The sequence below is a fragment of the Thermosynechococcus sp. FA-CM-4201 genome (assembly GCF_054689355.1).
Genome location: NZ_CP079920.1, coordinates 2,119,955 through 2,177,625, shown reverse-complemented (window position 1 = coordinate 2,177,625; position 57,671 = coordinate 2,119,955). Strand labels below are relative to the sequence as shown.

Annotated in this window: 50 protein-coding genes (2 of these 50 running past the window's edge); 30 read left to right on the top strand and 20 right to left on the bottom strand. The window is 53.1% G+C overall.

Annotation, left to right across the window (positions count from 1 at the left end; genetic code table 11):
* Positions 1-1,368: the 5' portion of an ABC1 kinase family protein gene (locus KV190_RS10580; protein ID WP_460193298.1), read on the bottom strand. Its footprint begins 342 nt before the window's first position; only the first 1,368 of its 1,710 coding nucleotides appear in the window; it begins with the start codon at positions 1,366-1,368; the stop codon falls past the left edge of the window.
* Positions 1,369-1,704: 336 nt separating this feature from the next.
* On the opposite strand from KV190_RS10580, the gene KV190_RS10575 reads away from it, so the two are divergent.
* Both KV190_RS10575 and KV190_RS10570 read left to right on the top strand, forming a co-directional pair.
* Positions 1,705-3,630, top strand: coding sequence for a DICT sensory domain-containing protein (locus tag KV190_RS10575; protein WP_460193297.1), 1,926 nt, complete (start codon positions 1,705-1,707; stop codon positions 3,628-3,630).
* A 48-nt stretch (positions 3,631-3,678) separates the two neighbouring features.
* Positions 3,679-4,404, top strand: a complete 726-nt coding sequence (locus KV190_RS10570; protein ID WP_460193296.1) for a segregation/condensation protein A — start codon at positions 3,679-3,681, stop codon at positions 4,402-4,404.
* Here KV190_RS10570 and KV190_RS10565 read toward each other — a convergent pair.
* Together KV190_RS10565 and KV190_RS10560 are read right to left on the bottom strand one after the other, a co-directional pair.
* A complete protein-coding gene (locus KV190_RS10565; protein ID WP_460193294.1) occupies positions 4,401-5,252 on the bottom strand; it encodes an inositol monophosphatase family protein in 852 nt (283 codons plus the stop codon). The two genes, KV190_RS10570 and KV190_RS10565, sit on opposite strands and share 4 nt — an antisense overlap.
* Positions 5,253-5,258: 6 nt before the next feature.
* Positions 5,259-5,651 carry a 2Fe-2S iron-sulfur cluster-binding protein gene (locus KV190_RS10560; protein ID WP_225901556.1) on the bottom strand — a complete coding sequence of 131 codons (393 nt, stop codon included), beginning with the start codon at positions 5,649-5,651 and terminating at the stop codon, positions 5,259-5,261.
* Positions 5,652-5,792: 141 nt separating this feature from the next.
* Between KV190_RS10560 and KV190_RS10555 the strand changes: the two genes are divergently transcribed.
* Positions 5,793-6,341 (top strand): DUF1269 domain-containing protein, encoded by a 549-nt coding sequence (locus tag KV190_RS10555; protein ID WP_460193293.1) that lies wholly within the window; start codon positions 5,793-5,795, stop codon positions 6,339-6,341.
* 237 nt (positions 6,342-6,578) lie between these two features.
* Positions 6,579-8,351 (top strand): hypothetical protein, encoded by a 1,773-nt coding sequence (locus KV190_RS10550; protein WP_460193292.1) that lies wholly within the window; start codon positions 6,579-6,581, stop codon positions 8,349-8,351.
* 6 nt (positions 8,352-8,357) lie between these two features.
* Here the strand turns inward: KV190_RS10550 and KV190_RS10545 are convergent, their stop codons facing one another.
* Positions 8,358-9,191, bottom strand: a complete 834-nt coding sequence (locus tag KV190_RS10545; protein WP_460193290.1) for an acyl-CoA desaturase — start codon at positions 9,189-9,191, stop codon at positions 8,358-8,360.
* 365 nt (positions 9,192-9,556) lie between these two features.
* Here KV190_RS10545 and KV190_RS10540 point away from each other — a divergent pair, with 365 nt between their 5' ends.
* The 4 genes from KV190_RS10540 (at position 9,557) to ntcA (ending at position 14,816) form a co-directional block, all read left to right on the top strand.
* On the top strand, positions 9,557-12,283 hold the full coding sequence (locus KV190_RS10540; RefSeq protein WP_460193289.1) for an MGH1-like glycoside hydrolase domain-containing protein: 2,727 nt from the start codon (positions 9,557-9,559) through the stop codon (positions 12,281-12,283).
* Between the two features lie 382 nt (positions 12,284-12,665).
* The gene (locus tag KV190_RS10535) at positions 12,666-13,325 is read left to right on the top strand and encodes a hypothetical protein (RefSeq protein WP_460193288.1); all 660 of its coding nucleotides are present in this window, start codon (positions 12,666-12,668) and stop codon (positions 13,323-13,325) included.
* 6 nt (positions 13,326-13,331) lie between these two features.
* On the top strand, positions 13,332-13,976 hold the full coding sequence (locus KV190_RS10530) for a DUF2834 domain-containing protein (protein ID WP_460193287.1): 645 nt from the start codon (positions 13,332-13,334) through the stop codon (positions 13,974-13,976).
* 174 nt (positions 13,977-14,150) lie between these two features.
* Positions 14,151-14,816, top strand: coding sequence for a global nitrogen regulator NtcA (ntcA, locus tag KV190_RS10525; protein ID WP_190278317.1), 666 nt, complete (start codon positions 14,151-14,153; stop codon positions 14,814-14,816).
* Here ntcA and KV190_RS10520 read toward each other — a convergent pair.
* Complete coding sequence (locus KV190_RS10520) at positions 14,813-16,441, bottom strand: cyclic peptide export ABC transporter (protein ID WP_460193286.1); 1,629 nt, start codon at positions 16,439-16,441, stop codon at positions 14,813-14,815. The two genes, ntcA and KV190_RS10520, sit on opposite strands and share 4 nt — an antisense overlap.
* On the bottom strand, positions 16,438-16,668 hold the full coding sequence (psb35, locus tag KV190_RS10515) for a photosystem II assembly protein Psb35 (protein WP_460193285.1): 231 nt from the start codon (positions 16,666-16,668) through the stop codon (positions 16,438-16,440). Before psb35 ends, KV190_RS10520 begins: the two co-directional genes overlap by 4 nt.
* 157 nt (positions 16,669-16,825) lie before the next feature.
* Here psb35 and KV190_RS10510 point away from each other — a divergent pair, with 157 nt between their 5' ends.
* Complete coding sequence (locus KV190_RS10510) at positions 16,826-18,160, top strand: TIGR03279 family radical SAM protein (RefSeq protein ID WP_460193284.1); 1,335 nt, start codon at positions 16,826-16,828, stop codon at positions 18,158-18,160.
* A gap of 73 nt (positions 18,161-18,233) precedes the next feature.
* Positions 18,234-19,196 carry a hydroxymethylbilane synthase gene (hemC, locus tag KV190_RS10505; RefSeq protein ID WP_460193283.1) on the top strand — a complete coding sequence of 321 codons (963 nt, stop codon included), beginning with the start codon at positions 18,234-18,236 and terminating at the stop codon, positions 19,194-19,196.
* A gap of 7 nt (positions 19,197-19,203) precedes the next feature.
* Here the strand turns inward: hemC and KV190_RS10500 are convergent, their stop codons facing one another.
* The 3 genes from KV190_RS10500 to accD form a co-directional block, all read right to left on the bottom strand.
* Positions 19,204-23,568 (bottom strand): CHAT domain-containing protein, encoded by a 4,365-nt coding sequence (locus KV190_RS10500; RefSeq protein WP_460193282.1) that lies wholly within the window; start codon positions 23,566-23,568, stop codon positions 19,204-19,206.
* Between the two features lie 51 nt (positions 23,569-23,619).
* Positions 23,620-25,479: a serine/threonine phosphatase gene (locus KV190_RS10495; RefSeq protein ID WP_460193281.1), complete on the bottom strand. Its 1,860-nt coding sequence runs from the start codon at positions 25,477-25,479 to the stop codon at positions 23,620-23,622.
* A gap of 122 nt (positions 25,480-25,601) precedes the next feature.
* Positions 25,602-26,531: an acetyl-CoA carboxylase, carboxyltransferase subunit beta gene (accD, locus tag KV190_RS10490; protein ID WP_460193280.1), complete on the bottom strand. Its 930-nt coding sequence runs from the start codon at positions 26,529-26,531 to the stop codon at positions 25,602-25,604.
* A gap of 236 nt (positions 26,532-26,767) precedes the next feature.
* On the opposite strand from accD, the gene rseP reads away from it, so the two are divergent.
* The 5 genes from rseP to KV190_RS10465 all read left to right on the top strand — a co-directional run bounded on the left by rseP (position 26,768) and on the right by KV190_RS10465 (position 31,323).
* On the top strand, positions 26,768-27,874 hold the full coding sequence (gene rseP / locus KV190_RS10485; protein ID WP_460193279.1) for an RIP metalloprotease RseP: 1,107 nt from the start codon (positions 26,768-26,770) through the stop codon (positions 27,872-27,874).
* 8 nt (positions 27,875-27,882) lie between these two features.
* Positions 27,883-28,551, top strand: a complete 669-nt coding sequence (gene nth, locus KV190_RS10480) for an endonuclease III (RefSeq protein ID WP_460193277.1) — start codon at positions 27,883-27,885, stop codon at positions 28,549-28,551.
* A gap of 10 nt (positions 28,552-28,561) precedes the next feature.
* Positions 28,562-29,191 carry a Uma2 family endonuclease gene (locus KV190_RS10475; protein WP_460193276.1) on the top strand — a complete coding sequence of 210 codons (630 nt, stop codon included), beginning with the start codon at positions 28,562-28,564 and terminating at the stop codon, positions 29,189-29,191.
* On the top strand, positions 29,188-29,946 hold the full coding sequence (gene gloB, locus KV190_RS10470; protein ID WP_460195273.1) for a hydroxyacylglutathione hydrolase: 759 nt from the start codon (positions 29,188-29,190) through the stop codon (positions 29,944-29,946). The genes KV190_RS10475 and gloB overlap by 4 nt, the downstream gene beginning before the upstream one ends.
* Before the next feature lie 63 nt (positions 29,947-30,009).
* Positions 30,010-31,323: a hypothetical protein gene (locus tag KV190_RS10465; protein ID WP_460193275.1), complete on the top strand. Its 1,314-nt coding sequence runs from the start codon at positions 30,010-30,012 to the stop codon at positions 31,321-31,323.
* Here KV190_RS10465 and KV190_RS10460 read toward each other — a convergent pair.
* The 4 genes from KV190_RS10460 to KV190_RS10445 are packed head-to-tail and all read right to left on the bottom strand — an operon-like array spanning position 31,320 to position 35,786.
* Complete coding sequence (locus KV190_RS10460) at positions 31,320-32,888, bottom strand: trypsin-like peptidase domain-containing protein (protein WP_460193274.1); 1,569 nt, start codon at positions 32,886-32,888, stop codon at positions 31,320-31,322. The genes KV190_RS10465 and KV190_RS10460 overlap by 4 nt on opposite strands.
* A 53-nt stretch (positions 32,889-32,941) precedes the next feature.
* The gene (locus KV190_RS10455; RefSeq protein ID WP_460193273.1) at positions 32,942-33,823 is read right to left on the bottom strand and encodes a 3'(2'),5'-bisphosphate nucleotidase CysQ family protein; all 882 of its coding nucleotides are present in this window, start codon (positions 33,821-33,823) and stop codon (positions 32,942-32,944) included.
* Positions 33,820-34,353: a GIY-YIG nuclease family protein gene (locus tag KV190_RS10450; RefSeq protein ID WP_460193271.1), complete on the bottom strand. Its 534-nt coding sequence runs from the start codon at positions 34,351-34,353 to the stop codon at positions 33,820-33,822. Before KV190_RS10450 ends, KV190_RS10455 begins: the two co-directional genes overlap by 4 nt.
* Positions 34,350-35,786, bottom strand: a complete 1,437-nt coding sequence (locus tag KV190_RS10445; protein ID WP_460193269.1) for a cache domain-containing protein — start codon at positions 35,784-35,786, stop codon at positions 34,350-34,352. The genes KV190_RS10450 and KV190_RS10445 overlap by 4 nt, the downstream gene beginning before the upstream one ends.
* Before the next feature lie 78 nt (positions 35,787-35,864).
* Between KV190_RS10445 and rodA the strand changes: the two genes are divergently transcribed.
* From rodA to KV190_RS10425, 4 genes are all read left to right on the top strand, one after another.
* The gene (rodA, locus tag KV190_RS10440; protein ID WP_460193268.1) at positions 35,865-37,139 is read left to right on the top strand and encodes a rod shape-determining protein RodA; all 1,275 of its coding nucleotides are present in this window, start codon (positions 35,865-35,867) and stop codon (positions 37,137-37,139) included.
* Positions 37,140-37,193: 54 nt separating this feature from the next.
* The gene (locus KV190_RS10435; RefSeq protein ID WP_181496759.1) at positions 37,194-37,361 is read left to right on the top strand and encodes a DUF3285 domain-containing protein; all 168 of its coding nucleotides are present in this window, start codon (positions 37,194-37,196) and stop codon (positions 37,359-37,361) included.
* A 24-nt stretch (positions 37,362-37,385) separates the two neighbouring features.
* Complete coding sequence (gene ybeY / locus KV190_RS10430) at positions 37,386-37,868, top strand: rRNA maturation RNase YbeY (protein WP_460193267.1); 483 nt, start codon at positions 37,386-37,388, stop codon at positions 37,866-37,868.
* A 143-nt stretch (positions 37,869-38,011) separates the two neighbouring features.
* Positions 38,012-38,464 carry a diacylglycerol kinase family protein gene (locus KV190_RS10425; protein ID WP_460193264.1) on the top strand — a complete coding sequence of 151 codons (453 nt, stop codon included), beginning with the start codon at positions 38,012-38,014 and terminating at the stop codon, positions 38,462-38,464.
* Positions 38,465-38,481: 17 nt separating this feature from the next.
* Here KV190_RS10425 and ychF read toward each other — a convergent pair whose 3' ends face one another.
* From ychF to KV190_RS10400, 5 genes are all read right to left on the bottom strand, one after another.
* Entirely contained in the window at positions 38,482-39,573 is a 1,092-nt protein-coding gene (ychF, locus tag KV190_RS10420) for a redox-regulated ATPase YchF (protein WP_460193263.1), read from the bottom strand.
* Positions 39,574-39,804: 231 nt separating this feature from the next.
* Positions 39,805-41,220 (bottom strand): type I glutamate--ammonia ligase, encoded by a 1,416-nt coding sequence (gene glnA / locus KV190_RS10415; protein ID WP_460193261.1) that lies wholly within the window; start codon positions 41,218-41,220, stop codon positions 39,805-39,807.
* Between the two features lie 109 nt (positions 41,221-41,329).
* A complete protein-coding gene (locus KV190_RS10410) occupies positions 41,330-41,827 on the bottom strand; it encodes a DUF2085 domain-containing protein (protein ID WP_460193260.1) in 498 nt (165 codons plus the stop codon).
* Positions 41,828-41,980: 153 nt separating this feature from the next.
* Positions 41,981-43,339, bottom strand: a complete 1,359-nt coding sequence (locus tag KV190_RS10405) for a glycosyltransferase family 4 protein (RefSeq protein ID WP_460193259.1) — start codon at positions 43,337-43,339, stop codon at positions 41,981-41,983.
* Between the two features lie 59 nt (positions 43,340-43,398).
* Positions 43,399-44,475 carry a glycosyltransferase family 4 protein gene (locus KV190_RS10400; RefSeq protein WP_460193258.1) on the bottom strand — a complete coding sequence of 359 codons (1,077 nt, stop codon included), beginning with the start codon at positions 44,473-44,475 and terminating at the stop codon, positions 43,399-43,401.
* 343 nt (positions 44,476-44,818) lie between these two features.
* Here KV190_RS10400 and KV190_RS10395 point away from each other — a divergent pair, with 343 nt between their 5' ends.
* From KV190_RS10395 to KV190_RS10380, 4 genes are read left to right on the top strand one after another with little or no spacing between them, the layout of a single operon-like run.
* Complete coding sequence (locus tag KV190_RS10395; RefSeq protein WP_460193256.1) at positions 44,819-45,688, top strand: branched-chain amino acid ABC transporter permease; 870 nt, start codon at positions 44,819-44,821, stop codon at positions 45,686-45,688.
* A complete protein-coding gene (gene rfaE2, locus KV190_RS10390) occupies positions 45,672-46,217 on the top strand; it encodes a D-glycero-beta-D-manno-heptose 1-phosphate adenylyltransferase (protein WP_460193254.1) in 546 nt (181 codons plus the stop codon). The genes KV190_RS10395 and rfaE2 overlap by 17 nt, the downstream gene beginning before the upstream one ends.
* Entirely contained in the window at positions 46,193-46,900 is a 708-nt protein-coding gene (locus KV190_RS10385) for a GUN4 N-terminal ARM-like repeat domain-containing protein (RefSeq protein WP_460193253.1), read from the top strand. Before rfaE2 ends, KV190_RS10385 begins: the two co-directional genes overlap by 25 nt.
* A 45-nt stretch (positions 46,901-46,945) precedes the next feature.
* A complete protein-coding gene (locus KV190_RS10380; protein ID WP_460193251.1) occupies positions 46,946-47,341 on the top strand; it encodes a Spy/CpxP family protein refolding chaperone in 396 nt (131 codons plus the stop codon).
* A gap of 42 nt (positions 47,342-47,383) precedes the next feature.
* Here the strand turns inward: KV190_RS10380 and KV190_RS10375 are convergent, their stop codons facing one another.
* Positions 47,384-47,713 carry a carbon dioxide-concentrating mechanism protein CcmK gene (locus tag KV190_RS10375; protein WP_460193250.1) on the bottom strand — a complete coding sequence of 110 codons (330 nt, stop codon included), beginning with the start codon at positions 47,711-47,713 and terminating at the stop codon, positions 47,384-47,386.
* Positions 47,714-47,782: 69 nt separating this feature from the next.
* On the opposite strand from KV190_RS10375, the gene cofH reads away from it, so the two are divergent.
* The 7 genes from cofH to KV190_RS10340 all read left to right on the top strand — a co-directional run bounded on the left by cofH (position 47,783) and on the right by KV190_RS10340 (position 56,542).
* A complete protein-coding gene (cofH, locus tag KV190_RS10370; RefSeq protein WP_460193249.1) occupies positions 47,783-48,964 on the top strand; it encodes a 7,8-didemethyl-8-hydroxy-5-deazariboflavin synthase subunit CofH in 1,182 nt (393 codons plus the stop codon).
* The gene (locus KV190_RS10365) at positions 48,961-50,562 is read left to right on the top strand and encodes a DUF3352 domain-containing protein (protein WP_460193248.1); all 1,602 of its coding nucleotides are present in this window, start codon (positions 48,961-48,963) and stop codon (positions 50,560-50,562) included. The genes cofH and KV190_RS10365 overlap by 4 nt, the downstream gene beginning before the upstream one ends.
* An 85-nt stretch (positions 50,563-50,647) precedes the next feature.
* A complete protein-coding gene (locus KV190_RS10360; RefSeq protein WP_460193247.1) occupies positions 50,648-51,562 on the top strand; it encodes a pentapeptide repeat-containing protein in 915 nt (304 codons plus the stop codon).
* A gap of 57 nt (positions 51,563-51,619) precedes the next feature.
* Positions 51,620-52,705 (top strand): 3-isopropylmalate dehydrogenase, encoded by a 1,086-nt coding sequence (gene leuB / locus KV190_RS10355; RefSeq protein ID WP_460193245.1) that lies wholly within the window; start codon positions 51,620-51,622, stop codon positions 52,703-52,705.
* Positions 52,706-52,898: 193 nt separating this feature from the next.
* Positions 52,899-54,302, top strand: a complete 1,404-nt coding sequence (locus KV190_RS10350; protein ID WP_460193243.1) for an HlyD family secretion protein — start codon at positions 52,899-52,901, stop codon at positions 54,300-54,302.
* A 24-nt stretch (positions 54,303-54,326) separates the two neighbouring features.
* The gene (locus KV190_RS10345) at positions 54,327-55,916 is read left to right on the top strand and encodes a DHA2 family efflux MFS transporter permease subunit (RefSeq protein WP_460193242.1); all 1,590 of its coding nucleotides are present in this window, start codon (positions 54,327-54,329) and stop codon (positions 55,914-55,916) included.
* Positions 55,917-56,011: 95 nt separating this feature from the next.
* Positions 56,012-56,542 (top strand): YqhA family protein, encoded by a 531-nt coding sequence (locus tag KV190_RS10340; protein ID WP_149819084.1) that lies wholly within the window; start codon positions 56,012-56,014, stop codon positions 56,540-56,542.
* 29 nt (positions 56,543-56,571) lie between these two features.
* Here KV190_RS10340 and KV190_RS10335 read toward each other — a convergent pair whose 3' ends face one another.
* Positions 56,572-57,671: the 3' portion of a putative bifunctional diguanylate cyclase/phosphodiesterase gene (locus tag KV190_RS10335; RefSeq protein WP_460193240.1), read on the bottom strand. Its footprint extends 1,039 nt past the window's final position; 1,100 of the gene's 2,139 nt are visible here — the last part of the coding sequence; its start codon lies off the right edge, out of view — the gene reads right to left on this strand; it ends in the stop codon at positions 56,572-56,574.

Below are 57,671 nucleotides of genomic sequence, written 5' to 3'. Positions count from 1 at the left end.
TAACCGTCGCCGCAGTTGGGGTGATTCTCCTTGGAGCAGACGCCGTGCCACGTAGGGATAGCTGACATCAACAATGCGGAAGTTGGGGTTGAGGCACAGGGCAATGCCCTCTTGGGTCACCAGAGAGCGAATAATCAGGGCAAACTTAGCAGGAACCCGGAAGGGATAGGCATACATCAACTCGGAGAAGCGATCGGTGATCACTTTGAAGTTGAATTCCCGCACACTGGAGCCAATCACCTCCTCAAAGACCGACTCAAGGGCAGGGATAATCGGCGTAATATCCGTTTCCGGGGTCAGAAAGCCCAGTTTGACAAAGTCTGTCGCCAAGGCTGGATAGTCCTTGTTCACCAAATGAACGACGGCATCCACCAAGGATTCTTTAGTGCTCTCCTCCAGTTGATCCATCATGCCGAAGTCAATGTAGGCCATTCGGCCATCGGGCATGGCGAAGAGATTCCCCGGATGCGGATCCGCATGGAAAAAGCCAAATTCCAAGAGTTGCCGCAGACCAGAAATCACACCAACACGGATGAGTTCATCGGGATTGACACCCGCCGCCACCATGCAATCCGTACGGGTGAGTTTAATGCCGTGGATCCACTCCAGCGTGAGCACGTGCTCCGTGGTGTATTCCCAATAGATTTTCGGTACCTTAACCGTGGGATCATCGCGGAAGTTGGCAGCAAATTTCTCAGCATTGCGCCCTTCATTGAGGTAGTCAATTTCCTCGTAGAGCTTGCGGCCAAATTCATCGACAATGTCCCGCAAATCGTGGCAGAGGTTAATCGGTAGCCAAGGCTTGACCCACTGCACCAAAAGGCGGATTAAGAAGAGATCGCGGGTAATCACGGGCAAGAGATTGGGACGCTGCACCTTGACGGCCACTTCCTCGCCACTGTGGAGTTTGGCACGATAGACTTGGCCGAGACTAGCGGCGGCCACCGGTTGGGGTGAGAATTCGGCAAAGACATCCCCTAGGTTTAAGCGCAGATCCCGCTCAATAATGGCAATGGCAATCTCGTTGGCAAAGGGGGGCAGTTTGTCCTGCAGGAGCGTGAGTTCTTCGAGATAGTCGGGACAAATCAAATCGGGGCGAGTGGAGAGGGCTTGACCGACTTTGATGAAGGTTGGGCCTAAACGGATCAGGAGTTTGCGCAGTTGCATCGCCCGCAGGGGACGCTGACTTTCCTGTTGACCTAGCCACTTGTCCCACTGCAACAGCAGCCAAAATGTCAAGAAAGATACCGAAATGTTAACGAACCGCCAGATTACTTGCCAAGGGTGTCGCCAGTAGTAGCGGGCGATCGCCTCAGGATCGTAACGACGATGACCAGCACTAGGGACAGCAGAAACACGGGCAGTCACAGCTTTTTCACCTTATTCTCTGAAACCCAACTTACTACAACCCTCTCCCCTTGCCATGGGTGTTTCCACGGAGCACTTTTGGGAGCAACGTAAGCAACCATCGCAATTATGAGGATTTTGTTGATCCCCGGTGCTAGAGGAGCTGATCTTTTTGGGTTTGCTTAAATATAGTATAGAAAACTACACATAAGCCCTGCTAATCAATAAAATTCTTAACAAAAGTTTAAGGTTGGTGGTGCCAGCAATTCAGCCGTTGGTTTACCTAGGTGTATAGGTTCGCTGGTGCGGATTTGCCGATAATGGTACCGTAGGGCATCTTCTTATTCACACCCTTCCATGGCCAACAGGATCATTGCCACATCTGTTCTTGAGGAGTTGTTGGCGCGGTTGCCTCGCTTGCGATCGCAACTGTACTTCAAGACATCGCTGACGGCGCTCTCCCATGCAATGGAGGATCAGGTTTTGGCCAATGAGGATGCGCCGATTATTATTGCCTGCTTTCAGCGGGAACGCTTTTATCGCCAAGAAGCCCATCGTTACCAGCGCATTGCCACCAAGTCCCACCATGTTTACGTTTTGGCTGCCCCGGAAACCGAGTTTAGAAACTGCTCGGGGGACTATGAAACGGTTGCCTTTGATCCCGCGGATGCCCTCAGTCAAGAATGGCATTTGACCGTCTTGGGCAAAAATTACAGTACTTGCTTGGTCTGCCGCGAAGTCCAGCGATCGCCCGCCAATCGCTTAGATGTGTTGCCGCCGATGGATGCGGCGCGTCGTTTTGAGGGCATTTGGACCTTTGATCGGCAGGTGGCAGCCACAACCGCTGAAATCCTCCTCAACCGTATTCGGGAGTACCGCCCTGAACTCAAGGAGAAACTCAAGGAAGGTCTGGCACGGGTTGAGACCTATCGCCAAGTGGCGGGGTGCAATAGTGATCCTGCCCCCTTTGCCGATCGCCTGGTTACCTATCTGCAAGCCGGCCAGTACAAGCAAATCAAGGCCTACCGCCAAATTGCCATTCAAGAGCGCAAGGAACGCCTCACCAATGCGATTACCACGGCGATTCGCAACTCCCTTAATCCCACGGAAATTCTCACTCGTGCAGTGGCAGAACTAGGGGAAGCCCTAAAGGGCGATCGCTGTCTCATTTATCGTTGCCGCAGTACCGATACGCGGGTGCGCATTGAGCACGAGTACACGAGCGGTACCCTACCTCCTTTGCAGTACCAGTATTGGCCCGTGAGTGAACACCCCTACACCCAGCAGGCACTGGCACATCAGCAGGTCATTCAGGTGGATGATGTGGCCGCTGATCGCCACTACGAGGCGACCCGTTTCAAGCCCCTCGATGCCGCCGGGGTCAAAGCCCTCCTACTGGCACCTGTTCTCTATCAAGGGCGGCTGTTGGGCATTGTTGAACTCCACCGCGGTGAACCGCTGCCGTGGCACGACATGGACGCAGAATTAGTGGAGGCGATCGCCACCCAAGTGGGAGTTGCCCTGATTCAGGCGGAGGCCTACGCAGATTTAGAGGAACTCAATGCGCAACTGGAGGCCTTAGATCGCACCCGCAGCAATCTCATTGCAATTACGGGTCATGAACTGCGCACGCCCCTTTCGACCATTCAAGTCTGCCTCGAAAGTCTAGCGAGTGAACCCGATATGGATCCAGAACTGCGGCAGGTGATGTTGAGTACCGCTCTCGCCGATGCTGAGCGCATGCGGAAACTAATTCAGGACTTCCTCACCCTCTCGCAGTTAGAAAGTGGCCGGGTGCAGTGGCGACCGGAACCCCTCCCCCTCCAAGAACTGGTGGATCTAGCTCTCAGTAGTCTGCGCACCCCCAAGGATCAACTACCAACCATTCGCACAGTGTTGCCCAAGGAATTGCCCTTGATCCGAGCAGATGGCGAATGGCTAGTGGAGGTGCTCTCGAAGCTACTCGATAATGCCTGCAAGTTTACTGAGCAGTCGGGTCAGGTCTCCATTGCTGCCAAGCCTCGTCCCGATGGTCTATTGGAGGTGACGGTTGCCGATACTGGGCGCGGTATTGAACCGGATCGCTTGGAAACGATTTTTGATCGCTTTTATCAGGAGGAGGGGGCACTGCGGCGCTCTGCAGGTGGGACGGGCTTGGGTCTCGCGATCTGTCGCCAGATCATTACCAATTTGGGGGGGCAAATTTGGGCGGAGTCGGCGGGGCGCGATCGCGGTAGTGAGTTCCACTTTACGATTCCCATTGCTGAGCCTTTTTCTGGATAGGGGCTGCCAATCCCCCTAAGATAGACAACAACGAGTGGGCAGCCAGCCATGAGCCAATCCTTTGCTGATACCGCCATTGACATTTTGATTGACTTGGCCGAGCAGGGGGAAATTGACCCTTGGGACATTCAAGTGATTGAGGTCTTTGATCGCTGTTTGGCGGAGTTGGCACGGCGGGGGGAACCCAATCTCAGTGAATCAGGGCAGGCCTTTTTGTATGCAGCGATGCTGGTGCTCCTGAAGAGCGATCGCCTAGTTGCAGTTGCTGAACCGATTCCCGAAGAAACAGAATTCGCAGAGCCACCAGAGATCAGTGAAAACCAGTCCTTTGTGGTCTTGCCCCATGCCCTAGAGCAGCATTTGCATCGTCGCCCCGTGGCTCCCCCCCAACAACGGCGCCGCGTCACCCTTGAGGAATTGATTGCCCACCTGAAAACCATGGCGGTTCAGAACGACCGGGCAAAGGTGCTGCGGCCGCATCAACCCCGGCGGCGTCGCCGTCCCACAACCCTCAAGGCAATTACCCAACTGGCTCACCAAGAAAACCTCACGGAGATCGCTAGCGAAGTAGAAAGCCTCCTCGCAGAAATGGCTCCCGCAGGGACATGGCTAGACTTCCAAGCGCTACTGCGGCGCAAACCCGATCCCGTCGGGGTCTTTTGGGCGCTGCTATTCCTCGCTGCCCAGTCCAAGGTGGATCTCCAACAAAGCGATTTTTATCAACCCCTACAGGTGCGGACGGGTCTAGCTGAGGCGATGCCCCTAGAGGCCTAACGTCCCTCTGGCAGAAACGAAAAGCCCAAGGGTTTTACCCGCAGGAGTGCCTCACTCAGGGCAGCGTGGAGATACCCATTCGTGGCTAAAATCCGCCCTGAGGTCAGTTGAAAAGGAGATTGATCGTAGGCAGTGACAACACCCCCAGCTTCACGAACCAGAACCACCCCAGCGGCCAAGTCCCAAGGGGAGAGACCCCGTTCCCAATAACCATCGAGGCGACCACAGGCAATGTAGGCCAAGTCAATGGCTGCCGCGCCACCCCGCCGTACCCCTTGGCTGAGATGGGTCAGGTAGCAAAATTCCGCATAGTTGTTGTCCTCTGTTTCACGGCGATCGTAGGCAAAACCCGTCACCAAAAGGCTGTGACTCAGTTCTGCGGTACTGGAAACACGGATGGGCTGGCGATCGCGGGTGGCACCGAGGCCTGTAGCAGCGCGAAACAGTTCGCGATGAAAGGGATCATAGACGACACCAATGTGGGGTTCGCCCTCTACTAAGAGAGCCACTGACACCGCACTAAAGGGGTATTGATGGGCATAGTTGGTGGTGCCATCCAGCGGATCAATGGCCCAGAGAAATGGATTATCCTTCAGTCCCGAAAGACCCGATTCCTCCGCCAGCACCGCATGGTCTGGACAATGGCGATGAATTACATCTAGTACCGCCGCTTCCGACTGGCGATCGGCCACTGTGACGAGGTCACCAGAGCGCCCTTTTTCCTCAATCTCACTCAGTTTGCCCCAGTAGTGCTGAAGAACAGCGCCCCCCGCCAAGGCTGCCTCCGTGGCAATTTCTAAATAACGCTGCCGCTCACTCTCCGGCAGTGGGCAACTCACGGCTGTCATGGATCACTAGTCCTCATCGAGGGGTAGCCCCAACTGGACTCGCCCTTTGCCAAAGTAGCGGCCAAATTGCAGCTCATAGACCTCATCTTCATCTTGGGTTTCCACCTCAAGGTCAGAGCGGGCATAGCTGACACACAAGAGGGCATAGCCTTGGGCTTGCAGGGCTGGGGAGAGTCCCATGGCTTCGGGTTGATAGACATGGCCCGAGAGAATGCGCACAGCACAGGTGGTACAGGCACCGTTGCGACAGGAAAAGGGCAACTCAAGGCCTTGGCTCTCAGCGTATTGCAGGATATAGCGATCGCTGGGAACAGTAATTGTGTACGTCCGCGTGGGTGGATCCCCCGGCTTAAGGGGACGCACGTGAATGGTCACAGTGTAGGTTTGTGGCGTGCTCATGGTCTCGCTATCTTACCGTGAAAAGGGCTGTCAAAGACCTTGCTTCGTCCCTTAGCTACCATACCGCAATCCCAACCTGCTAATGACAATGCTAGGGTAGGAGCGGTTCTATGACCCACATTTGTAGGGAGACCTAAAATTATGAGTACCTTAGTGGTCATTGCGTTTGATGATGAGTACAAGGCGAACGAAGTATTAATCCAGCTATTAAAACTCCAGCGTGAGCATCTCATTGACCTTGAGGACGCGGCTGTTGTCGTGCGCACCAAAGAGGGCAAGGTTAAAATCAACCAGACTCAGGATTTAACTCTCCAGGGTGCCCTTGGCGGTGGCTTTTGGGGGCTGCTCATTGGTCTATTGTTCTTCAATCCCCTCTTGGGCTGGGCTGCGGGTCTCGTGGCGGGGGCGATTTCTGGCAAATTTACCGATATTGGCATTGACGATAATTTCATCAAGGAATTGGGACAAACCATTGCCCCCGGTAGCTCGGCCATCTTTACATTGGTGCGTCAAGCCACACCCGACAAAGTCCTTGAGGAAATTGCTCCCTTTGGCGGTAAAGTCCTGCGCACCTCCCTGTCGAAAGAGGATGAAGCGAAGTTGCAAGAAGCCCTCAACCGAGGCAATCCGGCGTCCCAAGCGCCTGCTCCTAGCGAAGCAACGACCTCTAGTGAAACGGCGAACAGTTAGTTTGTTGAGTTTGTCTTGGGTCTAGCTCTCGCTCTAAATTGATTAGGATAATTTTGAGAGGCTCGGCCATTCCCTAGATACAGCCCTTTTTCCAAGGATGGAACCCACGCCACACTGCGCAAGTGAGTGTCGGGCAACATTTTAGTTCCTTAACCCCTATTTCAGAAAAGGGCTGTCACTGGGCATTGTGCTCACAGTTAGGGATGCCAATAGGGAGTGTTGGGGAGTGGGCATACGGTGCAGGATCAAACTAAACCAACCGCAGTGATCGCGATCTTAAAACGCTTTGGCCGGCGATCGCGCCAACTCAATCGTCTAGTCCCCCTTGTGCAAAAGCAGTGGCGTGCCTGCTTACCTTGGTTGCAACACTGGCAAGTGGCGGCTGGCCTCTCCCTCCTCACCTCCGTCGGGATTTCGGGGCTATCCCTGTGGCTGCTGCTGCGGCAACCGACGACTCCCGGCAATTGTGATTTTGTCCTGTGGCCTTTGGCATCGGCCTCCTTTCGCCTCTACTGCGCCCAACAGGCGGCGGAGCGACACACCCTTGAGGATTTGCTCCATGCCATTGATCTCATTGATGACTTGCCCCGCGATCATCCCCTTGCCCCTGAGATTAATCGCCGCTTAGAGGCGTGGTCAGATCAGGTTTTGGCCTTGGCAGAGGTAGCCTTTCATGAGGGGCAATTAAATCGGGCGATCGCCTTTGCGCGGCGGATTCCTCGCGATGTCCAAGCCTATACCAAGGTGGAAGAACGCATTCAGCGCTGGCAGGAAATTTGGCAAGAGGGGGAGAGCATTTACCGGCGCGCCGAAGCCGCCTTAAAAAACCTCGAATGGCGAGAAGCTTTTCAAATTTCACTAGAACTCCAATTCGTTGCCAATCGCTACTGGGCGCAGGAGCAGTTTGGTGCCTTTAATGAGCGAATTATCCGTGCCCAACGGGAAGATCGGCAGTTGGATGAAGCCCGTGCCCTCATGGCGCAAGGGGGAGCCGATAACTTGGCCGCTGCCATTGCAATTGTGCGGCGAATTCCCACCACCAGCGATATTTATCCCGGTGCGCGGCGATTGCTCAATGAGTTGGGTGAACAGTTACTTGCGTCAGCCGTGGCGGCTCTGAATCGCTATGACCCCCAAGAGGCAAGGCGGATTGCTGGTTTAATTCCCCGTGATGTCAGGAGTGCCCGCAGCGCTGAGGATGTGGTGACGTTGGCAACCGCAGAAGAATTTGCCCAAGCGGGGATGGGACAAGACATTGACCGAGCGATCGCCCAAGCACGAACAATTACCGCAGAACGCCCCCTCTACTTTGAAGCTCAGCAGGCCATTCGGCGCTGGCAAACGGATCTAAAAGTGCTGCATACCCTCGCAGAAGCCCAAGCCATTGCCCGTGGTGGCACGATGGATCGCCTCTACCTTGCCCTCAACAGGCTCAACATTCCTTTGGCGGATGCAAGTCCCTATCGCCAAGACCAAATCCGCGATCAGCGACGGCTGTGGCAACGTCAAATCGAGATTGCTGAGGATCAACCCCTGATCGATCAGGCCAACGCCCTTGCCCGCCAAGGCACCCCTGAAGCCCTGCTGCAAGCCCGCCAACTCTTGGAGCAAATTCGTCCCCAGCGTGCCCTCTATGAAACGGCTCAAAATCGGCTCAAAGAACTCTTTCCCCCCGTTGCCACTGAAGCGGTGAGCTGGCAGCCTGACCCAGATACGGCTCGCCTGAATGAAGCCCAGCGCCGTGCTCGAGGGGGGCGCGATCGCGACTTTGCCGCTGCCATTGCCATTGCCCAAGAAATTTCCCCCAACTCCAGTGTCTATGCCACCGCCAACCAATTGATTGTGCAGTGGGGCAACAATATCTTAGAGCAGGCGCGCTATTGGGTGGGGCGGGACAACCAGCAGGCGATCGCCACCGCCGAACTCATCCCCCCCACGCATCCCCTCTACCCAGAGGCAAGGGAATTAATCCGCATTTGGCAAGAGGTGGAACCCCAGACCCCCTTTTAGGCGCTTTCACTGGTTCGCGGGCGCTTCTACAAGTCGCACCTTTTGGGCCAGACCGATCGCTTGCAGTGCTCGAATCGTGATCCACGTAATATCAAATTCCCACCATTGCAGACCGTGGCGTGCCGAATGGGGATAGGTGTGGTGATTGTTGTGCCAGCCTTCGCCAAAGGTGAGCAGGGCAACCCACCAACAATTCGTGGAGCGATCGCCCGATTCAAAGGTGCGGTAGCCAAATTTATGGGTGGCACTATTGACAAACCACGTGAGGTGATACACCAGCACAAGGCGGACAAAGATGCCCCAGACCACAAAGGGCAGTCCCCCCCACAAATACAGCAAGACCCCTAAAACCCCTTGAATGGGCACAAAGTACTGATTCAAAAACCGATAGACGGGGTCAGTGTTAATGTCCTTGGTGAGGCGTTCTACCTCTGCCTTGGCGGGCACTTCTTGGAGCATCCAACCCATGTGCGACCACCAAAACCCCTTTTGGGAATTGTGCTGATCCAGTTCTTGATCGGAGTGGAGATGGTGATTACGGTGCAGGCCAACCCATTCAATAATGCCCCCTTCACAGGCCAAGCTACCGCAAAAGACAAAAAAGTATTCCAGCCATTTCGGACATTGGAAACTGCGATGGGTGACAAGACGATGCCATCCCAAGGTAATCCCTAGGCCACCAGACACCCAGTAGAGGACAAAACAGAGGAGCACTGCCGACCATGAAAACAGCGGGGGCACAAATGCCAGCAACGCTCCCAAATGGACAATGCCCATAAAAAAAATCACCCCCCAGTTGGGACGCAGGGGGCGCGAAGGCAACGAAGAAACAGATGTCATAAAACTCTCAAACACATTGACAAGCCCCACCAGACTGTACAGCCTGCTGATTTGGGGCATAACGGTTGTGAATGCTTTTTGAACTAGGCCTCAAAAGAAACCTATGCTTAACCAGCAAACCAGCCAACCCTTGATTCCATCTTGGCCGAGATTGGGGGGCACGTCAAGCCAAATGAGGATCGGTTATCCACTAGATTTCAGTGCCCTGTAACCTTACCAAACCTTAATGTTTCCTTTGTTCAAGATTTGAGATATTTCAACTACCTTGATAACTGGATACTCTGTGAAAACTCAGCGCTCAGCAAGATTTTATAGAAGTTTTCACTTAAGTTCATAATTTTCTGGCATAAAAAGCGAGGTTAAGTATGGTGTCAAGTTCCAATCCTGAACTGGAACGACTCAATCAAGTGCATGGTCAGGCCAACCCTTGGAAATTTTGGGGACCTTACTTGAGTGAACGGCAGTGGGGCACGGTGCGGGAAGACTATTCTGCCGACGGCAATGCTTGGGAGTATTTTTCCCATGATCAGGCGCGATCGCGGGCCTATCGCTGGGGTGAAGATGGCCTTGGCGGGATTTGTGATGCCCAGCAGCGGCTTTGTTTTGCGCTTGCCCTCTGGAATGGTAACGATCCGATTCTCAAGGAACGGCTTTTTGGCTTGACCAACAATGAAGGGAATCATGGCGAGGACGTTAAGGAGTATTACTTTTACCTTGACAGCACCCCCACCCACTCCTACATGAAGTACCTCTACAAGTACCCGCAGGCGGCTTATCCCTACTTGGATTTGGTGACAACCAATCGCCACCGCAGCCGCTTTGAAGCGGAGTATGAACTCTTGGATACAGGGGTCTTTGAGGGCGATCGCTACTTTGATGTCTTTATTGAATATGCCAAAGCAGCTCCCAACGACATTTTGATCCAAATCAGTATTCACAATCGCGGCAACGAAGCTGCCCATTTACACGTTCTACCCACCCTCTGGTACCGCAATACGTGGAGTTGGACACCGGGGCACATTCCCACCAAACCGGAACTGAAGCAAATGGATGCGACACTGGTGCGGGCACGCCATGAGGAGCTAGGGGAATACGAGTTTGTCAGCGATCGCCCGGTGCCCTTCCTCTTCACCGAGAATGAAACCAACTTTGAGCGACTCTTTGGCCAGCCCAACGCCTCACCCTACGTCAAGGATGCCTTTCACCGCTACCTGATCAATGGTGAGCAGAATGCCGTGAACCCCGGCAAAGTCGGCACCAAGGTCGCCGCCCACTATCAAATCACGGTTCCTGCCCAGGGGGTTGAAGTCATTCAACTGCGCCTTGCCCCCGCCAAAAGTAGCCCCCTCAGCTTTGGCAATGCCTTTAGCGATCGCCTCAACCAAGCTCGCACCGAAGCGGATCTCTTCTTTGATCACCTCATCCCCAGTGACTGCACCGCCGACCAGCGCAATGTGGTTCGTCAAGCCTTTGCCGGCATGATGTGGACCAAGCAGTACTACTACTACCCCGTCAAGCAGTGGCTGGAAGACAAAGCCCTGCCCCCCGATGTGGAAGAGCGCATCGTTACCCGCAACAAATCGTGGTTCCACCTTGAAAGCGCCGACATTATCTCCATGCCCGACAAGTGGGAATATCCTTGGTTTGCCGCTTGGGACTTGGCCTTCCACTGCTCGGCTCTAGCGCTCATGGATATGGACTTCACCAAAGAGCAACTCAAGCTGATGGTGAATGAACTGTATCTGCACCCCAACGGTCAAATTCCCGCCTACGAATGGAACTTTGGTGATGTGAATCCGCCGGTTCATGGGATTGCCACGTGGCAAATCTATCTCTTGGACAAAGCGCTGAAAAAAGGCGAAGGCGACTTGGCCTTCCTTGAGAGTGTCTTCCACAAGCTCATGCTCAACTTTACGTGGTGGGTCAACCGCAAAGACTCCCTCGGCAACAACGTCATGGAGGGTGGCTTCCTTGGTTTAGACAATATTGGCGTCTTTGATCGCAGTGCGCCCCTACCCACCGGTGGTGTGCTTGAGCAGGCGGATGGTACAGCTTGGGTGGCAATGTTTGCCCTCGATATGCTCTCTATGGCGCTGGAGCTAGCACAGCACAATCCCGTTTATGAGGATATTGCCTGCAAATTCTATGAGCACTTTGTCTATATTGCCGGAGCGATGGATCGCGTTGGCGTCCAGAAAGATGAACTCTGGGATGAAAAGGATGGCTTTTACTATGACCTGCTGCGGCTGCCCGATGGCCGTGCCCAGCGCCTGAAGGTACGCTCGATGGTGGGATTGCTGCCCCTGTGTGCCACTGCCATCTTCTCTGAAGAGTTGCTGGACTCCCTACCCACCTTCAGGGAGCGCATTGCTGCCTTTAATGCCCGCCACCCTGAGCTTTTGGCCAACATTAACCCCATCGATCGCCCGGGTGTAAAAAAACGGCGGCTACTCTCGCCCGTGAATGAGATCAAACTCCGGCGGATTCTGACCCGGATGTTGGATGAGAGTGAATTCCTCAGTGACTATGGCATCCGTGCCCTCTCCCGCTACCACTACGATCACCCCTATGTTTTCCAACTAGGTCGCGAGGCCTATCGCGTTAGCTATGAACCCGGTGAATCCACCACTGGCCTCTTTGGCGGTAACTCCAACTGGCGTGGTCCGATTTGGATGCCGGTGAACGCCCTTTTGGTGCAAGCCCTGCGCAAAATGTATGGCTATTATGGCAACGAGTTTACGGTGGAATGCCCCACCGGTTCAGGACGCTGGCTTAACCTCTGGGAGGTCTCGGCAGAAATTGCCCGCCGCTTGGCCAGTATCTTCCTTAAGGATGAATCGGGGCGGCGACCGGTCTATGGTGGCACCGAAAAATTCCAAAGCGATCCCCACTGGCGTGATCTGATTCTGTTTTATGAATACTTCCATGGCGATAATGGCGCAGGACTAGGGGCGAGTCACCAAACCGGCTGGACGGGGCTGATTGCACGGATGATCATGGCACTCAATGTTCTCGACGCCGATGAGGTACTGGAGAAAGGACACTTGGCCGTGGTCTCGAAACGCTTAGCGGAGTTGGTCAGCGCCAGCTAGTACCGGATGAAGGCTGAAGTGTGTTGTCATCGGGGGGCGATCGCCCCCTTTTTGCATTTCTCAATGCTGAAATGGCAGAACCGTTGCCGCAGCCCTAAACTTCGGTAATCCGAGCTGATTTGAGAGGGATTGAATTGTTCCAAGGGTTAGTGAATTTCCGTAAAATTACCGTCCACAGTGTATCTTGCATCTCTTAAATTGGTAGAGAGATGGAAGGAGTGGTCTAGCTTTTGCCTAACACTAGAGTTCTACTGCTTTTAGGGTGGATGAGTTAATAAAGCTATTACATTTTGCAACGAAGGCAGGAGACATGTTAAGCTGATTTACAAAAGTTCACATTCCATCTCGTGTTCCACTTTGGCTGCGTTTGAGGTTTTGGTTTATGTCGCTCACACCCATGACTCGCTACTACATTCGCCGTCTGCTTGCAGAGCGCGCTGAATCCCTTGGGTTGACCGTGAGTGGTACCGAGAGTGACAGTCAAGCCTTTGCCGATCAATTAGCACGCCTAGAATCCTTGGCGGCAACCAAGTTGGCGGAAATTGATCTCATTGTGCGGATGCACCAAACCTTGAGCCGCAACGGCCAAACCTACAATAGCTACCTCGCCAATCTGGAACAAAAACTCTTTGCCCTCATGGGTCTAGGGGGACAACCTCGCGAAGAACTGACAGACATTACCCTACCGCAGCTTGAAGAAACAAAAGGTGCCGCAGCAAAAGTCCTCACCTTGGCGGAAGTGCTAGAACACTTTAACAAAATTGGCGATATTGCCCAGAAATACCTTGGCAAGATGATTGTGGCCAACTATTGGCGGGGGACTCGTCCCTACAGCAGTTGGTTTGCTGACTTTACAGTGACCAATGACGGCCGTGTGGTTTGTCAATCGTACCAGTCCACCCGCGATGTGTTTCTCAGTGAGGAGCAGCTAGAGCACTTGCAAGGTTGGCTAGAGGCATTTATCCGCCAGTGCCAACGAGTGCTGCCCCAATTTACGAAGCAACTGCAAAAAGCGGGGGTGCCCGAAACGGTTTTAGCTTAGAGCTGTATGCGGATTTTCTTTGCGGTTCTCTGGCTGGGATTGATTGTCTATAGCTTTGGTTTTGCGCCCCCCGATCAACCGCAAACACTGACGCTCATTCAACGGCTAGCGACAGGAGACTGGCAGGGCATCAACCCCCTCATTGTCAGTCTTTTTAATTTGATGGGCGTCTGGCCATTGATTTATACCGCATTACTGGTGGTGGACGGTCAAGAACAGCGATTTCCCGCGTGGCCATTTGCGGCTTTTAGTTTTGCCGTAGGCGCGTTTGCCCTCTTACCCTATTTGAGCCTACGCCAGCCAGCACCGATCTTCACGGGAGAACTCAATTGGGGGGTACGCCTTTGGGAATCACGGCTCACTGCCGTTGTCATTGGTTTATTGGCTATAGGCTTTCTTGGCTATGGTCTGATCGCAGGTGATTGGCCAGACTTTTGGCAGCAGTGGCAAACCAGTCGCTTTATTCATGTGATGACTCTGGACTTTTGCCTACTGTCGTTGCTCTTGCCGGTGCTGCTGGTGGATGACTGGCAACGGCGAGGGATAGAAAAGTCACCGTGGCGCTGGTGGAGCCTTGTCCCCCTCTTGGGAGCATTGGGATACTTGCTTTTGCGTCCGCCCTTAATTCTCTCGAAAAAAAGTGTGGCATGATACAAAAAAATGCCCCTGAATTGGTTTTACTAATCTGTCAATGCTGAACTCTTCACCCAGAGCAAGATTCGCTGGCGTTGAGAGAGTTGCGTTGTTGGGGGGATATCAATGCCGACAGCACCCTATGCGATCGCTACACCACCCATTGAACCACCTTGGATTGACATACGACTCATGAACAAAGATCAACCCTTAGCACCCGTCTTTCGCCACATGGCCAGTGGCCTGTTTCCATCCACGACTGAAACCTATGAACGCGGCAAAACCATTTTCTTTCCGGGGGATCCAGCGGAAAAGGTCTATTTTCTCCTCAAGGGCGCAGTGAAGCTCTCACGGGTGTATGAAGCAGGTGAAGAAATTACGGTGGCGCTGCTGCGGGAAAATACGGTATTTGGGGTGCTGTCCCTGATTACGGGCACCCGCTCCGATCGCTTTTACCATGCGGTGGCGTTTACAAACGTGGAGCTATTGGCGGTTCCCATCGAACAGGTGGAAAAGGCGATGCATGAGGATCCCGATTTGCCGATGTTTATGATTCAGGGGCTGTCATCGCGGATCCTGCAAACGGAGATGATGATCGAGACCCTTGCCCACCGCGATATGGGATCCCGCTTGGTCAGCTTTTTGCTGATTCTTTGCCGTGATTTTGGCATTCCCACCAGTGCCGGCGTAACGGTGGATTTGAAGCTTTCCCATCAGGCGATCGCCGAGGCCATTGGTTCGACACGGGTTACTGTGACTCGCCTATTGGGGGAACTCCGCGATCAAAAAATGATCTCAATTCACAAAAAGAAAATCACCGTGCATAATCCACTGATGCTGAGCCAGCAGTTTACCTAGGGGTGAGAGGCCACCACCAGTTGGCCATAGTCCAGTTTAATCAGGCGATCGGCCACGTCAAAGTAGCGATCGTCATGGCTAATCACAAATACCGTTTTGCCTTGGGCTTTTAGCTCGGGTAGGAGTTGGCGGTAGAAAATCTCTCGAAAGAGGGGGTCTTGATCCGCTGCCCATTCATCAAAGAGGTAGGCGGGGCGATCGTCGAGATAGGCCATCAACAACCCCAAACGCTTGCGCTCCCCTTGGGAAAGCGAGGTCGTAGAGAAGCGGTTGCCTTCTAGGCGGACTTTGTGGCTCAAGCGCAGTTTTTCGAGGTAACTTGGCACTTTTGCAAGGCGTTCGGGAGACTCAATGCCCAACAGAGACTCAAAAAGATAAAAGTCACTAAAAACCGTGGCAAAGTGTTGGCGATACCATTCGTAGTCCTCAGGCTGCAAACAGCGATCATCTACCCAAATTTCCCCCTGATCGGGAATGTACAGCCCGGTAATAATTTTTGCCAGGGTGGATTTACCGCTGCCATTGCCACCGACAATAAAAAGGAGTTCCCCAGCCTGCACGGTCAAACTCAAAGGGCCGAGGGTAAAGGTTGCAGGTTCATCCTCGTGAGTACCGTGGTACTGATGGCGAATCTGTCGCAGTGAGAGGGTTTTCCAGCCAAGCGGAGGGAGTTCGCCTGTATCGTTGAGGTCTTGGCACGGATCGCCAAGGCTCAGTTGGAGGGATTCCACCTTCTTGAGGGCAACGCTGGCACGACTAAATACTGGAATGGCATCAATCACCTGTTGCATCGGCAGCATGAGGTAAATGATCGTCAGGACATACCCTGAGAGAACGGTGGGTGTGGCTCCCAGCAAATGGGGCAGCGTAAAGAGAAAGAAGCCAATGGTGACAAAGAGCAGCAACTGCCCCCAACTGGCAGCAATGGCAAAGACCATGTACCCTAGCTCGTTTTGCTGTCGTGTTTTCTGAGCAGTGGGTTCTAATTCCCGATAAAAGAAGGCCAACCGCCGTTGCCGATTGAGCTTGAGTTCTTTGTTGCCCTCGGTGAGTGTCCGAAAGTGTTGAAAGAGGTGATCCTGTTGCTGCCGTGCCCGCTCTAGGAATTTTCGTGCTCTGCCCGCTAGAAATAAGTAGCTGCCAGTACCAATGACAATTAAGCCCACAAGGGCAAAAAAGAGGGGCGGCGACAACCAACCCATGTAAATCAAGCAGCCAATAACAATGGCAATGGCATTAAAAAGATTGGGCAGGACAGAAAAGGAACGGGAGACGGCATCCACGTCCTCTGTCAGCGTCGCAAGGAGTTGGGGATTGCCAATGGCTTCTAACTGGCGTAGGGGTGAAGCGAGAATCTGGCGACTGAGGAGGAGGCGCATTTCATAAACCGCCTGTTGGGCAGCCCGCACCAGCAGCACTTGGGAGCTAAAGTGGGTCAGCAGTAGGAGCGTGCCAAGGAGAATAAACCCCCAAGGTAAGAGGCCCTGGAGGGCAGGGGTTTTCTGGAGGGCGGCATTAATGAGGGCAATGAGCGCAGCCGTACTGCCACCGTTGAGAAGTCCAGCGATCGCTGCCGCAACAATCGTCGGCCAAGCCGCCCGTAAAAGAATCCGAAAGAGCTTCACGAATCTGTCGTCTCATCAGAGGTGGAGTTGGACTCAGACTCTTCGAGATTCAACTTGGGAATAAAACTGGGGCGATCGGCATTTTCCCAACCGGGGGGACGCTTCGAGTTGTACCATGCAATGAGGCCAATGCTCACGGCCGCCACAAGACCCAGCAGCAACACCCCATAAAAGGGGACAAAGTTACCTGCACCAACGGTAAAGCTAATCCCCAATGACCCCATCATCGTCCTCTTAACATTTAGAAATATGTAGAACACCACTATATCAACCCTATGGCTGCTTTGAGAATCCTGAGAGCTGGAAGCGGCTGTGCTGCCTAAGGTAGAGTACAAGATAAATGAAGTTTTTGCTGGCTGTCCCCCCTCTTTTCAACAATCAACCATGAGCGATCGCGCCCTTCGCCCGGCTGTTGTGGCTGCTGTGGAACCCGGCTCTATTGCCGCTGAGTTGGGATTTGAACCCGGTGATGCATTGGTGGCCATTAATGGCGATCGCCCCCGCGATTTGATTGACTATCGGTTTCTCTGTGCCGAGGAATACCTCACCCTCGAAGTGCTAGGCAAAGACGGCCAAACCTACGTCCTCGAAATTGAAAAAGACATTGATGAAGATTTAGGGCTGGAGTTTACCAGTGCCCTCTTTGATGGGTTGATGCAGTGCAACAATCGCTGCCCTTTTTGTTTTATTGATCAGCAGCCCCCCGGCAAACGGCAGAGCCTCTACGCCAAGGATGATGACTACCGCCTCAGCTTCCTCTATGGCAGCTACATTACCCTGACGAACCTGCTTCCCTCAGAGTGGCAGCGCATTGCCCGCTTGCGCCTTTCCCCTCTTTACGTTTCTGTCCATGCCACAGTACCCAGTGTCCGCCAACGCCTACTGAAAAACCCACGGGCAGGGGAAATTCTGCAACAGATTCGCTGGTTTCAAGAGCAGCGGCTGCAACTCCATGCCCAAGTTGTTGTCTGTCCGGGCATTAATGACGGCGAGTGTCTTGAGCAAACACTGCGGGATTTAGCCCAGTTCTATGATCCTGAGGAGCCAACCGTGCTTTCAGTGGCAGTGGTGCCCGTGGGGCTGACCCGCTTTCGCCCTGCTGAGGATGAACTGATCCCCGTCACCCCTGACCATGCCCAAGCAGTGATTCAACGGGTACAGGCGCTCCAACAGCAGTTTGAACAGCAGTGGCAAACCCCCTTTGCTTGGCTGGCCGATGAATGGTTCTTGATTGCCGGATCGCCCTTACCCCCCGCCGCCCACTATCAGGACTATCCGCAACTCAGTAATGGTGTGGGCACGATTCGCCTGTTTTTAGAAGAGTTTGAGCTTCACGCCCAACAGCTTCCCCAACGCCTACCGCAGCCGCGTCATCTGAGTTGGGTGGTGGGCAATACAGTGGAACAGGCCTTTGAACCCTTGGTGGCTCGCCTGAATCAGATTGAGAATCTGCGCCTTGATCTCTATGCCCTTGCTAGCGACTATTGGGGACAGCAAATGTCCGTGACCGGGCTATTAACTGGTCATGATTTGATCTATCACCTGAAGGGCAAACCCTTGGGCGATCGCCTGCTCCTGCCCAGTCTGATGCTCAAGCACGATGAACCCGTTTTTCTCGATGATGTGCCTTTAGCGACTGTGGAAGAAGCGCTAGGAGTCCCCATTCAAGTGGTCTCTGGTGGCGCGGCAGGGATTATTGCCGCCTGTACCCAGCCCTAAAATGGCTGATCTTGCCCCTTGGGATCCCCGCGACCTATAATGGCTGGATGCTGTCCGCTGCACACTCAACGCTATGATTGCCACCTCGTCCCGTCCGGTTCGCATTGGTTCCCGCAAAAGTCAACTGGCTCTCGTGCAAACGGAATGGGTACAGGCGCAACTGCAAAGCCACCATCGCGATCGCGCTTTCGAGGTGGTGACCATGACTACCCAAGGGGACAATATCCTTGATGTCGCCCTTGCCAAAATTGGCGATAAAGGCCTCTTTACCAAAGAGCTAGAACTCTCAATGCTGCGGGGCGAAACCGATCTGGCCGTTCACTCCCTCAAAGATTTACCCACCAAGTTGCCCGATGGTTTAGTTTTAGGCGCGATTACCGAGCGGGAAGACCCAGCGGATGCCCTCGTTTTAGGTGCGAAATGGACAGGACACACCATTGATACCCTACCTGAAGGCACAGTCATTGGTACCTCGTCACTGCGTCGCTTGGCACAATTGCGCCACCACTACCCCCATCTCACGTTTAAGGATGTGCGGGGGAACTTAAATACTCGCTTGGCCAAGTTAGATGCTGGGGAATACGATGCCTTGATTTTAGCGGTGGCCGGTCTGCGGCGTTTGGGCTTTGGCGATCGCATTAGCCAAGTCTTACCGGCAACAGTATCCCTCTATGCCGTGGGTCAGGGCGCTTTGGGCATTGAATGCCGCGCCGACGATGCCGACATTTTAGCCTTGGTCAAGACCCTCGAACATCCAGAAACAGCAGCCCGTTGTTTAGCCGAGCGAGCCTTTTTGCGGCAATTGGAAGGGGGCTGTCAAGTACCCATTGGCGTACATACAGTGATTGAAAATGGTCAACTTACGCTCACAGGCCTAGTAGCGAGTCTCGATGGCCAGCGCCTTGTCAAAGACAGTCTCACAGGAGAACCTGCCAGCGCAGAAGAACTGGGGACGCAGCTTGCTCTGAAACTTCGTGAACAGGGTGCCTCAGAGATTTTGGAAGAGATTTTTGCCACCGTACGTCCGGAACGCTAGTTTGTGCTTACCACGGACTGCCAATCATCGTAAAGGCCGCCCAGAAGTAGGGATGACTTAAGGAGCGATCGCCCACAGCAACCTCTGGCGGCAAGGGAATCCCCCCACGGAGTGTGCGCAGTTCATTACCCTTGACTGTAATATCGCCCCGCAACATCGCCAATTGTGCTTGCCGTAGTGCCTCAGCCTTGATCGGTGCCCTATTCAACTGATTGTAAAAGCCTGTCATCAAAGCCAGTGTCCCCTCATCACTGACATACCACAAGCTAGCCAGCACCGACTTCACCCCAGACTGCACCGACAAACCCGCAAACCCCAGCTCGGCATCCAAGTCACCCACCGCTGTACGACAGGCACTCAATGTCAGTAACTCTGTTTCCGGGCGATACAGGCGTAAATTCCGCAACTGCAATAAATTCAACCGCCCATCCGTAAAGGCAATGTAGGAGTTTTCAGGTGATCCCGGCTGAAACTCACCGTGGGTTGCTAAGTGGATGATTTGATAAGTTCCCTGCCGATGCTGCCGCTCCAAGTTGGGAATCGTAAAGTCAGCATTAAGGAACTCCGTACCGCCCCCTAAATCCTTGGTAATTTGGGCTAGCTCCACAGGTACAGCGGGTAAAGGCGACTGATCTTTGAACTCCGATGCCCCCATTGCCAGAATCCGCGCCTGTTGGACACTGCGGTAACGGGTATCCATGAGGCTCATGCTGGGTACTAGAGCCATACTAAAGCGCTCAATCAAGAAGCCCTTACCATCATGGAGTGCCGCCACGGGAATTCCCCGCATGCCACTATCAAGGACAAAAACCAGTGTTTCAACCCCTTGGGCATCCAACTGGGATCGTAAGGGTGCAATTAACCACTGATAGAGTTGCTGGGATGCAGGTAGATAAGCACGGGTATTAACCAAGCGTGGATCCCGAACACTATTCGTAAACTGATCCACCATTTTTAGGAGTTGCTCACGCCCAACACCTCGTATTGGTGAGTGAATCGGCTCTCCCTCTGGCGTCACCATCATTAAATCCAGTTGATCTGGCCGTGCCAGTGTATAGATAACGGCTGGCTTTTTACCTGTCTGCTTAGCAATTTCATTGAGAGCGGCTTGAGTTTCCTTGATGGAAATCTCTCTTACGTTACAGGTACGTCCAAAATAACCGGTAACTTCTTGACAGCCCCGTTGATCCAAAAGGGTGAGAGCACGTTCAAGGTCATTATTGACCAATGCAATCTCAATATCCGTCGTTAAAAGAATGGGAGGTGACTCAGGGGGCAACTGTGATGGTGCATAGGTAACAGGCGGAGGTGGTTCCAGCAATGTATTAGCTTCTTGCTCAGGAATAATAGGTACGCTTTGACCTGTATTCTCAAAACGAATATTCCCTACTTCTACCAAGCCTGACAAAGTTCTTGGTGGGGAAATAATGGAATTGTCTGACTGAATAGCACCTGCTGTTCCATTGAGAGCAGAGTCACCAACTAAGAATGATGTGTCATTGTTGATGAAGATATTGACCGAGCGACCAAATATGCTAGTGGGCACACCACTGCGATCAAAGGTTCCTAAAGCACGCAATGAATTCTCAGCATAGATGTCAACTCCACCCACCCCGGCGTTAATGAAGTTGAAAACAATGTTGCCGCTACTCAGGTTAACGTTTCCACCATTAGTAGCTAAATTACCCAACGTTAAATTACCAGTGCCAGTGGGTGTAATTGTAAAATTATCAGCAAAAAAACCTGCTAGTGTCACACTACCAGTCAAGAACAATGAATCAACAGTTGGTGGTGTGATTGGAAATCCCCCTAATTTTAGAGAGACTATACCTGTTTGCGCGGAAAAATCACCACCATTGGTAAAGACATTACCGGTTGTAATGCTACCAGCAGTGAAAACTCTACCAGCAATGAGAGATACATTACCACCACTACCAGCAGTATTCAGATTTCCTAATTTTAAAAACCTCCCAACAAAGGCTTCAAGATTACCACCACCTGTAGTTATATCTCCAACATTAGCATCTATATTAGAAGCCAAGTAAACAAATCCGCCGTTATTACTAATATTTCCAGTTGAAAGTGATCTGATGGCAAAAATGCCGATCGGTCCGCCAGCACTTACTACGTTCCCAAGAACAGCATCATTACTAGCAAATACTCGAATATAGCCATTACTTTGAGTCGTTTGTAAGTTATTTGCGGTAATGTTGGCAGCAGTGATAGTCATTGCGTTATCTAAGTAAATTTCTGAACTTGTAGTAATGTTGTTCAGTTGAATATTGCCACCAGCTTTAATTATTAAGTTTGCTGTATTAATTGTTCCAGTAACTGTAGTCTGACCAGTTGAAGTAATACTCAATGGATGATTACCAGTAATATTGCCATTAAAGGTAATGTTCCCTCCTGAAAAGTTAGCTGAGTTCAGCAGAGTTGTGTTTCCAGTGAATTGAATACTACCTGAAGATGCATTAACTGAACCTCCAAGGGAGATTGAACCTCCACTACTCTGTAGATTAATACTTCCACCTGATGTACTGAGAACATTGCCAATGGAGGGAAGGAGAATGTTACCGCTAGCTTGGAGGCTGATATTTGTTCCGTTGGTTTGTATTGGAGCATTCGCACTAATATTTGCTGCACTAATGTTGATTGGGTTGTTTTGAGATTCGTTATTTTGAATTAGACCCTGTGCTTGTAGTGTTAAGTTGCCCTGAAGAGAGATAGGATGGTTAATGATAATATTATTGTCCGCCTGTAGAGTAAGCGAGTTTGTGGAGCTGCTGGAAATGGGGGTTTCCACATAGATATTTCCAGTGCCACTTGCAGTACTCGCTGTTGTAACAATAACGTTGGTGGAACTGAGTGCTGATAACAGTGTTCCTATACTTAGTTCAGAGAATGGATAAAAGTTTGATGCTGCCTGAAAAGGGGAAGAAGGGGTGATATTGAAATCAAAAGTGCTATCAATAATGTAAATATCCGTTGGATCCAGCAGGAGTGTTCCTGTGGTGCCGTTCGGGGCAGTGGTGTCAACTGTGCCTTGAAAATCAAGGGATTGTTTGCCAGAAACTTCGACAAAACCACCGTTGCCGCTAAGAGCGCCGCCGCGTGTGCTAATTTGACCGTAAAAACGAGTGCTGTTATCTGCCCAGTTGATGATTGTTCCGCCATCCCCCTGACTGAGGGCATTGGCATTGAGGGAAGTCCCGCCATTCACGAAAAGATTACTGGCATTGAAAGTGCGATCTAAGCGATTCGTTCCTGTTGTGCCCCCTAGGTAGTCACCACCGACGAGAATGGTGCCGCCCCCTGTATTGCCCGCAGCAGTCAGTTGAGCATTAATCAAAGCAATATTACTGCCTTGGCCAGCAATGGTGATTTTCCCCCCGGCGCTGGTGGTATGACTCACATCAATCGTGCCGCCAATGACCGCCGTATTCGTGGTTAGGGGAATCTTGGTACTATCGTGAACTAAATGAATCGTGCCATCTGGATTTTGAATCACACTATTGACGGCAGGATAGCCATGACCCCCTGTCAGTAACGTCGGGAGATCAATTGGCTGAATAATGCCTGCGGCGGGTAATCGCTCTTGGGGAATTTCAAGACTGAGGAGCATGCCCTCTTGGGAAACTCGCACTAGACCTGACTCGGGCACTGCCACAACATTCACTGTGCCCCCTGCTGCGCCAAGGGTGCCTGTATTCATCACCTGATGCGCCATCAGGGTCAGGGATTGACCGGCATTAACACTGAGATTGCCTTCATTGATCAAAATCCCTTTGTTGGCAAATTCAAAGCCGAGGGGAGAGCCATTGAGCTGGGTGTAAGAGTTGGCGCCATTGAGGTCAAAGATACCGCCACCAAAGTGAACCCGCTGCGCCGTTGAGGCATGGAAGGCTGCCGGTAGATTTAACTGGGCATTGGGACCAAAGACAATACCCGCAGGATTCAGGAGGTAGAGATTACTGTTGCCCCCCGTAACTTGCAGTACGCCATTGATATAGCTAGCACTGCCGCCATTAACACCAGCGAGAATGTTGTGGATTTGTGGCGTAGACAGAAAGTTGGCGGTTTGCCCCTGCTGAACATTGAAGTTGCGGAAGAGGTGAAAGAGGTTTTGGCCATTCCCCGAAAGCTGTCCACCATCAATGTTGAACTGATTGTTGACAGTTTCTACAGTTGTGCCCGTGGTATTGGGAGCGGGGGTGATTTGAGCCAGTGCGGGGGCAGTTAGAAGAGAAACAAGGCCAGTGAGGCTGATTACGCTACGGGAAAACACAGTCATTAAAAACTGGGGAGCCATATCACTTTTTTTGTGAAAAGAGTTTGATACGGAAGATAGTTTTATCCTCAGGGACTCTTTCACATATGGCTCAGGAAATATGCCACTTAGCAAAGTGTCTATCCTAGGTTTTTCCTAAAATAGGGTGCTGAGAACAGAGCGCAATTTGAAGCGGAGGGCGATCGCCGTCAGGTTATCGTGGCCATTGACTTGGTTCCCCATATCAATCAATTTATGGAGCGACTGACTGAGGGGAATACTAAAGTCAAGCATCGGGACTAAGTGGCTAATGATATGGGTTTCAAGGCAGCGATTATCGGACAGACCATCGGAGCAAAGTAAAACAAGAGTATCTTCTTCGATGTCTAGGTCAATGACTTCCGGGTAGATGGCCTCATTGTTGCGAGGGCCGAGGGCTTGGGTGAGTTGGTAGGCATCGGGTCGGCCATAGGCAATTTCTGGCTCAACCCCCTGTTGGATCAGACGTTGACCCACTTCGTGATCGGTGGTCAGTTGTTGTAGTCCTTGGCGTTTGGTGAAGTGGTAGACACGACTGTCGCCGACATGACCAAGGCGAAGATGGTAATTGTGCACCAATGCCATCACAAGTGTTGTGCCCATGCGACCACTGCCCATTTTGGCTTTTTGATCATTAGTGGCAAAAATGACCTCATTGGCACGGTAAATGGCGTTGCGTACCTCCTCCGCACTCGGCAGTTCTCCCTGCCACGGCCAAGTCTGCTCGAAGTATTCATGAACAGTTTTCGTGGCTAAGGAGCTAGCAACTTCTCCTTCGGCGTGGCCGCCCATGCCGTCACAGAGAACATAAACTCCCTGAACCTCTAGTTGTTGACCGTTGGGGGTCATGCGCACCTGCTGCCGATGATTGATGAGATAGAAATCCTCGTTGTGGTGGCGATCGCGCCCGGTATCGGTGTGGGCAGCAACATCCACTTGAACCAGTTGTCGCGGTAAGAGGGCAGTGGGTGCATCCTCAATAGCGGTATGATCCTCTTCTGGTGATTCTGGTGAGAGGGTGATGTCTGGCAGTTCATTAATCAAGTCACCCGTACTTTCACCTGTCTCCTCCTCAAAGTCTGGCAGGGGTTCACTGCGCAGGGTGGAGGCGAGAGAGTCGAGCAACATCTGAATTTCTGAGATTTTCTCCAGAGGAGCCGTGCTCAAGGAGACCAAGAGGGGCATAAAAACGGCTTGACGGCGACTAGAGGCATGGCCAAATAACTCTTGCCAAACGCTAACAAGGCTGGGGGGCGGTGTGGGTCGCTCGAAGGTTTTCACTAAGGGCAAGGTGAAGTCCAGTTGATGCAACCGCAATTGATCATCTGGGTTGACGGCTAAGTTCTTCACTGTGAGCAAAGAATAATGGCAGTGCCACGGTTCTAGAGTTTTCCACAACTCAATCATGTCCTCTAGGTACTGGAAAATTTGCTCATCGGAAATGTTGTCGTCTTGCCACACATCTTGCAGAGGGCGAGCAGTGTGATTGTAGTCGAGAATAATGCCGTGGCAGTAGTTGGCCGGTAAGTTGCTTGTGGAAACGGTATCTAGCCACGCATCGTGGATGGCTGGAATGGTTTCGGGATAGACAAGGTGCAAGGCAAGGTAGGCGATCGCCACCGCACTGAGGTCAGGGTATTGTGATTGCAAATGAGGAATGACCACACTGGGGTCGAGAATGTTTAGCCCCTGTGCCCAGTCCTGAGCGGTTTCGCGGAGGGCTTCTAAGAGTGTTGGTTCCTCAGGCTGTAGATCCTGTACCAGTTGGGGCAAATCACAGGCGTAACGGTGATCCCAACGTTGGTAGCGGTGCTGGGGGTCAAAAAAAGCGGCGGCATTGGGAGGATTGGTGTCCTGCTCAAACACAGTTCCCTCAGAGTTGCGGTTGGGGACAGCCAAAATGGGGTGATCGGTATAGGCAGGATAGAGGACGCCCCACCAAAGTTTGAGGTTTTGATCAGTTTGAGCAGTAGGCATTAGAGCAGGTGAGCCAGCAAAGACAGCACAGCGACGACCACCCCTTGTGGTGTGGGAGGGGTATCCCCTATTGTATAGCGATCGCCCTAGGACAGCCCTTTTCTACGTCTCGTTGCTGTTTTTTATAACGATTCTTCAGCCATTGCCATCAAAGGGAATGATTTTGGCAACAGGGTTGAGGACACCTGACCTGCCACGGGTTGATGCAAACGAATCAATTGGGCTAGGGTTGACTTCAGTTGGGTGCGTGGCACAATCACATCCACAAAGCCACATTTTTGGACAAATTCGGCAGTTTGGAAGTCATCGGGGAGTTTTTCCCGTAGGGTTTGCTCAATGACCCGCCGCCCCGCAAAGGCGATCGTTGCTTTTGGCTCGGCAATGATAATGTCCCCTAGCATGGCAAAGCTAGCCGTCACACCCCCAGCAGTGGGATGGGTCAAAACGGGAATATAGAGCAGGCCAGCACTGCGATGACGCTCAAGGGCAGCGGCAGTTTTCGCCATTTGCACCAAGCTGAGCATCCCTTCCTGCATGCGAGCACCGCCAGAGGCACAGACAATCACTAGGGGAATATGCTCCCAAGTGGCTCGTTCAATCAGGCGGGTGATTTTTTCACCGACGACGCTGCCCATGCTACCGCCCATGAAGGCGAAGTCCATCACCCCCAAGGCAACCGGCAGACCCTCTAGTTGGCCGATGCCAGTTTGTACGGCATCCTTGAGACCGGTTTTCTCTTGATACTCCCGCAGGCGATCGCTATAGGGCTTGCGATCCTTGAATTGTAGGGGGTCACAACTGACTAAATTTTCATCGAGGGGGCGCCATGTGTGGGGGTCAATCAGTTGTTGAATACGCTCACTACTACTAACGCGATGGTGATGGCCGCACTCTGGGCACACCAGTTGATGGCTATGCAGATCCTTGCTGTAGATCATGACGCTACAGGCTTCGCACTTTGTCCAGAGACCATCGGCGATCTCCCGCTCTGGCTGCATGGGTGTTAAGGCGGTTTCTTTACGGCGATTTGCAAACCAATCAAATAAAGACATTGTAGAAAATTCCCTTTAACGTTGAGGTCTCAAATAGCGCGTTTGTATGGGTCTCTCCAAGGAGCATCCACTAAGAATAATTACTTATCATCCCACTTTGTTGCATTTTTGCAATATATCGCACAAGTTTGAGAAATTATGCAAGGGGCTGTGGCGAGATCACCGATCCAAGGGGAAGTTCGGTGTCACAATAATAAGGAAGTTCACAGTTCGCAGCGTAGCACTGGGTTGAATCTATGTCCATGGTTGCAGTCGTGGTGGCGATCGCCATCTTGGGAATCTTGATTTTTGTCCATGAGTGGGGGCACTTTATCGCTGCTCGCAGCCAAGGCATTCATGTCAACCGCTTTTCCATCGGCTTTGGCCCGATCCTCTGGAAGTTTCAAGGCAAGGATACGGAGTACGCCCTGCGCCTGATTCCCCTAGGGGGCTATGTGGGTTTCCCAGACGATGACCCCAATAGCGACGTTCCCGCCAACGATCCCAATCTCCTGAGCAACCGGCCGATTTTGGATCGCGCCATTGTCATCAGCGCCGGGGTGATTGCCAATTTGGTCTTTGCCTATTTGCTCCTGCTGGTGCAAGTGGGCGTTATGGGGATTAGTCAGGCCACCTACTATGAGGGTGTCCTCATTCCAGCCCTTGTCCCGGAAAGTAGCCTTGTGGCCACCAAAGCCGGCATCCAGCCGGGGGACTTGGTGTTAGCCGTGGATGGCCAACCCTTGGGGGCCGATGCCAATAGCTTGCCGAACCTGATGCGAGCCATTCAGCAGCATCCGCAGCAACCCCTGACACTGACCATTCAACGTCAAGGGCACATCCAAGAGATTACTGTCACGCCAGAGGTGAGTGAGGATGGCCAAGCCCGGATTGGCGTTCAACTAGCCCCCCATGCCGATATTCACCGTGAACACACCTTAAACCCGATTAAATTAGTCACGGCGGCAGCGGCGGAGTTTCAGCGGGTGATTGTGCTGACCCTAGATGGGTTTCGCGAACTTTTCCAGCATTTTGATCAAGCGGCTCAACAGGTCTCTGGACCGGTGGCGATCGTGGCAATGGGCGCGGATATTGCCCGCTCCAATGCTGAACAGCTCTTTACCTTTACCGCTTTGATCAGTATTAACCTTGCAATTATCAACATTCTGCCCTTTCCAGCCCTTGACGGTGGTCAATTGCTCTTTTTACTGGTGGAAGCGCTGCGGGGTCGTCCCTTACCCAATCGCATTCAAGAGGGCGTCATGCAAACGGGGCTGGTGTTGCTCCTGGGACTGGGGATGTTCCTGATTGTGCGGGACACCGTGAATCTCACGGGCTTGGGCTGGGTGCAGCAACTCTTTTAAGTCCACCTATGGCTATTACCCGTCGCCTCTCCGCCAAGCAACAACGGGCACTGGAAATTCTCACCCGACTCAAACGCCTCTATCCCGATGCCACCTGTAGCCTCAACTTTGCCAATCCGCTGCAACTGCTGGTCGCCACGATTCTCTCTGCCCAATGTACGGATGAGCGGGTGAATCAAGTCACACCGGCGCTGTTTGCTCGCTATCGCGATGCCGAGGACTTTGCCATGGCTGATTTGGCTGAGCTAGAACAGTACATCAAGTCCACGGGTTTTTATCGCAACAAAGCCCGCCATATCCAAGGTGCCTGTCGCCGCATTGTCGAAGTCTATGGGGGTCAAGTGCCCAAGGTAATGGAAGATTTGCTTTCACTGCCGGGGGTGGCGCGGAAAACCGCCAATGTGGTTCTTGCCCATGGCTACGGCATTTTGGGGGGAGTGACTGTGGATACCCATGTCAAGCGGCTGAGTCGGCGGCTGGGGCTGACCCAAGAAACGGATCCTGTGAAAATTGAGCGGGACTTAATGCGCCTGATCCCCCAGCCCGATTGGGAAAACTGGTCAATTCGCTTGATTTACCATGGCCGCGCCGTTTGCCAAGCACGTCAACCCCAGTGTGAAGGCTGCGAACTCATTGATTTGTGTGCCACGGGCAGGAAACTGATACCAAAGTCATAGGGGATTTGCCATGAGAACCCTAACCACAACTACGGGCGAACAGCGTGTCACGCTCCACGGCCTCACTTGGCAGCAGTACCAAGAGATTCTCAATGCCCTGCCGCAAACCCGTGCTGCCCACTTGATATTTGATCGCGGAACCCTTGAAATTACGATGCCCCTCGAAGAGCATGAGTTTGCCAGTGAGCTGATCGGCTTATTTTTGCGTATTCTGGTTGTGGAAACGGGACTGCGGCTGCGATCGCTGCGCTCAACAACTCTGTGGCGACCCGATCTAGAGCGAGGAGCAGAGCCAGATAATGCCTACTACATCCACCATCAACCACAGGTGGCTGGCCGCAGGATTGATCTAAGCATTGATCCACCGCCTGATTTAGTGATTGAGGTGGACATGACCCACACTGATATTGATAAAAACCGCCTGTATGCGGCCTTGGGGGTACCGGAGCTATGGCGGTACAATGGCCGGGAATGGCAAATTTTCCAGTTGCGAGATGGAGTCTATCAAGGGTGCGATCGCTCCCCTTTATTTCCATGGGTACCCAAAGACTGCCTTTATCGCTTTCTAGCAGAGGCCAAAATGGATGAGGTAGAGGCAGAGAAAAATTGGCGACGCTGGGTGCAGGAACAACGGCCATGATCATTTATCGCCTCAATGCCCTTACGGATAACTACATTTTTTTGCTCCATGATCCGCAAACGGGGACAGCGGCAGTGGTGGATCCGGCAGAGCCAGAACCCGTTCTGGCCAAATTAGCAGACTTGGGGGCAACACTGACGGCAATTTTCAATACCCACCACCACTGGGATCATGTGGGTGCCAATCGTGCCCTGCGATCGCGCTTTCCTGATATCGCAGTCTATGGCAGCCGTGAAGATCAAGGCCGTATTCCAGAGCAAACCGTCTTTCTCAGTGCGGGCGATCGCGTTCCCTTTGGCGAACATGCTTTTGAGGTGCTGTTTGTCCCCGGCCATACCCGCGGTCACATTGCCTACTATGCGCCGGCAACGGGCGATCTCTTTTGCGGTGATACCCTGTTTGGCGGTGGCTGTGGTCGTCTTTTTGAGGGGACACCGGCACAGATGCTCGACTCTTTGAATCAACTGCGGCAACTGCCGGAGCAGACACGAGTTTGGTGTGCCCACGAATATACTCAAAAGAACCTCAGCTTTGCCCTGACAGTGGACGCCGATAATCCTGCGCTGCAAGAGCGCTATGCCCAAGTCTGTCGCGATCGCGCCCAAGGGAAAAGCACGATTCCCAGTACGATTGGCCTCGAAAAGGCAACGAATCCTTTTTTGCGCTGCGAAGTCAGCACCATTCAAGCAGCAGTGGGGGCGACCACACCCCTCCAGACCTTTACACGGTTGCGGGGTAAACGTGATCAATACTAAAAATATCAGTGACGACATCAGAGCGGTAATCTAGTTTTATATTCCCCTACCCACAAAGCCACTATGGCAGTTTCCTATCAGAGTCGCTTCTTGAGCTTTTGGCGACAGCAATGGCAACGTTGGCAGCAACAGTGGCAACGCCAAAAATGGCAGGTTGAAAGCACCCTCAGTGGCACACTTCAGGTCATTGGCGCGATTCTGGCACAGTTTTGGCAGCGGGGACTCCCCCAACTCATGGGCAGCGTCTCTCGAATGGGTCAACGCCTCCTACCGAAACCTACAGCAGCACCCCCTGCCGATGAAGCACTGTTAACCGTGATGTCTGCCCTCTCCCTGACGAAAGGAGACGATGAATCTTGGGTGGTGGCGATCGCCCCCATTGCCCGCCCACTGACTGGGTGGCAGCGCTGGATTGCACCTTGGCAACGCTGGTTTCAACACCAGTCTAAGACGTTACCGCCACAGGACGCGCCTTTGGCACAGCGGCAACCCTTTTACCTTGCCTGCGATCGCGCTGAAAAATCCCTATTGCTTGTGGATGAGGCTGCCCGTCCCTTGAAAATTTTTACCGCCACAGAACAGCAGCAAATTGAGCAACACATTGCCTATGCCTTGGCAGTGTACTATCAGCACGTTCGGCAGTGGTATCAGCGACGGCATCACTGGCTCTGGGGCTGGCAACAGCGATCGCTCAAGGCAGGCTCTAACCCATCGTCCTGTTTGGTGGGCCATTTTCTCGGGCAACTTCAGTTAACAGGTACCCGTGAAGGGGATTTAGTCCTACCCCCGGTGTCTCCCCTAGCCACTGTCCTCGGCTGGTTGCGATCGCGCCTTCCCTTCGGTCGCAAACATACGCTTTCCCAAGTGCGCGTACAGGGGATTGCCACCCTTCTAGAGACCCAGCAGATGGTGCTCATTGGCACTGATAACACCATCCTTTACACCCTCAGCCCCACCCAACAGGCGCAAGTTCTGGCTTGGATTGAACGCCATCTCAATCCCTGCAAGCTGCCCTTCCCAGACTGGCTGAGTCAACTCTCCTATTGGCTAGGGGGATTCCAACCCCCAGTGGTGGCAGCCGTGAATTCACCGCTGTTGGCGGCTACGGATCCTTTACCAGTCTTTTCTCCCGTGGACACCCTGCTGAGCCTCGGTAGTAGCGCTGATTCCCTAGCCCATTCACCACCCTCAGAAACTGTGGCCACCAGTGTCCCGCCGAATCCAGAGCAGTTGATTCTTGATGTGGATGCTGCCCTGATTGGCTATGAACTCCACTGGTTTGAACGGCTGCTGCTGTGGTGCGATCGCCTGTTTCTCTGGATTGAAGAACACCTGATCCGTTTGGCTCGTTGGCTCTTGCAGCAGTGGCAGCGCTAGCGGTTTTCAATCTGGCGGATTGCCTCCATCATTTCGTTGTAGGACTGCATATTCCCCTGTTGGCGATAGAGTTCAGCCGCTTGGCGCAGATCCGGTAGGCTGGCTTTGGGATTTTGTTCAAGGAGATACGTCACTCCCCGCACCGCAAAGGGGATGGGATCTTTGGGGGTGAGTTGGGTCAAGGCCGTCCAACTGGGGCGACTGAGGGCATAGTCCCCCATGAGAAAAGCAGCAATTCCCCGCAGCAAATGATAGTCGGTACTCTTGGGATTGGCGGCAATAAGACGGTCAAACACAGGGATACTGCGGCGAAAATCGCCACTGAGAAACAGCGCCAAGGACTGAATCATCTGTAGATCGCTGTTGTTGGGACTGAGGGCAAGGGCGCGATCGCCATCCGCAACAGCAGTGCCAAAGTTGCCAAGGAGCAAATTCAAAAAGCTACTGATGCCATAGGCTTCGGTGTACTGGGGATTGAGGGCGATCGCCTTGGCAATGTCCTGCTGAATCGTGCCGGGGCGTTCAGCCATATTGCGGACAAACGTATCCAGCATCGGGGTGGGTGGGTTGGGGGGAAAGGCATCCTTGAGAATGGGGTTGCCTTGGGTGAGACGACTCAGGTACTTGGTTCCTAGTTCTTCACCGAGCTGATTAAAGTCTTGGTTAGGCACAAGGGCAAACATTTGCGCCACGGCGCGTCCCAGATAGGCTTCACTGTAGTTGGGATTGAGGGCGATCGCCTGCGTATAGTTTTCAATGGCGGCGGCAAAATTCTTGCGTTGGAAGTGCTCCTCAGCAGCAAGGAAATAGTCCGCTGCCTTCAGGGGGGTCGGGGCAGGCAGAGCCGTGGTTTCCCGCGACGGTGTGGCCAAACTCAAGTAGGTATTGATGGGAATACCGAGATTAAAGCCGCGTTTGACAAAGACGGTACTGGAGCCACTGCCTTCCTGGACAAGGGTGGAAGCAATATCGGCACTGCCATGAACCCCGATTAAACGGCCATTCTCATCGAGGACAGGCCCCCCACTCATCCCCGGTAGCGTGGGATTGCTATAGACCAAGGCATAGCCCTCTTGAATCGGACGCGAGGCATTGGCCGTCAGCCGCCCCTCTGTAAATTGATAAATGCCCCCCAGAACCGAGGCCTCCTGAGCAGGAAAACCGGCCACAAAAACGGGCATGCCCTCCACCGCTTCTACCGAGTTTCCGAGGGTGGCGAGGGTGTAATCGCGGTTGCTTTCAATTTCTAGCGTCGCCAGATCAACACCAGGCAAGCGACGAATGGAGTTGGGTCGCATGGCATAGCGCTGACCATCAACTGTTTTCACCGTGTACTGGCCGGCCTTTTCAACCACATGGTAGGCGGTGAGGATAACGTAGGTACTGCCCTTACGCTGCAATAGGATACCTGAGCCGTGGCTGTTGGCACCTTCAATGAGCACGGTGATATTTTTGGCAATGCGAGCCACTTCTGTAACACTCACCGCTTGCGCCGCAAAAGGCTGAGCAATGTGGACGGTGGCGATCGCCATTCCTACCAATGACCAACGGTGCCAGCGCCCCATGGGGATGCCTCCAAGCAGACTCTAGCCCCACGATAGCCTATTTCTCAGGGATTCTAGGCAGAGCCAAGGGAGAGTTGAACGGCGGTAATCGCCTCCACCAAGGGCGATCGCAAGGCAGCAATATACTCTGGCCAGCCAATGAGGATTGGTTGCTGATGGGCAAGGGTCTGTCCCTGTAACCCCGTAGCATCAAAGCGCAAGGGATTTCCCTGTAAGTCGGTGCACACCAAACCTGCTGCCGTTGCTAAAGCCAAGGGGGCGGTGGTGTCCCAAAGCTTCACCCGCTGATTTAAGTAGAGGTAGAGTCCCGCCCGTCCCAAAATCACTTCAATCACCTTGAGGCCAAAACTGCCCAGAAAGCGAAATTCCACTTGGGGCAACACCCGATGAATCGCATCACCGTAGGTGCGGTAGTCACGATAGCCAATCATGATCGGGCAATGGTCTTCACTCGGAGAGGGCGGACAAACAGGTAAGAGGGGGACAGGGGGCCCACCACTGCTCATCTGAAAGAGTCCCCAATCTTTACCGCCGTAGTAGAGATGATCCAGATTGGGGGCATAGATCCAACCCGCCACTGGACTGTAGTGCTCCAGCAAACCGACCATTAGGGCATAGCCTTGGCGATGGTGAATCAGATCATCGGTACCATCGAGGGGATCAATCAGCCAGTAGCGATTTTTCGGTTCTTGAAAGACCGCTTGGGAGTCAGCATTTTCCTCGCTGATGATGCCATCCTCAGGAAACCAAGCGCGAAATTTCTGACTTAGGAGCCGATCCAAGAAGCGATCAATACTGGTGGCAAAATCTTGGCGTCCCTTTTCAATGACCTCAAAGGGTTGCTGTGCCAGTTGCCGTGCCCGCTGCCCCGCTTGGCGCAGGAGTTGATTGATCTGCCAGATTTGGCTAGAAGTCAGGGGGGGAGAAGTCGTCATTTGAGGTCCAGCCGTCCACTTTCCTTTAGTTTGGCGTTAAAGACCAGCGGCTCCTGTAGCGATCGCTGCTGTAGCTGTTCGAGAATGGCTGCTTCAACCCGCCGCGCCACCTGTTTCAGCAGTTTGGGTTGGGTGATTGAGTCGGCACTTGCCCATGCGGTGCGTTCGGCCGCGGTCATTTGCTCTCTGACATCAATGGCATTTTCCCACTGGGGGCGATCGCGATCGTTGCCGAGGGGCACAGTTCCCAATTCCGCTAACCACTGTTGTTTTACGGCTTCTAGCCACGGGCGATCGGGACGTTCGATGGCGATCGCCTTATAGCCATGACACCATTGGGGACAGCGCACAAGGTGTTGCAGCAAACTCAATCGCATATCCCGCGAATAGCCAATATACTGCACGCTGCCCGTGGCATCAAAAATGGCATAGAGACCGATCGCCCCCTTGAGATCCGGTGCCACCCGACCTGAATCATCAATGTAGGGATGAAAGGGCAATTCAGCCAAAGTCGGCGCAGGAAGGCTCATGTCGGCAGTGGTGGCTCATCTTTGCGTGCTTCCCCCTCAGTATGCCCTATCTGTGGATGTGTGGCAGGAGCGGGGGAGTTGCTGTGGGCGCGTTGGCGCAGTTGTTGTGCCCGTTGGCGCAGTTCTTGAAAGTAGTCAGTGCTGGTAATTTCAGCAACGGATTTTTTGCGTTTCTCTTGGTCAATTTCGATTTTTAGCTCACTCAGTTCCTCCTCCAGTTGATCTTGGCGCTGCTCTACCGCCTGTGCCATCTCCAAAAAGACTTGAGCCAGTTCTGCCATATCATCACTCCCTTGAGCATATTGCCTGAGAACTCTGGGATCAAACTGGTCAAACTGGTCATACTTGAGGGCATGGGCAGCACTGACAAGGGCGCGAATCGGCTTAGTAATCGAACGGGCCACAATCAGGGAAATGAGAATGACCCCAACACCAACCAAGAGCAGACTGAGGAAACCTTGGGTCGCCAACCGCTCCAAGGGCGCTAGAAACTCGCGCAACCGTACACTGACCACAACAACGCTCTGATGACGGGTCAGTGGCGCATAGGCATAGATGTAATCGGCATCCCCTCCGGCAGAACGACTGGTGAGGAGAGCACCGACCTCCTTTGATTTGGCCTTGAGAAAGACATTGCGCAAGGTGTCGTGAACCTCTGCCACTGGGGAAATGGGTTGAGGCGGCGTCAAGAGAAAATATTGGTCGCGAATCCTAGGGGGGAGTGGATCAATGCTGTGAAGATTCAAGTGGGGATTTGTGGTGCTGAGAATCAAACCGTGATCATCAATGAGAAAAGATTCACCGTGAATATCGGGCACGAGGTAGGTCACAATGTCTTTGACTGCGGTCGCTTGTAGAGGCAATAGAACCGCCCCTAATGGTTCATTGTTGCTATCAATAATCGTTTGGAAGACAACAAAGAGGGGTCGTTGGGCGATCGCACTATTGATTTTGACCCGAGAAATGAAGTGATTGGCTTGTGTCCCTTCCTGCCAGAGGGGGGTGTTCTTGTAGTCTAGCCCTAGACGAGTGCCTCGGGTTCCTGCGATCGCTTGGCCCTCACGGTTGAGGAGAATCACCTGATAATAGGCTGGGTTCAGGTTCCTGACATCCTCGAGGAAGTTATTCATCGTCGCTTGCTCGATGGCGCTATGGCTCCCACTCCTGAGGAAATACCGTACGTCACTGTCATTGGCCACCAAGAGAGCATCATTGAGGGCATCCTGAAAAAGGTGATCAAGGGAACGGGCTTTGCCGATCGCCAGCAGTTGCAGGGCATTAATTTCTAAGCGCTTCATCATCTCAGCGCTTTCAGTTTGGTTGTAGAGCACCACCATCCCCATCGGTAATAGGGAAATGAGCAGCATCACCAGCAGCAGCCGCCCCGAAATTGACCACAAAAGCCTTGACCAACGCTGTCGCCACCGAAGCATAGATCCACTCAGGATAGAATGGGAATCTTGATCAAACCACCACTGTTCCAGCCTAGTGCGAACGAAGGATATTTGGCGATGTTTTGGACAACTCGGCTATGGCAACGCCGCTGGTCTGCTTGGCTCCACCCTTGGCGGGGGATGGATTGGCTCCTTTTAATGGCAGTATGGCTGATTACGCTGTTGGGGGCAGTGGCGATTCACAGTGCCGAGCTGCACATTGGTGAAAAGGATGGCTTCCAACATCTGGCGATCGCGGGCGTGGGGACGATTTTGCTTTTCCTACTGGCACGGGTGCCGACATCGGTCTTTATCTCAGTCCATTGGTGGGTCTATGGCATCAGTTGTGCCCTCCTACTGGCTGTGAGCTTATTTGGTGTTGAGGCCAACGGTGCCCAAAGTTGGCTGCCCATTGCTGGCTTTAACCTCCAGCCTTCAGAATTTGCCAAAATCTCGATCATCCTCACCCAAGCTGCCCTCCTCCAGCGGGTGCCCGCCAATGGCCTCAGCGGCATTCTACGGGTGTTTGCAGCAACGGTTTTGCCCCTAGGGTTGATTTTATCGGAACCTGATCTGGGAACCTCCCTGGTCTTTGGTGCCATCACCTTGGGCATGCTCTATTGGGCCAATGCCCGTTTGGGCTGGATTGTGCTGATGCTCTCCCCTTTGGTGGCGGCGATTCTCTTTGCCCTACCGCTGCCCTATGAACTGAATCTGGTGCTGTGGTTCCTATGGACATTAGGGATGGGGGTTGTGGCATGGCAAAACCTTCCCTTGGGCTGGATTGGGGCGATCGGCGGCATTGTTCTCAATCTTTCGGGGGCAGGGCTGGGGCAATTGCTGTGGAGTGTTCTCAAGGACTATCAAAAAGACCGCCTCTTAATGTTCTTAGACCCCGATAAAGATCCCTTGGGGGCGGGCTATCACCTGATCCAATCTCGCATTGCCATTGGTGCGGGGGGACTGTGGGGGCGAGGGCTGTTTCACGGCACGCAGACCCAATTGGGGTTTATCCCTGAGCAGCACACGGACTTTATTTTTTCGGCCATCGGTGAGGAATTAGGCTTTTTGGGTGGGTTGCTGATTTTAGGGCTGTTTTGGTTGATTGGCCTGCGGCTATTGCAAATTGCCAATAGTGCCCGCGATGATTTCGGCTCGCTCCTGGCGATCGGTCTTTTTGCCATGTTGATGTTCCAAGCGGTGGTCAATATCGGCATGACCATGAACCTATTTCCTGTGACGGGCATTCCCTTGCCCTTTCTCAGCTATGGCCGTTCTGCCCTTTTGGCCACCTATATTGGTTTGGGGCTAGTACAATCAGTGGCCAATCATCGCCCGCGATCGCGCTATTGAAGTCAAGCACCCTTTGTTAAAATTCATGAAGATTGTCCATAGCAGTGAAATCCCATGAGCGAGTCCCCAGAACCCACGTCCTCCCCTGCCGAGCAGCCCAGTTATGTCAAATTGGCGATGCGGAACATGGTGCGCAAGGGGGGCAAGTCCCTGACCCATTTTGCCCTCACGAGTATCGGTCTGTTGGCGTTGTTGGTGGGCTTGTCCTACCTCACCCGTTAGTGAGCACGGAAAAAATTTCAGACAATGACGGTTACCGTCTATCTAGAACTTCACGATCCCTCCCTGAGCGCTGAGATAGCAGCACTGCCTTGGCAAGTGTGGTTTCGCACGTGGATTGCCATGGTTGAACCCAACCCAGATAAAGCCTATGAAGTGACACTGCGTTTGACGACGGATGCTGAAATTCAAGTGCTGAATTGTCAATATCGCGATCGCGACACCCCCACAGATGTGCTTGCCTTTGCCACCCGCGATGACGCCCTGCCGCTGCCCCTAGAGGAACCTGAATACCTTGGCGACATCATTATTTCTGGCGACACAGCCCGTCGGCAAGCCACCGAAGGGGGGCATTCTCTGGCGACAGAGATGATTTGGCTCGCCTGCCATGGCCTCCTCCACCTCCTCGGCTGGGATCATCCCGATGAGACTCAACTGGCACGGATGCTGGCTCAGCAGGCTCAGTGCCTCGCAGCGGTGGGTCTTACACCCCCGATTTCCCCTAAATGATCCATAGGCTACGAACGAAATTGGAAAACCTGTGCTTAAATGGAAGGCGTTAACAGCCAAATTTTTTGAAAAACTTTTTTTTAAGGTGTATGAGATCCAGCGTCAACGCTTAAAGACCAATGTTTGGTGTGATGGGTAACGTTATGACACAAAAAGTTCTTGCCACCTATGCTGAGAAAGCATCAGGGACAACCGTACTGCGACAGCGCTCCTACCGTGTGGCGTCCTCCTTACTGAATAGTTTCCGTTATGCGTGGGCGGGAGTCGTCTATGCCTTCCAGACTCAGCGCAATTTTCGGATTCACACCGCAGTTGGTCTTAGCGCGATCGCCCTCAGTGGTTTGCTCAAACTTCCCCCTGTTGAGGTGGCAGTAATTTTGCTCACGATTGGTATTGTCATGGGGCTAGAGCTGCTGAATACGGCTCTTGAAGCGGTGGTGGATCTCACCGTTGGCAAGGAATATCACGAGCTTGCCCGCATTGCCAAAGATTGTGCCGCTGGTGCCGTTCTCCTCAGCGCGATCGCAGCCGTGGGGGTGGCGATGGCCTTAATTGTGCCCCCCTTGGTTTACCCGATTGTCGGGACGTTGTTATAAATTGCTAGGGGGAGCCGCTAAACGTTGAAGCGGAAGAGCATCACATCCCCCTCCTGCACAACGTAGTCTTTACCTTCACTGCGGACTAGGCCTTTTTCCTTAGCTACCGTCATGGACTGACAGGCCACGAGGTCTGCGTAGCTCACCGTTTCAGCGCGAATAAAGCCCCGCTCAAAGTCACTGTGAATGACCCCTGCCGCTTGGGGTGCTTTGGCACCGGCTGGAATCGTCCACGCTCGGGTTTCCTTTGGCCCTGTGGTAAAGAAGGTTTGCAGACCAAGAAGTTTATAGGTTGAGCGAATCAGCGATCGCAAGCCCCCTTCACTGACGCCAAGACTGGCGAGATACTCGGCGCGATCGGCCTCGGGCAAATCCACAAGTTCGGCCTCTACTTGAGCAGAAACGATCACCACTTCTGCTCCCTCCTGCTGCGCAATCTCCTGAACCGCCGCTGTCCATTCATTGCCAGTAGCCAAATCCTGCTCAGCAACATTAGCAGCATAGATCACGGGCTTACGGGTGAGCAATCCGAGAAAGCGAATGGCGGCTTCTTCGTCCTCCGTCAGTTGACATAGACGAGCAGGCTGCCCCTCATTGAGTACGCCAAGGAGCTTTTCAAGAGCCGTGAGTTCAATCTGTGCATCTTTTTGCGATCGCGCTGCCTTACGGGTACGTTCAATGCGCTTTTCGATTTGCGCTAAATCCGCCAGTGCCAACTCTAAGTTAATGACCGCAATATCCTCGACAGGATTGACGCGACCTGCCACGTGGACAATATCCTCATCTTCAAAGCAGCGCACCACGTGCACAATGGCATCCACCTCGCGAATATTTGCCAAGAACTGGTTGCCCAATCCTTCCCCTTTGCTGGCTCCCTTCACCAAACCCGCAATATCGACAAACTCCACCCGTGTTGGCACGATCTGCGCTGATTGGGAAATTTTTGCCAGTACCTCTAGCCGTTCATCGGGGACGGCCACCACACCGACATTGGGTTCAATCGTACAAAACGGAAAATTGGCCGCCTCGGCCTTGGCATTGGCCACAAGGGCATTAAATAGCGTTGATTTGCCCACATTCGGTAGGCCGACAATTCCCGCGCGTAGCATCAGACCCTACAACCTCATTCTCAAGGGAAGACATTTCCCAAACATGACGCCCAAAAATGGGAATGTTAATTTTTAATAACACCCCAACTTATCAGAAATTCCAGCCCTAGGCAACTACGAGCACACAACCTCTGTCAGGGAAGAATCGGCAGCAAAAATAAAAGAGGCAACCCTTGATGAGTGCCTCTGAGTGCTATGTTCCTAAATGTAAGGCTCTAGTGATTCACTGCCCTAGGCATCAAAGTAGAGGGTGAATTCATAGGGGTGAGGACGCAGTGACATGGGAATCACTTCTGTGTCCAGCTTGTACTGAATCCAGTTGAGGATAAAGTCTTCGCTAAAGACACCGCCCGCTGTGAGGAAGCTATGATCCTTTTGCAGGTTTTCCAGAGCCGCCATGAGTGAACCGGGGGTGGAGGGAATCTTGGCCAGTTCTTCGGGGCTGAGGTCGTAGATATCAACATCCAAGGGGCTACCCGGATCAATTTGATTCTTGATGCCATCAATCCCCGCACACAGCATCGCTGCAAAGGCAAGGTAGGGGTTACTCGTGGCATCGGGGCAACGAAACTCTAGGCGCTTCGCTTTGGGATTGGGACCAGTGAGCGGAATCCGCACAGAGGCCGAGCGGTTGCCTTGGGAATAGGCAAGGTTCACGGGGGCTTCAAAGCCGGGAACCAGTCGTTTGTAGGAGTTTGTTGTCGGGTTGGTAAAGGCCAACAGCGCTGGAGCGTGCTTGAGAATCCCCCCAATGTACCAGAGGGCAATTTGGCTCAAATTGGCGTAGCCCTCTCCCCAGAACAGGGGCTGACCATCTTTCCAAATGGACTGGTGGGTGTGCATCCCCGAACCATTGTCGTTGAAGACGGGCTTGGGCATAAAGGTTGCCACTTTGCCGTGCTTGCGGGCAACATTCTTGACGCAGTACTTATAGGTCATCAGCCAGTCGGCGGCTTGAATCAGAGTACCAAAGCGGAAACCCAGCTCGCACTGACCTGCTGTGGCCACTTCGTGGTGATGTTTTTCAATGGGCACACCGCACTTGGCCATCGTCAAGAGCATTTCTGTACGCAGGTCTTGCAGCGTATCCGTGGGCGCAACGGGGAAGTAGCCCTCTTTGCCACGGATTTTGTAGCCGAGGTTGCCCCCTTCTTCTTCGCGGCCAGTGTTCCAAAGACCTTCAATACTATCAACGTAGTAGTAGCCAGACTTTTGGTTTTGGTCGTAGCGAACGTCATCGAAAACGAAAAATTCAGCTTCAGGGCCAAAGTAAGCCGTATCGCCAATGCCAGTGGCTTTTAGGTACTCAATGGCACGGGTGGCAATGGAGCGCGGGCAGCGATCGTAGAGTTCCCCGGTGCGCGGATCTTTGATCGTGCAAATCATGCTCAGGGTGGGTTCTTTCATGAAGGGGTCTTCCCACGCCGTATCTGGATCCGGCACCATCACCATGTCGGATTCGTTGATCGCTTTCCAACCGCGAATACTGGAACCGTCGAAGGGCACACCGTCGGTAAATGAACTTTCATTGATTTGGCTCTTGTGAACCGTCAGGTGTTGCCACGTGCCGGGCATATCGACAAATTTCAAGTCGATTAGCTCGTACTTGCTGTTGATCAAATTCAAGATTTCTTGGGGCGTTGCCATGTATAGGTTACTCCTTCTGTATTGGGCGCACCGCAGCGACAATCTATGGTAGAAAGTTGCCCCAGTTAATTTTTGTATCGGAGGCTACCAAAATTTCAGTGTTTGCTCCCTAGCGGGAGGTGGCAAGGCGCTGTTTGGGATACAACAGAGGCATGATCAATAATCCCAAGCCCAGTCCAGCGATCGCCCCAAAGGGAAAGACAATCCAATTGGAATAGCCCCAGACGCCATAGTGTTGCAGTGCCCACTCAAGGGGATAAAACAGCATTAGCAGCGTTGCCACTAAAAAGCCCCCCAGACCATACTGCGGCAGCCAGTACCACTCCCGGGCAGTTGTGGAACGCTCAATCCACCAACGGGTGAGGAGAACCCCCAGAAGGGTGCCATAGCAGCGCATGCACACCGCCATTTTCCAAGGGGGAGCAAGCATCAAGCCCATTTCTGGCTGCGGACATACATGATTGCCCATCGTGTAGATAATGTGGGCAATTTTAGGCAAGAAGAGAAAATGACTAGCGGCCAAGAAAGGCGCAAACAAAGGGCCTAGAATCAGTGCCGCCAGAATGACATCAGGCCATAGGGGAGAAAGCGATCGCCACCGCACCATGGGATTTCAGAAATGATACAAAACGATAAACAATCCCCTAGAATTTAACAAATTGTTCACAGCAAGGGCAATCAGTGATTGGGCAGAGCGAGGAGAGACGTGAGAATACTGCTTGATCCTGTCTTCAGCCACTCTGCCACGTCATTAAGAAGCTTAGGAGGCTAAGGCCGCCTTGGTCACGGTTGTCAGTGAGGCTGTGTTCTTCACCGTCTCTAGGCGGGGTGAATTTCCCATGAGGGAGGCGGCAAAGAGTTGACGGTACAGTTGCCCCATCTGGAGGGCGATCGCCTCCCAGTTGAAGAGGGCTTGCACCCGCTCGCGGCCATTTTCCCCAAGGGTACGTGCCCAAGCTGGATCAGCCAAAATGCGTTGAATAGCCTTGGCCAAGGCGGTGGCATCCTGAGGCGGCACCAGCAACCCTGTTTCCTCGGGAATCACCGTGAATTGCAGACCACCAACCGCAGAGGCAATCACCGGCGTGCCACAGGCCATCGCTTCAATAGCCACCAAGCCAAAGGGTTCATAATAACTGGGCACCACACAGACATTGGCAGCACTGTAGTACACTGCCAAGCGCTCATGGTCGATTTGCCCCACAAAGGTCACGCGATCGCCCAAATGATACTCCTGCACTAAGCTTTCAATGCGCCGCCGTTCGGCACCATCACTGCGCTGTGGATCACTCCCCCCCACAAGCAGTAACCGCCCTTGGGGCACCTGAGCCATCGCTGCCACCAGTGTTTCAATCCCTTTGCGGCGATCAAAGCGACCCACATAGAGCACAATCGGCTCATCGGCAGGTAAATTCAGTTGGGTACGGGCATCGGCCACGGGGTAAAAGAGATGCAAATTCGTGCCACAGGGAATCAGACGTGTTTGCCCTGCTTTGGAGACCCAACGCCGTAGGTAAGTTTCCTCTTGGGGGCTAGTCACAATCACACAGTCGGCATTTTCAAGGATGGCTTTTTCCACCATGAGGCGGGTTTCGTCCCGTTGGGCTTGTTCAGAAGCCACTTGATATTTCACAACCCCCAAGGAATGGTAGGTGTGCAGCCATTGGAAATTCAACTCCTGACGCAACTGCCAACCCACCCAGCCGGAGAGCCAGTAATTGGTGTGGATCAGGGGATAGCCATATTTGGCATGGTAAGCCTTGAAGGCTTCGACAAACTTCGGCAATGTCTCAAAGAGTTTCTCACGCGGAATATAGGTCAGAGGGCCTGCCTCGAGGCGAATCGTGCGACAGTGGGGGCTGTGCTCAATCACATCGGGGTCATCGGGATGGATTTTGCGGGTAAACATATCCACGTGCCACCCGGCTGCCGCTAGGGCTTCCCCCAATTGCCGTACATAGATATTTTGACCACCGGCGGATTCATGGCCGACATCCGCAGCGGGATCCCCATGCACAGAAATCAAGGCAATGGGTTGACGCGCAGGCACCTGCGGTTGGGGCATGGCAAAGGCCCGAGGGAGTGTATTTTTTGCTGTACGGGTTGATAATGCTTGCATAAATACACCTTTTGAATAGCGGTCAAAGAAAGACTTTTGCAAAGGGTTGAGGGATACACCTAACTGGCCAACAGTTCAATCGTCCCCCTACGATGTCCATTATGGACAAAGGTGTCGGCGAGAACAGTATCATAGACTGCTTCATACTCGCTCACCATCCGCTCGACACTGAACCGCTGCCAAACGTAGTCTCGACAGGCCATGCGATCCAGTTGCGGCACTTGGGCAACGGCAGCGACGCATTCTTCGACGGAGTGACAGAGGAAACCGGTTTTACCGTGCTCAATGACTTCGGGTGCTGCCCCCTTGGCGATCGCCACCACTGGCGTACCGGCTGCCATGGACTCAATCATCACTAGGCCAAAGGGTTCCTGCCACGTAATCGGAAAGAGCATGGCGATCGCTCCACCTAGGAGCGCATTCTTGGTTGGATGATCGGCTTCGCCGATAAATTGGATAAATTCACCATCAATGTGGGGTTCAATCAATTCCTTGAAGTAGTCGCGATCGACCCGATCCACTTTGCCGGCCATCCGCAGGGGGATGCCCACTCGCTTAGCAATTTCAATGGCATGGTGAGGGCCTTTTTCCGGGGAGAGCCGTCCCAAGAAGGCCAGATAGGGTGGATCGGTGGGCTGCGGATAGAAGTGATGGGTTTCCACGGCAATGGCGTTATAGACCGTGGCAATGTAGTTCAAGTCCCGTAGTTGCCGCTGGGAATGGGAAATACTGACGTAGTTTTGGTTGCGATATTGGCTGAAAATGCGCTCATTATCCGTCGTAAAGCGACCATGGAGCGTGTGAACAACGGGTGTTTTCACCAGACTGGCGTAGGGTAAGGCCGTATAGCCCACATGGGAATGGATGACATCAAATTCATTGGCGTGACGAAAGACCTCTCCCAGTTGAAGGGCTTCATAGACGGCATATTCTTGCACATTGGAATCGAGGCGAATGGCATGGGGATAGGTAGAAACTAATTTGGCTTGGGTCATGGAATCGCCACTGGCAAACAGCGTGACCTCGTGCCCTCGCTTGACTAATTCTTCCGTGAGCAGACTCACCACCAACTCCACACCCCCATAGGCGGGCGGCGGTACCCGTTCCCACAGGGGGGCGATTTGAGCAATGCGCATACAAGTCTCCTCGAACAATACGGTTAGTCACCGATGCCTTGATGCTAATCGCGCGATTGACTCAGCAGCATGGCTGCCTCAACGGTACGCAATCTCACTGAAAAAGACCAAGGGGGTAAATCCCTACCTGAAACTTCGGGAATCCGTACTATTATTTGTTATTATCGCTACATTTTGTCAGTTTAAGGCGTGATAGAATTTGCTACTTAACTTTACATTTTCTTAAAGAAGAGTGATTTTCTTGATCAGAGAAAAAAGTATCGTGCAAACGTTCCTCTGATCGCTATTCTATGAACAGGCATTGCCCGTTTCGCACTTCCTAAAATTTTAGTGGCAATCGTTCATGGATATTCAACTGATTCAACTTTTTGTTAATGGCTTGGCGGTGGGGAGTATTATTGCCCTTGCAGCCGTGGGGTTGACGCTCACATTTGGGATTTTGCGCCTGCCCAACTTTGCCCATGGCGACTTTATGACGGCGGGAGCCTACCTGACATTGGTGGCCAATGCAACAGGACTGGATATTTGGCTCTCAATGGTGATCGGTGGCTTGGGAACGGCAGGGTTGATGCTCCTAAGTGAGAAGCTCCTGTGGCAGCCGATGCGCGATCGCCGCGCTACCTCAACGACGCTGATTATTATTTCCATTGGTCTTTCATTTCTGCTGCGCAATGCCGTGATTCTCATTTGGGGCAGTGAAAACCAAACCTATCGGCTACCGGTGATGCCTGCCCTTGATTTTTGGGGGGTGAAAATTATTTACTCGAAGGTGATTGTAATGATTTTGGCGGTGGTGGCGATCGCCACTGTGCATTTGATCCTGCAACGCACGAAAGTCGGCAAAGCCATGCGAGCCGTAGCCGATGATCTGGACTTGGCACGGGTTTCGGGGATTGATGTCGAGTGGGTGGTGCTGTGCACTTGGCTGTTGGCGGGGGTGCTCACGGGAGTGGCCGGAGGGCTTTATGGTTTGATTACCGCTGTGCGGCCAACAATGGGGTGGTTTTTGATCTTGCCCCTCTTTGCCAGTGTGATTCTGGGTGGCATTGGCAATCCCTATGGCGCGATCGCTGGCGCCCTGATTATTGGTGTGGCGCAGGAGATGAGTACCCTGATGATTCCCTCTGAATACAAGCTGGCCGTTGCCCTCGTCATTATGATGGCGGTGCTTTTGGTACGTCCCCAAGGGCTATTTCGTGGCACACTCAGTTAGTGTTCTTAGGAGAAGTCCCCTGACCCTTTACACCCTTGAAGCCCTTGTGGCTGCCATCAATGCTGCACCCCAAGACTGGCGCCCTTTGGTCTTTACCAATGGCTGTTTTGACCTGATCCATGCGGGTCATGTGCGCTATCTAGCGGCAGCCCGTGCCCTCGGTAAACGCTTGGTGGTGGGCTTGAATAGCGATCGCTCCGTCGCAGCCCTAAAGCCAAAACGGCCAATTATTCCCGAACAGCAGCGGGCAGAGGTGCTTGCTAGTTTACGATCAGTAGATGCGGTGGTGCTGTTTAGCGATCGCACTGCCACGACCCTGATCGAGGTTCTCCAACCGGAGATCTACGTCAAGGGGGGCGATTACCAACTGGCGACCCTACCGGAAGCGGCGGCTGTGCAGCGCTATGGCGGTCGTATTGAACTCATTCAAGTAGAGGTTCCCAGTTCAACAACGGCGATCGTCCAACGCATTTTAGAGTTGCATGGGGAGGAGTCACCGGGCGCATGGTCACCACAGAACCAGCCTTAGCCGATTTACGGGAGCAGTTGTACAACGGCAACGAAAAATCCCAACTGGCCGCCATGACCACCCTGAGTACGGCAGGCAGTGAAGGCTATCACCTCTTGCAGGAGTTTCTCAAAGACAGTGCCACCTTTTCCCCCCCACCCGCCCCTTGGATTCGCGGTCAGGCCTATCGTCTCCTATTCCACAGCCCGGAAGCCTCGGTGCAAGCCTTTTTGCAACAATACTATCCCCAAGGGGTGATCCCGCTGCGCTCCGATCGCGGCGTGGACTATCAGGAACTGGCTGAACTCCTCGTGGCCGAGAAATTTGAAGCTGCCGATCGCCTGACGACGCAAAAGCTCTGTGAACTGGCGGGACCCTTGGCACAAAAGCGCCGCTGGCTCTACTTTACGGAGGTGGAGCAATTCCCGATTGTGGATTTACAAACCATTGATCAATTGTGGTTGGCCTTTTCCTTGGGGCGCTTTGGCTATTCGGTGCAGCGGCAACTGTGGCTGGGCTGCGGTCAAAACTGGGATCGGCTGTGGGAGAAAATTGGCTGGCGGCAGGGTAAGCGGTGGCCGCGCTATCCCAATGAATTTATCTGGGATTTGAGTGCCCCGCGCGGACATTTACCCCTGACCAATCAACTGCGGGGCGTACAGGTGATCAATGCCCTGCTCAATCATCCCGCTTGGACGGCCTAGAATAGGGGTAGCAACAAGCGTAGCAGCAGTGGTGAGGTGGCAGGGATGAAAAAGAACATTCAGCGATTGATGGTGGCGATCGCCCTTGTAGCCGGTATCAGTGGCGCAACCATTCCACCCCAAGTCGTGGCTCAAACCAGTGGCGGCCTATTGACCGCTGAGCAAATGAAAAAACTCAATCTCAGTGTTGAGCAAAAACAGGCCGTACTGCGGCTAACCCTGCGCACCAACGATCGCATCCTCAAGATCCTTGATCGCGACCAACAGCGCATCTTTCGCAATGCCATCAAACAGGGGAAATCCACTGGTGAAGCCATGGACGCCGTTTCGCTGCGCCCTGATCAAAAGACACAGCTCGCGAAAGTGATGCAGGATACCCGTGTCGAAATGCTGACAATTCTCACCCCCGAGCAGGTGAAGCAACTGCAAGGATCGCGCTAAGCTGAGCAGCGTTTAGCCAATGAGTCGAGGTTCAGGATTGGCTTAAAGCAGAAAGTCCTCGGGTGGCTGCTGAGGGACTACAATCGGTAGAACCTGTTCGAGATTGCCATCGGGACGGGCAATAATTTGATGGGAGATGACCTCGTGGCCACTGAGCGATCGCGCTGCTCGAACCGCCGCATTCACGTCCGCCACCTCTCCCCGAATCACCACTGTCCAGTAACCCGCACCAATCCCCTCACAACTGACAAGGGTAACCTGCGCCGCTTTTACCAATGTATCGGCCACAGCAAGGGCTGCCGGGTACCCCAACACCTGCACCATGCCCACCGCTTCTGCTGCCATCACGATTCCCCCTTCCACATCTCCCATATTTTAGAAAAGGACTGTAGTTAAGCTAGAGAAACGGTGCCCTAATTGCCTAAAGGTGGAGTAGATTCGATGCAGACCAGAGTGGCATTCGCGGAGCTAGAGGAGGTTCTGACCCACAATGGCATTTCTGCTCAACAAGCCCTCACCCTTTTGACAACTGCTCTTCCCTTAGCCGCAAGCAGTGATCCGCAAGAACCATTGCCCCCCCTACTCAAGTCACTCCAAACTGCCAGCGATCGCCTGCGCCAACAACAGGTGGGGGACACTGTCACCTATGTGATTAACCGCAACATCAACTTCACGAATATCTGCGAGCAACACTGTGGCTTTTGTGCCTTTCGTCGCGATGCCACTGCTGCCGATGCCTACTGGCTCGACATTGACACAATCCTAAGCAAAGTGGCTGATGCCGTTGCCCAAGGGGCGACAGAAATCTGTATGCAGGGGGGACTCAATCCAGCAGCCAAAGCTGGTGGCTCCACATTGCGCTATTACCAATCCCTCGTGCGGGACATTAAAAACGCCTTTCCTGAAATCCATCTCCACGCCTTTTCGCCCCAAGAAATTCAATTCATTGCCCGCGAGGATGGCCTCTCCTATGCCCAAGTGATTGATGTCCTGCATCAGACGGGGGTGGACTCCATGCCCGGGACCGCTGCGGAGGTGTTGGTGGATCGGGTACGGGCAAAAATCTGTCCTGAGAAAATAAACACCGCCACTTGGCTGGAGATTGTTGAGACGGCTCATCGTTTGGGGGTGTGGACAACCAGTACAATGCTCTGTGGCCACATTGAAACGCCAGCGGATCAGGTGGCTCACCTACAACACCTACAGCAACTTCAACAAAGGGCTTTGGAACGCGACTATCCCGCGCGAATTACCGAGTTTATTCTGCTGCCCTACGTGGGGGAACTTGCCCCCAAGGCAATGCGACAATGGGTAGGACACCACCAACCGCAGTTATTACCGACATTGGTGCTGACGGCAGTGGCGCGGCTCTTTTTGGGGCAGTGGATTGCCAACCATCAACCCAGTTGGGTCAAACTTGGCCTTAGGGGTGCGACAATGGCACTGAATTGGGGCTGTAATGATTTGGGGGGAACGCTGATGGAAGAACACATTACCTCAGTGGCTGGAGCACAAGGGGGCACGGGCGTCAGTCCAGCAGATCTGGTGGCCGCAATTGGCTCCTTAGGGCGAACCCCACGTCAGCGCACCACACTTTACCATCCCGTTGGAGAGTTGCGATGACCACGGAATCTCAGCCTGCCGTTCAGTCTACCCGTCGGTTCCGCCCTTGGCTGGTGGGTGCTGTCGCCGTGGTCATTGTCGGGGCGGCCGCTGCTGCGGGGGTCTTCCTGTGGCAACGGTTTAGTCAACGTCCGATCGCGCCCGGAATGGCGATCGCCCCCAAGAGCGCCCTATTGACCCTCACCTTACCCACGGATCCCAAGCCTTGGGAAGCCCTTGCCAAAAGCGGCCTGTTACAAGCCCAACCGTGGTTGAACCCCAGCTATGATCCGCTCTCGCCAGAGGGGGTGAATCTGGCGCAACTGGATTACCTCAAGGATGTCCGCCCCTTTATTGGTGACCAAGCCACAGTGGTGTTGTTGCCCATTACCCCAGAGTCCGTCAGAGAATCGCCCGTGCCGCCCCACGTTTGGATTGTGCCGACCCTAAATGTACCAATGGGGGAGCAACTGCTGCAAAGCGTCATTGGCGAACCGATCACAGAAATCAACGGTGTGAAAATCTTCAAGGCCAAGGGGATTCTCCCTGACCCCGATAGCGGCGCGATCGCCCTCGTTACGCATGAAAATCAGGCCTACATCATTTGGAGTCAGCACCAGAGCGCCCTGCAACAAGTCATTGCCACCGCCCAAGCCAACAACGGCATTGGCAGCCAGCCCACCTATCAACAGGCAGTGAAAGGGTTATCGGATCATCGCCCTTTGGTGGAACTCTATTTGAACCTACCCGCCTTTTTAGCGAGTCAGATGGCCGCCCCTGAAGGCAGTCTGCCTGAACCCCCGCGGGAACTGCAAGGGATAGTACTCACCGCAGACATGACCCCTGAGCAAATCGAATTGGAGGCCGTGACTTGGCGCCCTGAGCAGAATCAAGCCCTGGTCAGTGAAGGGCAAAGCCGTGAACTCAGTCGTCTTGTGCCTGAAACGACCCTTGCGTTTTACAGTACAGGCTCCTTTAAGAATTTATGGCAGAATACCCCCGCCTCGGTAAAAGAGACGATCGCCAGCACGGTTAAAGATCTCACTGGCCTCGATTGGCAACAGGCCTTTGTGCCTTGGATGGATGGCGAATTTGCTGCTGCCTTTGTGCCGGTTCCCGCCCTAGGCAATGCCCCTAGTTTACTCTTTCTCAGTCAGACCAGCGATCGCCCCCAAGCCAGTCAAACCTTGAGCCAACTCGATACCCAAATTCGCGATCGCCTGCGGTGGCAAGTACAACAAACAGCAACAGAACCGCAACCGATCACCACTTGGCGCATTCCGCCGGGTTTGCCAGTAGGGCAGCACGGTTGGCTGAATGACCAGACCCTCTTTTTGGGACTCGGCCCTTTGACGGATATGAGTACCCGCCCTGAACGCTCCCTTGCCGACTCTCCCCTCTACCGTGCAGTGCTGCCCCAGCCCAAAGACACGCAGTTTTACCTGAATTTGAGTAACCTTGGGTCACTGCAAAATAACTTGCTCTTGCCCGAACTGGCACCTGAAGTGGCGCGATCGCTCCAACCCTTTGCTGCCCTAGGCATCACCAGTCAGGTGCGGGATAATCAATTCACCCATTACATCGCTCGAATTCGCCTAAAATCCACTTCACCACCGTAGGTTCAGCCAACGCCGGGGGAACCCTGAAACTAGACGCAGATTTGCTACCGAAGGACGTGACTGAATTACTGTGGAACCAGATGTTTTGCTGAAACGATATAGCGTTGGCGATCGCGACTTTGCGGGGGTACGGTTGCGCCGCGCTAACCTGAGTCGGTGTATTTTGACGGGCATTGACCTTTCCCGTGCCGATCTCACCGATGCTGCCCTACAGAGCACGAACCTGCAAGGAGCCGATTTGCGGGGGGCAATTCTCACTGGCGTCAATCTTAGTCAAGCGGATCTGCGGGGGGCGGATCTGCGGGGCGTGATTTTAATCAGTGCTGATCTGCGCTGGGTGTCTTTGCGCAAGGCCAACCTCACAGGCGCGGATTTGACCCGTGCTAACCTTGCCAATGCGGATCTTAGTGAAGCCAACCTCACTGGTGCTCAACTGAGTGAAGCCATTTTGCGGGATGCCAATCTGACGCTCACGGATCTCACCCTTGCTGAACTTGAGCGTGCCAACCTCACCCGTGCCAACTTAACGGAAGCCTACCTGCGGGGCGCCGATCTTGCGGATGCTGTCTTGCGGGAAAGTCAACTCGTGCAGGCCAATTTACGCGGCGCCAATCTCAGTGCCACCAATTTGCAGCAGGCCAACCTAGAGCGGGCGATTTTGATTGGGGCGAATCTGCGTCGTGCCCGCCTTGAGGAAGCCAATCTCCGCGAAGTGGCCTTCAAAGAGGCCAATTTACGCCATGCCTGTTTGGACAAAGCCAACCTTGTTGGAGCTGATTTACGGGGAGTGAGCCTTGCCCAAGCACTCTTGCGAGGAGCCGATCTCAGTTCCGCGATTCTCATTGGTGCCAACTTAATGGGGGCTAATCTCAGCGGTGCCGATCTGCGGGGAGCCAATCTCATTGAAGCGATTCTTACCGGTGCCAGCCTCAATGGTGTTGATCTCAGTGCGGTGGATATGAGCGAGGCGATTCTGCCGGATGGCTATCTCTCGGAATAGCGTCAAGGGACGACCGCTGCTGGTGTAGATTAGAAGATCGGTGATTTTGAGACAGGCATGGCAACCACGTATCGCATTGCTGTTTTGGCCGGGGATGGGATTGGTCCAGAAATTACGGCTGTTGCCCTCGATGTGCTGCGGGCGATCGCCCCTCGCTTTGAATTGGACTTTGACTTTATTCCTGCCCTTGTGGGTGGCTGTGCTATTGATGCTGTGGGGGAACCCTTGCCAGCAGCAACGCTGGAAACCTGTCGGCAAAGTGATGCCGTGCTTTTAGCCGCCATTGGCGGAACGCAGTGGGATAGCTTACCGCGTCATCTGCGCCCGGAAACGGGATTACTTGCCCTGCGGTCGGGTCTGGGTTTATTTGCCAACCTCCGTCCTGCCAAGATTTTTCCCCAACTGCTCCATGCCTCGTCCCTGAAGCCGGAAGTGATTGCCGGTGTGGATCTCATGGTTGTGCGCGAACTCACTGGCGGCATTTACTTTGGTCAACCGCGCGGTATTTTCACCACTGAAACGGGTGAGCAGCGGGGGGTGAATACGATGGCCTACACCGCTACGGAAATTGATCGCATTGGCCGTGTTGCTTTTGAAACGGCTCGCAAACGGCAGGGCAAACTCTGCTCGGTAGACAAGGCCAATGTTCTAGAAGTTTCCCAACTGTGGCGCGATCGCCTGACTGCGCTTAGCGCTGAATATCCCGATGTGGAACTCACCCACCTCTACGTGGACAATGCGGCAATGCAACTGGTGCGCGCTCCGAAACAGTTTGACACGATAGTTACCAGTAACTTATTTGGCGATATTCTCTCCGATATTGCTGCCATGCTCACGGGCAGTATTGGTATGCTCCCCTCCGCCAGCCTAGGGGAATCCGGGCCGGGCTTATTTGAACCGGTTCATGGTTCTGCACCGGACATTGCTGGTCAAGACAAAGCGAATCCCTTGGCAATGGTGCTCAGTGCAGCCATGATGCTGCGTTATGGCCTCAACCAACCAGCGGCAGCGCAAGCGATCGAAGAGGCGATTACTGCGGTTTTAGATCAAGGCTACCGCACTGGCGATTTAATGGCTGAGGGCTGTACGCTTGTGGGCTGTCGTGAAATGGGCAACCTCTTAATCAAGGAATTGTCCAAGTAGGCTCGTTTTTATCCACGACGCTTTGTTAGAAGTGTCAACGTTTGAGGAAAAATCGTCCGTCAGGGCGAGGTTGCTCTCCTGTGCGCTTTTTAGCCTAGGAGTATGTCCTCCTGTGATCTGAGTCCCCTGAATTCGTCATCTTCAGCAAAGGGCATAGGTTCTCCTCTCCGTTGTCTGACAATTCAACGCAGCTATGAAACAGCGACAGTCATTACCCTCTGGGGATTTACCGACCAATTCAGTCCCTCCTCAAGAGGTCAGTTTTCCTGATCAACAGGTGACGGCTGCTGAGAATGGCACGGCACCGCTTACTGGCGCAATGACTGAAGTCCTCCCGGATACTTCGCCACAGGCTCGCTCTAAACGCAAGGTTGTTGGGTTTGTTATCGGGGCGATCGCGATGGTTTTTGGTTCTATGATTGGCTGGCGGTGGTGGCAATTCCAGTCCACCCATGTCAGTACAGAAAACGCCCAAATTGCAGGCCATATTTCTCCCATCTCTGCCAAAATATCCGCTAAAGTTGAACGGGTTTTGGTCAATGAAGGAGATCAGGTTCAGGCAGGCCAACCTCTGGTGATCCTTGAGGATCAGGATTTAACGTTGCGCCAACAGCAAGCCGAAGCTGCCCTTGTCAGTGCCCAAGCTCAACTCGAAAGTGCCAGCCACACTGTCAGCATCACCAGCGAAAGCAATCCCCTTGAGATTCAACAGGCCGAAGCCAATGTTGCCGCCAGTGAATCAGCCGTTCGTGCCGCCCAAACCAATGTGGCTCAAGCCCAAGCCCAAATCATGGCTCGCAAAGCAGCCGTTGCCCAAGCAAAAACGGAGTTAGACAAAACACGTTCTGACTTTCAACGCTACCAATCTCTCTATCAAGCAGGGGTGATTCCCGCTCAACAATTTGATTCGGTGCGCGCCGCCTATGAAAGTGCCCAAGCCGCCCTAACCGTTGCTCAGCAAAACGTTCTCCAAGCACAGGCGCAATTCAGAAATGCACAAGCACAACTCCAAACAGCCATTGCCCAGAGTGATGCCGCCAAGGAGCAACTGCGGCAAACACAAATTGCGACCCAAAAGCTAAAGGTACAGCAAGCACAGCAGCAACAGGCACAAGCACAAGTCAAACAAGCCACGGCTGCTCTCGCCCTTGCTAATCAGCAATTGAGCTACACGGTCATCAAAGCACCGCTGAGCGGCACCGTTGGTCAATTAACCGCCCAAGTGGGACAAAGGGTACAGCCTGCCCAACCCCTGCTGGCCATTGTGCCGTTGAAAACCCAGGACGTTTATGTTGAGGCCAACTTCAAAGAAACGGATTTCGGTAGGCTACGCATTGGTCAGCGGGCGAGCGTTGAACTGGATGCCTATCCGGGGGTGACCTTTAAGGCCAAAATTGTCGGCATGAGTCCCGCCACGGGTGCCAGCTTTGCCCTGATTCCACCGGATAATGCCACAGGCAATTTTAACAAAGTGGTTCAATGGGTACCCGTCCGGCTAGTGTTTGACCCGAACACCGACCCACAACATCGCTTGAGACCGGGGTTGAGCGCGACTGTCACCGTTGATTTGACCTCTGCCCCGCCAACTGCCCATTAGAGAACATTCACTCCACCGCCAAAAATGACAAGTGCTCATGCCGATCATCCCTCTTCCGCAGCACCTTTGGGCTATGTTTATGGCCCCCTCAAGTGGGCGATCGCCCTGACTGCTGCCCTCGGGGCAATGCTTGAGGTAATTGACACCAGTATTGTCAATGTTGCCCTAACGGATATGCAAGCAACGCTGGGGGCGACGGTCAGTGAAATTGGCTGGGTGATTACGGCCTACGCGATCGCCAACGTGATTTTAATTCCCCTATCAGCGTGGTTGGGAGAAACCTTTGGTAAGAAAAATTACTTTATTTTCTCAATGGTGGGGTTTACCCTTGCCTCTGTCCTCTGTGGCTTGTCAGCCAATCTCCACATGCTGATCATTGCCCGCATTTTACAGGGGCTATTTGGCGGCGGACTCCTAGCGAAGGCTCAAGCGATTTTGTTTGAAACTTTTCCGCCGGCGGAGCAGGGCATGGCACAGGCGGTGTTTGGGGTGGGGGTGATTGCTGGACCTGCGATCGGGCCGACCCTCGGCGGTTATCTAACGGACAACTGGGGTTGGCGCTGGATTTTCTTTGTGAATTTACCCGTCGGTATCATTGCCGTTTTCATGTCGATGATTTTTTTACGACCCGACCCGAAACATCGCCCCCATGAGCGGGTGGATTGGCTAGGCATCTTGCTGTTGATTGTTGCTGTCGGCAGTTTACAAACGGTGCTAGAAGAGGGGGAGACCCAAGGTTGGTTTGATTCGACACTCATTAGAACATTAACGTTTACCACTGTCATTGGTTTAGCACTCTTTATCTGGCGGGAGTTGAGCACCCCTGCACCAGCGGTTGATCTCAGAGTGTTGCGGTACCGTTCCCTCGCCGTCGGTAGCCTCTACTCGATCATCGTTGGCCTTGGTCTCTATGGAACCCTATTTGCAGTGCCGCTCTTTACCCAGAGTATTTTGGGATTTTCAGCCACACAGACGGGACTTCTCTTGGCGCCGGGGGCCCTCAGTTCGGCGATCGCCATGATTTTACTGGGTAAAGTCTCTACCAAAATTGACCCCCGCATCCTCATTGGCCTAGGGGCGATCGGGACAACCGTGATCATGTTTCAGTTGGCGGACATTACACCCCAGACGGGCACCGATCAGCTCTTTTTTCCGCTGCTGTGGCGGGGGGGAACGATTGTCATGATGTTTTTGCCCCTGAGTTTAACTGCCCTTGGCTCTCTACCCCAAAACGCAGTCGCCGCAGGTTCTGGCTTTTTCAATTTAACTCGCCAACTAGGGGGGAGCTTTGGCATTGCCATTTTGGGGACACTGCTGGATCAGCGACAGACCTTTCATCGAGATGTTCTAGCGGCTAATCTCACCCCCTATTCACTGGCCACCAATGAGCGACTAGCTCTCCTCAGAAATCTTTTTGAAAGCCACGGCTCCGATCCGATCACCGCCCATCAACAGGCACTGGCTGCCCTCAGTCAAACCCTCAATCTGCAAGCAGCGGTTTTATCCTATGCCGATGTCTTCCGTTTCGTCGGTTGGGTCTTCATCTGTTCCCTACCCCTGCTGTTCTTGCTCGAAAAAAGTCGTGGCACCGCCGACACCAGCCATCTCCATTGAGGGTCATTGAGGCACTTTGAGACTTCGCGAACATGCACCCTTGATGTAGCCTATGTTTGCCTCTGTTAGGATGTTAGGAGCTTTTGGTGATCTGAATGCGACGATTGTCACAACTGGAGAGGCTGGTTGAGCCTTTTCTCTGGTATTTCCGTCTTTTTGTCATTATTCCAGTCATTTTTAGCCTACTCAGTACCTTTGCTCTATTTATTCTCGGCAGTCATGAAATCCTTCTCGGGCTGGGCATCCAGTTTCGCAACTATGGAGACTCGACAATTTATATCAAAACCCTTGGCTACATCATCACGGGTATTGACTTGTATTTAATTGGCATTATTTTATTGCTGTTTGCCCTCGGTATTTATGAACTGTTTATTTCTAAAATTGATGCGGGTCTGGCTCGCGATCGCGCCACTGATGTTTCCCTGATGCAGGCTCAAAGCTTGGATCAGCTTAAGGATAAACTGCTGAAAACAATCGTCATGGCTCTGGTGGTGACTTTCTTTAAGCAACTGATTGCCTTCAATGTCAAAACCCCCCTTGACTTACTGTATCTGGCCACCGCAATTCTGATTATTGCCATCAGCACGTACTTGATGTATCGCGTTAGTTCAGAAGCCCATCACTAGATGCTAAGGGTCTGCAAGAAATGTTTTTTCTAAGCAGCATGAATTTCTGCCAGTAGGGCATCCACCTGCTCAATACTCAGGGGTTGCGAGAAATAATAGCCTTGGGCATAGTCACAGCCGAGTTCCCGCAGTCGCGTCACTTGATAGGGATGCTCCACCCCTTCAGCAACCACTTCTAGTTCCAACCCCTTGGCAAGACTGACAATGGCATCAATCACAAGCGGCTTTTGCTCGGTTTCAGTGATCAGCTTCACAAAGCTGCGATCTACTTTCAGGATATCAATGGGAAGATTGGTCAAGTAGCACAGGGAAGAATAGCCGGTGCCAAAGTCATCGAGGCTAAGCTTGATTCCTTGCGCCTTGAGTTTAAGTAGCATATCGCGCACTTGATCCGGCTGTTCAATGCCCACACTTTCGGTCATTTCGAGGTGCAGGCAATGGGCGGGAATCTGGGTTTGTTCCAAGGCTGCCAACACCTGTTCGGCTAGGGCAGGGTGCATCAGTTGCCGATTCGATAAATTCACATTTACAGACAACTCACACTGGGGAAAGTGCTCGTGCCAGTGCTGCAGATCGCGGCAAGCCCGCCAGATCACCCAATCGCCAATGGGCAAAATCAGTCCCGTTTCCTCAGCAAGGGGAATGAAGCGATCGGGCAGTAATAAACCTTGGGTAGGATGTTGCCAGCGAATCAGGGCTTCAAAACCGTAGAGACGATTATCACTAAGGCGGTAAATGGGCTGATAAAAGAGGGTAAATTCATCCCGCTCAAGGGCTTGGCGCAACCCGACTTCGAGGGAGAGGCGATCGCGCGCCATCAAATGCATTTCTTCACTAAAGACCTGATAGCGACTGCCCCCGGCCAACTTGGCACGATACATGGCAATATCAGCATTGCGCAAATAGTTTTCTGCTTTTTCAATGTGGGGCGATCGCGTGGCCACACCGATACTCACCCGCAGCGTAATCGGTTGATCTTTGACCATAAAGGGTTTATCGAGTTCACAGTGAATGCGATCGCAAACCCCCAAGGCATCGTTATTATTGCTAATATCATCCAGCAAAATCACAAACTCATCGCCACCAATGCGAGCCACGGTGTCATCAGGGCGCACAATTCGGGTGAGAC

Bases quoted from the DNA above. Each gene is read 5' to 3' on its own strand.
- KV190_RS10575 (WP_460193297.1), top strand. From the start codon at position 1,705: ATGGCCAACAGGATCATTGCCACATCTGTTCTTGAGGAGTTGTTGGCG.
- KV190_RS10570 (WP_460193296.1), top strand. From the start codon at position 3,679: ATGAGCCAATCCTTTGCTGATACCGCCATTGACATTTTGATTGACTTG.
- KV190_RS10565 (WP_460193294.1), bottom strand. From the start codon at position 5,252: ATGACAGCCGTGAGTTGCCCACTGCCGGAGAGTGAGCGGCAGCGTTAT.
- KV190_RS10560 (WP_225901556.1), bottom strand. From the start codon at position 5,651: ATGAGCACGCCACAAACCTACACTGTGACCATTCACGTGCGTCCCCTT.
- KV190_RS10555 (WP_460193293.1), top strand. From the start codon at position 5,793: ATGAGTACCTTAGTGGTCATTGCGTTTGATGATGAGTACAAGGCGAAC.
- KV190_RS10545 (WP_460193290.1), bottom strand. From the start codon at position 9,191: ATGACATCTGTTTCTTCGTTGCCTTCGCGCCCCCTGCGTCCCAACTGG.
- KV190_RS10540 (WP_460193289.1), top strand. From the start codon at position 9,557: ATGGTGTCAAGTTCCAATCCTGAACTGGAACGACTCAATCAAGTGCAT.
- KV190_RS10535 (WP_460193288.1), top strand. From the start codon at position 12,666: ATGTCGCTCACACCCATGACTCGCTACTACATTCGCCGTCTGCTTGCA.
- KV190_RS10530 (WP_460193287.1), top strand. From the start codon at position 13,332: ATGCGGATTTTCTTTGCGGTTCTCTGGCTGGGATTGATTGTCTATAGC.
- ntcA (WP_190278317.1), top strand. From the start codon at position 14,151: ATGAACAAAGATCAACCCTTAGCACCCGTCTTTCGCCACATGGCCAGT.
- psb35 (WP_460193285.1), bottom strand. From the start codon at position 16,668: ATGATGGGGTCATTGGGGATTAGCTTTACCGTTGGTGCAGGTAACTTT.
- KV190_RS10510 (WP_460193284.1), top strand. From the start codon at position 16,826: ATGAGCGATCGCGCCCTTCGCCCGGCTGTTGTGGCTGCTGTGGAACCC.
- hemC (WP_460193283.1), top strand. From the start codon at position 18,234: ATGATTGCCACCTCGTCCCGTCCGGTTCGCATTGGTTCCCGCAAAAGT.
- KV190_RS10495 (WP_460193281.1), bottom strand. From the start codon at position 25,479: ATGCCTACTGCTCAAACTGATCAAAACCTCAAACTTTGGTGGGGCGTC.
- accD (WP_460193280.1), bottom strand. From the start codon at position 26,531: ATGTCTTTATTTGATTGGTTTGCAAATCGCCGTAAAGAAACCGCCTTA.
- rseP (WP_460193279.1), top strand. From the start codon at position 26,768: ATGTCCATGGTTGCAGTCGTGGTGGCGATCGCCATCTTGGGAATCTTG.
- nth (WP_460193277.1), top strand. From the start codon at position 27,883: ATGGCTATTACCCGTCGCCTCTCCGCCAAGCAACAACGGGCACTGGAA.
- KV190_RS10475 (WP_460193276.1), top strand. From the start codon at position 28,562: ATGAGAACCCTAACCACAACTACGGGCGAACAGCGTGTCACGCTCCAC.
- gloB (WP_460195273.1), top strand. From the start codon at position 29,188: ATGATCATTTATCGCCTCAATGCCCTTACGGATAACTACATTTTTTTG.
- KV190_RS10465 (WP_460193275.1), top strand. From the start codon at position 30,010: ATGGCAGTTTCCTATCAGAGTCGCTTCTTGAGCTTTTGGCGACAGCAA.
- KV190_RS10460 (WP_460193274.1), bottom strand. From the start codon at position 32,888: ATGGGGCGCTGGCACCGTTGGTCATTGGTAGGAATGGCGATCGCCACC.
- KV190_RS10455 (WP_460193273.1), bottom strand. From the start codon at position 33,823: ATGACGACTTCTCCCCCCCTGACTTCTAGCCAAATCTGGCAGATCAAT.
- KV190_RS10450 (WP_460193271.1), bottom strand. From the start codon at position 34,353: ATGAGCCTTCCTGCGCCGACTTTGGCTGAATTGCCCTTTCATCCCTAC.
- KV190_RS10445 (WP_460193269.1), bottom strand. From the start codon at position 35,786: ATGCTTCGGTGGCGACAGCGTTGGTCAAGGCTTTTGTGGTCAATTTCG.
- rodA (WP_460193268.1), top strand. From the start codon at position 35,865: ATGTTTTGGACAACTCGGCTATGGCAACGCCGCTGGTCTGCTTGGCTC.
- KV190_RS10435 (WP_181496759.1), top strand. From the start codon at position 37,194: ATGAGCGAGTCCCCAGAACCCACGTCCTCCCCTGCCGAGCAGCCCAGT.
- ybeY (WP_460193267.1), top strand. From the start codon at position 37,386: ATGACGGTTACCGTCTATCTAGAACTTCACGATCCCTCCCTGAGCGCT.
- KV190_RS10425 (WP_460193264.1), top strand. From the start codon at position 38,012: ATGACACAAAAAGTTCTTGCCACCTATGCTGAGAAAGCATCAGGGACA.
- ychF (WP_460193263.1), bottom strand. From the start codon at position 39,573: ATGCTACGCGCGGGAATTGTCGGCCTACCGAATGTGGGCAAATCAACG.
- glnA (WP_460193261.1), bottom strand. From the start codon at position 41,220: ATGGCAACGCCCCAAGAAATCTTGAATTTGATCAACAGCAAGTACGAG.
- KV190_RS10410 (WP_460193260.1), bottom strand. From the start codon at position 41,827: ATGGTGCGGTGGCGATCGCTTTCTCCCCTATGGCCTGATGTCATTCTG.
- KV190_RS10405 (WP_460193259.1), bottom strand. From the start codon at position 43,339: ATGCAAGCATTATCAACCCGTACAGCAAAAAATACACTCCCTCGGGCC.
- KV190_RS10400 (WP_460193258.1), bottom strand. From the start codon at position 44,475: ATGCGCATTGCTCAAATCGCCCCCCTGTGGGAACGGGTACCGCCGCCC.
- KV190_RS10395 (WP_460193256.1), top strand. From the start codon at position 44,819: ATGGATATTCAACTGATTCAACTTTTTGTTAATGGCTTGGCGGTGGGG.
- KV190_RS10385 (WP_460193253.1), top strand. From the start codon at position 46,193: ATGGTCACCACAGAACCAGCCTTAGCCGATTTACGGGAGCAGTTGTAC.
- KV190_RS10380 (WP_460193251.1), top strand. From the start codon at position 46,946: ATGAAAAAGAACATTCAGCGATTGATGGTGGCGATCGCCCTTGTAGCC.
- KV190_RS10375 (WP_460193250.1), bottom strand. From the start codon at position 47,713: ATGGGAGATGTGGAAGGGGGAATCGTGATGGCAGCAGAAGCGGTGGGC.
- cofH (WP_460193249.1), top strand. From the start codon at position 47,783: ATGCAGACCAGAGTGGCATTCGCGGAGCTAGAGGAGGTTCTGACCCAC.
- KV190_RS10365 (WP_460193248.1), top strand. From the start codon at position 48,961: ATGACCACGGAATCTCAGCCTGCCGTTCAGTCTACCCGTCGGTTCCGC.
- leuB (WP_460193245.1), top strand. From the start codon at position 51,620: ATGGCAACCACGTATCGCATTGCTGTTTTGGCCGGGGATGGGATTGGT.
- KV190_RS10350 (WP_460193243.1), top strand. From the start codon at position 52,899: ATGAAACAGCGACAGTCATTACCCTCTGGGGATTTACCGACCAATTCA.
- KV190_RS10345 (WP_460193242.1), top strand. From the start codon at position 54,327: ATGACAAGTGCTCATGCCGATCATCCCTCTTCCGCAGCACCTTTGGGC.
- KV190_RS10340 (WP_149819084.1), top strand. From the start codon at position 56,012: ATGCGACGATTGTCACAACTGGAGAGGCTGGTTGAGCCTTTTCTCTGG.